Here is a 57,671-nt window from a genome sequence, read left to right on the forward strand (position 1 = left end):
GATAGTTTAGCACAGCTTCAAGCTTTTGTCAACAACTTTTTAAATTTCTTTTTGAATCCTTTCAGATTCGCTTTGCTGTTTTCAGCAGCGTGTTATATCTTATCAGATGTTTTCGCTTTTGTCAACAACTTTTTTTATTTTTCTTTCCAGACTTTTTTGTCTTTCAGAGAAAAAAAGAATCATCTGGAATAGAGCGGAGAAAGAGGGATTTGAACCCTCGCGCCGGTTGCCCGACCTACACCCTTAGCAGGGGCGCCTCTTCGGCCTCTTGAGTATTTCTCCGAATTTCATAATTCCATATGATCTTGCGCTTCAACTTACGTTTTCAGACGCATTGCCTATTATATAGCACAGACTTCGCTTTGTCAACAACATTTTCAAAAAAATTTTCGCAGCAGATCTTGCCAGTTTGAAATGCAACGCATCGGCAAGATCCCGCTGCTATTGCGCAGCACGCGAATAAGAGCGAATTGCGGTTTCATACAGGTTATTTCCCTCTGAATCAATAACAACGATCACAGGAAAATCCTTTACCTCCAGTTTGCGGATCGCCTCGGTTCCCAGATCATCATACGCGATCACTTCGGAGGAAAGGATGCATTTGGAAAGCAGTGCACCTGCACCTCCGACTGCAGCAAAATAAACACAGCCATTTCTTACGACCGCATCGATCACCGCCTGGCTTCTTTTTCCCTTTCCGATCATGGCACCGAGTCCCAGATCAATTAATTTCGGAGCATACTTATCCATGCGACTTGCGGTAGTCGGTCCTGCTGAGCCGATCGGTCTGCCCTCCCTGGCCGGTGACGGTCCCATATAATAAATGACATTGCGCTCCATATCGAGTGGAAGCGGATTTCCTGCATCCAGTGCTTCCTGCATCCGTTTGTGAGCAGCATCTCTTGCGGTATAAATCGTTCCGGTCAGATATACATAGTCTCCTGCTCTCAGACTTTTCGCATCTTCTTTGCTGATCGGTACCTGAATTTTTCTGTCCATAGGAATCTCCTTCTATAATACACGGTGTGCGTGACGGTTTACATGACAACAGATATTAATTGCAACCGGAAGTCCGGCAATATGAGTCGGATAAGTCTCAATATTTACGGATAATGCCGTTACCCGGCCACCCAGACCTCCCGGTCCGATTCCCAGTCCGTTGATGCGCTCCAGCATTTCTTTTTCCAGGTCTGCTACATAAGGAACCTCGGAATGCTCATGCAGATTTCTGGTCAGGGCATGTTTTGCCATGATGGCGCATTTTTCAAAGGTGCCGCCAATTCCTACACCCACAACCATAGGAGGGCATGCGTTCGGACCGGCATCCTTTACTGCCGTCAGAATGGCATTCTTTACGCCCTCGATTCCGTCTGCCGGCTTCAGCATAAAGACGCGGCTCATATTCTCACTGCCAAAGCCCTTTGGTGCCAGCGTGATATCGATACGATCGCCTTCCACAATCTCATAATGAATGATAGCCGGAGTATTATCCTTCGTATTTTCTCTTAAGATCGGATCCTTCACAACGGACTTTCTCAAAAAACCATCTACATAACCATCGTGTACACCCTGGTTGATGGCATCGGTCAGGCTGCCGCCTTCCAAATGCACATCCTGGCCTATCTTGATAAATACAACTGCCATTCCGGTGTCCTGGCAGATTGGGATCATATCCGCACCTGCGATCTTAAGGTTTTCCTGCAGCTGGTTTAAAATCTGTTTTCCAAGCGGTGATTCTTCCTGCTCCACTGCCATCTTCATCCGTTCTGCCATATCTTCTGACAAAAAATGATTGGCTTCGATACACATTTCCTTTACTGCAGCTGTAATCTCACTTACGTTTACTGTTCTTATCATCTTCTGACCCACTCCTATTAAATTTGAAAACCAATGTGCCTTGACACATTCCCGCACTAAGACGCGGTTGCTTTGACAACCATCTGCCTTTGCTCCAAGTGCACTCTGCGTTCTAATTTCCTATGGAACATAAAAATGCTGCCAGCTGCCCTTCCCTCTTATTTCAGGGAAAACAGCCGGCAGCATCCTCTTTTACTTGCCTTTTAATTTTATTCTTACAAGGACCAGACCCTGTTCTTTATTCCTGCTGATCTGTTTCTTGTTCGGAAAGTTCCAGATCTTCGATTCCATCTCCCTCGGATTTTGCTCCGTCATCCCGCACCTTCGCGATGCTTGCTACGCGGATATCAGAATCCGGATCGATGTTCATCAGCTTGACACCAGAAGTGTTCCGGCCGATCACGGAAATATCCTCTACGGAAATACGGATCACAACCCCCTCGTTCGTGATCATCATAATGTCATGGTCATCGTGTACCAGCTTTGCACCTACGATATCACCGGTCTTTTCGGTGATCTTGTAACAGAGCACACCTTTACCGCCACGGTTCTGTGCCGTGAACTCCTCGATCGGGGTCCGTTTGCCCATACCATTCTCAGAAACGATCAGAAGCTTTTCACCCTGGGTATCCATCTGCATGCCGACTACTTCATCGCCTTCATTCAGCTTCATACCGATCACACCCATGGATACACGGCCGGTTACGCGCACATCGGTCTCATGGAAGCGGATGCACTGTCCCTTCTTCGTTACCAGGAAGATATCTTTCGTATTATCGGTTGCCTTTACTTCGATCAGTTCATCATGTTCCTTCAGCACGATTGCCTGAAGACCGTTCTTGCGGACGTTCTCGTATTCCTTTACCGGAGTCTTCTTGACCATGCCGCCGCGGGTTGCCATGAACAGATAATCGGTCTCATGGTATTCCTTCACCGGAATGATCGCTGTGATCTTCTCCTCCGGCTGCAGCTGCAGAAGGTTAATGATCGCGGTTCCGCGCGCGGTTCTGCTGCCTTCTGGGATTGCGTAAGCTTTCAGGCGGTATACGCGGCCTTTGTTGGTGAAGAACATAATGTAATTGTGAGTCTTGGTCAGGAGCAGGTCTTCGATGTAATCTTCATCGATCGTCTGCATGCCCTTGATTCCCTTACCGCCGCGGTTCTGGTTCTTGAAATTATCGACGCTCATGCGCTTGATGTAGCCAAGCTTGGTCATCGCCACGATGGTATTCTCATTCGGAATCAGATCCTCCATGGACATATCAAACTCGTCAAAGCCAATGGCGGTCTTACGGTCATCGCCGTACTTGTCAGAGATCACAAGGATTTCCTCGCGGATCACGCCTAACAGCTTTTTCTCGTCCGCCAGGATTGCCTTTAATTCCTCAATCTTTGCCATCAGGTCTTTGTATTCGTTTTCCAGCTTCTCCCGTTCCAGACCGGTCAGTGCACGCAGACGCATGTCTACGATTGCCTGAGACTGGGCATCGCTGAGTCCGAAGCGCTCCATCAACTGCTGCTTTGCAATCTGGACATTCTCAGAACCACGGATGATGCGGATGACCTCATCGATGTGGTCTAAGGCGATCAGCAAGCCCTGTAAGATGTGGGCACGCTCTTCTGCTTTATTTAAATCGTATTTTGTTCTTCTGGTAACAACATCTTCCTGATGACGCAGATAGTAAGTCAGCATCTCAAGCAGATTTAATACTTTTGGCTGGTTATCGACCAGAGCCAGCATGATGACACCAAAGGTATCCTGCAGCTGGGTATGCTTTAACAACTGGTTTAAGATCACGTTTGCGTTGACGTCACGGCGCAGCTCAATGACAATGCGCATACCCTGACGGTCAGACTCATCGCGCAGATCAGTAATTCCGTCGATCCGTTTTTCCTTGACCAGCTCTGCGATCTTCTCGATCAGTCTTGCCTTGTTTACCAGATACGGAAGCTCAGTCACTACAATACGGCTCTTACCGTTCGGCATCGTCTCGATATCGGATACTGCACGTACCCGGATCTTGCCGCGTCCGGTGCGGTAGGCTTCCTCAATGCCTGCTTTTCCAAGGATCGTTGCTCCGGTCGGAAAGTCCGGGCCTTTTACGATCTCTAAAATTTCTTCCAGGGTTGTGCCGCGGTCTTCCTCGATACGGTTGTCGATCAGCTTTACGACAGCACCAATGACCTCACGCAGATTGTGAGGCGGAATGTTGGTTGCCATACCAACTGCAATACCGGTAGTACCGTTCACTAACAGGTTCGGATACCGGGCCGGGAGCACAACCGGCTCTTTCTCTGTCTCATCGAAGTTCGGTATAAAATCAACGGTATCTTTTCCAATGTCAGCCAGCATCTCCATGGAGATCTTGCTTAAGCGGGCCTCGGTATATCGCATCGCAGCCGCACCATCGCCATCCACGGAACCAAAGTTTCCATGCCCGTCTACCAGCGGATAACGGGTAGACCATTCCTGTGCCATATTTACAAGAGCTCCATAGATAGAGCTGTCACCATGCGGGTGATATTTACCCATGGTATCGCCGACGATACGCGCGCATTTTCTGTGTGGCTTATCCGGTCCATTATTCAGCTCGATCATGGAATAAAGCACACGGCGCTGAACCGGCTTTAAACCGTCCCGCACATCCGGCAGGGCACGGGACGCGATAACGCTCATGGCATAGTCGATATAGGATTTTTCCATCGTGGATTTCAAATCTATATCGTGAACTTTATCAAAAATATTTGGTTCCATATTGTTCTCCTTGTTGTCTCATTGTTACGGTTGCATATCCGTCCGGCATCCTGCAGAATGCTGTAGGCCATGAACAGCTGCCTGCTGCCCAAAGCCTTGCACTGCCCAGTTAGATGTCCAGATTCTGTACATATTTTGCGTTTGCCTCGATAAACTCACGGCGCGGTTCAACCTGGTCACCCATTAAGGTGGTAAAGGTCAGATCCAGCTCGGATGCCACATCGTCGTCCATGTTGACACGAAGCAGGATACGGCGCTCCGGATCCATGGTGGTCTCCCAGAGCTGCTCTGCATCCATCTCTCCCAGACCTTTGTAACGCTGAATTTTATTGTTATTGTCTCGTCCCACTTCTTTGATGATCGAAGCCAGTTCTTCATCACTGTAAGCGTACCAGATCTTTTTATTCTTTTCCAGTTTGTATAACGGCGGCTGTGCCAGGTATACATGCCCCTGCTTGATCAGCTCTGGCATGAAGCGGTATAAGAAGGTCAGCATCAGGGTACTGATATGGGCTCCGTCTACATCCGCATCGGTCATGATGATGATCTTGTGATAACGCAGCTTGGAAATATCGAAATCGTCATGGATTCCGGTTCCGAATGCCGTGATCATCGCCTTGATCTCCGCATTGGCATAGATCTTGTCCAGTCTTGCCTTCTCCACATTTAAAATCTTACCGCGCAGCGGCAGGATCGCCTGGGTATCTCTGGAGCGGGCTGTCTTCGCAGAACCGCCTGCGGAGTCTCCCTCTACGATAAAGATCTCACATTTTTCCGGATCCTTGTTGGAACAGTCTGCCAGCTTGCCCGGAAGTGCCATTCCCTCTAATGCAGTCTTTCTTCTGGTTAAGTCACGGGCCTTTCTCGCTGCGGCACGGGCACGCTGGGCCAGAACAGATTTCTCGCAGATGGTCTTGGCTGCAGCAGGATTCTGCTCTAAGAAGTAAGTCAGCTGCTCACTGACGATGCTGTTTACCGCTCCCATGGCCTCGCTGTTTCCAAGCTTCTGCTTGGTCTGGCCCTCAAACTGTGGCTCCTCGATCTTGATGCTGACGATCGCAGTTAAGCCCTCACGGATATCTTCACCGCTTAAATTCGGCTCGCTGTCCTTTAACAGCTTATTCTTGCGGGCATAATCGTTGATGGTCTTGGTCAGCGCATTTTTTAAACCAGCCAGATGGGTACCACCCTCCGGGGTATTTACGTTATTTACGAAGGTATAGATGTTCTCGGTATAAGAATCGTTATGCTGCATGGCAACCTCAACAAACACACCGTCTCTGGTGCCTTCACAGTAAATCACATTATCGTAGAGCGCTGCCTTGCCCTTGTTTAAGTAGGTAACAAATTCCTGGATACCACCCTCATAATGGAATACTTTTTCTTTCTTTTCTTCCCGGTCGTCACGCAGGGTAATCTTTAATGCCTTGGTTAAGAACGCCGTCTCCTGAAGACGGATACGCAGGATATCGAAATCATATACGGTCTCCTCGAAAATTTCCGGGTCTGGCAGGAAATGAACTTCGGTTCCGTGTTTGTCCGCATCACATTCCCCGACTACCTTTAACGGATACATCACCTTGCCACGCTCATAGCGCTGCTGGTAAATCTTGCCATCCTGATAAACACGCACTTCCAGCCAGGTAGAGAGGGCATTTACAACCGACGCGCCTACACCATGCAGACCACCGGATACCTTGTATCCCCCACCGCCGAATTTGCCGCCGGCATGAAGGATCGTAAAGACAACCTCTACCGCAGGAATACCGGCTTTTTTCTGAATGCCGACCGGAATGCCGCGACCATCATCCAGTACCGTGATGGAATTGTCTTCATGGATCGTGACGTCAATTCTGTCACAGTAACCGGCCAGCGCTTCATCTACCGCATTATCTACAATCTCATAAACCAGGTGATGAAGTCCCCTGGACGAAGTGCTGCCAATATACATACCAGGTCTCTTCCGGACCGCTTCCAGCCCTTCCAGAATCTGAATCTGGTCTGCTCCGTATTCTGCACTCATGTTATTTCCTCCTAGTCAAAAAATATATCTATAACCTGTCTATCGTCAGTTTTCACTGGTCACGGTTCCATTTACCACGCGAAACAGCTTATCCATCTGAAAACGGTTGTTTACAAAATCTTCCAGTCCGGTACAGGTGATCATCGTCTGAATATGATCGATCGCAGACAGAAGATGGTTCTGCCGCTCCCCGTCCAGCTCAGAAAGCACATCATCCAGTAAAAGGATGGGATAATCGCGCACCAGCTTTTTTACAAGCTCAATCTCTGCCAGCTTTAACGACAACGCCGCAGTGCGCTGCTGTCCCTGGGAACCAAATTTCCGGATATCGATATCACCGATGTAAAAACCAATGTCATCCCGGTGCGGACCCACCAGGGTTGTCTTCTGTTTCACATCCTGGCTGCGGCTTCTGGCGATGCCTGCTTCCAGCTCCTCTGCCTGGGAATTGGGATCGTACACGATCCTTAAGTTTTCTTTTCCGCCGGACAGCTTCTGGTGAATCTCAGAAATGATCTCATTGAGCTGTCCGATAAATTCTTCCCGGAAGCGGATCACTTCTTTTCCATACTGGACCAGCTGCATATCCCACACATCCAGGGTTTCCTCATATTCCGGATGAAAGAACAGCTCTTTCAGAAGCTTATTCCGCTGCAGCAGGACCCGGTTGTAGGACACCAGGGAGTGCACGTAAAGCTTATTTAACTGGCACAATTCCAGGTCAATGAATTTGCGCCGCTCCGCCGGACCGTTTTTGATCAGGTTTAAGTCCTCCGGTGAGAAAAACACCACGTTCACAATCCCAAACAGCTCACTGGCTTTCCGGATGGGAATCCCGTTGATTGCCACGCCCTTTGCCTTATTTTTCTTTAAATGCATATCGATGCGGTACGGGACATCCCGTTTGCGCACCGTAAGCTTAATATGGGATTCATCATTCTGGAACCGGATCATCTCCCGGTCCTTGCTGCCGCGGTGTGATTTGGTGGTGCAGCAGACATAGACCGCCTCTAAAATGTTCGTCTTTCCCTGGGCATTGTTCCCGTAAAGAATATTGGTACCCGGAGAAAACTCCATATGTAATTGATCGTAGTTCCGGTAATTCTGAAGCTCAATGGACTCTATTATCATAATTCGATCCGAATGGTCTCTCCCTGATACGTTACTTCATCTCCTGCATGAAGCTTTTTTCCTCTCTGGTACTCTACGCTGCCGTTTACTTTTACCAGTCCGTCCTCGATCGCATACTTGGCATCGACACCGGATTCGCAAAGACCAGCTGCCTTTAAGGCCTGGCCAAGCTTGATATATTCATCTCTCAGTTTAATGATTTCCATAATTTTCCTCTCTAAACCTCTGTTTGCTCTGTTTCATATCCATTTATACGCTGCTGCTCATGCCTTGCGCAAACAACAACAAATTTTTCCAATGCTTCCCAGCACCCTGGCATCTCACGGTTTTATGCTTCATTGATAAAGTTTACAGGCAGGATCAGATAAATATAGGTTCCTTCTTCATCCTTGATAAAGCATGGGGACTTCGGGTTCATCATATAAAGCTCCACATCCTCATCGTCAATGACACGAAGCGCATCCAGCAGGAATTTCGGATTGAATGCGATCATGATGTCTTTACCGGATTTGTGTGCCGGAACATTGGCATTCATGGAACCAAATGCTGACTTCACCTTCATATTAACATTATTATCTTCCACGTTCATGATGATCGGTTTGCGGTCACTGTCGCGGATCAGGATCATCGCGCGATCGATATTATCCATGAAATCACGTTTGTTGATCTTCACACGCGTTTCGTAATCACTGGAAAGCATATGGTCAATCTTAAAATATTCTCCATCGATCAGACGGGAAACCACAATGGTATCATCAAATTCGAATAAAATATGATTTTTGCTGAAATAAATAAGAACTTCTTTTTCATTGTCACCAGTCAGGATCTTACTGATCTCAGAAAGTGTTTTTCCCGGAACTATAACCTTATGGTTATCATAATGTTCTTTCAGCTGAATATTGCGAATGGAGATCCGGTGTCCGTCCAGGGAAACCACCTTGAGAAAATCATCTTTTACCTCCAGAAGTTCGCCTGCCATCATCTTATTGCTGTCGTTTGGTGAGATAGAAAAAATGGTCTGACGAATTGCTTCTTTTAAAGTAAACTGGCTCAGACTGATATGCTGGTCGCGCTCAATGTAAGGAAGATAGGAAAATTCCTCGCCATCCCGGCCCTGAATATTAAATACTGCATTCTCACATTCAATGATTGTATTGAAATGATTATCAGAAGTAATCGATACCGGAGTATCGCCATCTGGAAGTTTTCTGATAATTTCAGAAAAAAGTTTTGCTTCCAGTGCAATTTTACCGCGTTCCAGAATAGAACCTTCTACTTTTGTCTCAATTCCCAGTTCCATATCGTTGCCGGTAAGTTTAATTTCATTGGTATCGGCATCGATCAGAATGCATTCAAGGATGGACATGGTCGTTCTGGAAGGAATTGCTTTGGATACAATATTGATTCCATTGAGGAGAGCATCTTTCTTAAATTCGAGCTTCATGTTGATAACTTCCTTTCTGTCGGTTCAGAGTCTTTTTAAAGATATATAAAATAAAATTTCGTCGTAATCGTAGTAGGGCGTGTGGATTTGTGTAAAAGCCGGTTCAGCCCAGAAAATCAGCAGAGTTTTCGACGTGAATAAGGCTGTTGAAAACTCTTCTGAAACTTCTGGAATACCAGGCGGTTATCCACATGTGAAAAAATGACAAAATCGGGCGAAAAAAATGTCCACAGACTGTTCACACGGAATCCACGCGTTTTCCACAGAAAAATGTGAATAAGTGGGAAGCGGGATCGCACCATGTTTTATGTTAACCGATTCATGCATTATGTTAACCAGATATTACTGCGGACTGATTTTTTTCTTCAGAATGTCAATCGTATTCTGAAGGGAAGGATTCTTTTCCAGATCTGCGCTGATCGTTTTGATTCCATGAAGAATCGTGGTATGATCACGGCCGCCCAGTGCCTTACCGATATTTTGCAGACCGGTTTCTGTCATAGTACGGCACAGATACATCACGATCTGGCGCGGATAAACAATTTCTTTGCTTCGTTTTGCAGACATGATATCAAGCGGGGTGAGGTTAAAATGATCGGCAACGATCTGAATGATGAATTCCGGAGTAACTTCCTGCTTGTCGCCTGGGGCAATGATATCTTTTAATGCTTTTTCAGCCAGTTCGATGTCAATCTCGCGATTTTTTTCCAGCTTGGAAAGTGCAACGATCTTGGTAAGGGCGCCTTCCAGCTCACGGATATTGGATTTGATGTTGGTTGCAATATATTTGATTACTTCATTATCTATATTGTAACCTTCCATCTCTTCTTTCTTTCGAAGGATCGCCATTCGTGTTTCGTAATCCGGAGACTGGATGTCTACGGTCAGACCCCACTCAAAACGGGAGCGGAGACGTTCTTCCAGAGTCTCGATTTCTTTTGGCGGTTTATCCGATGAAATAATGATTTGTTTTTTTGCTTCATGCAGTGCATTGAATGTGTGGAAAAATTCTTCCTGCGTACTTTCCTTACCAATAATGAACTGGATATCATCGATCAAAAGGACATCATTGTTGCGGTATTTTTCGCGAAATTCCGTGGTGGAAATGTTGTTCTTATTACGGATCGCATCGATCAGTTCATTGGTGAACTTTTCAGAAGTAACATAAAGGATCTTGGCCTTCGGGTTGTTTTTCAGGATAAAGTTTGCAATGGAATGCATCAGGTGTGTTTTTCCAAGACCTACACCTCCGTAAATAAAAAGAGGGTTGTAGATTTCACCCGGAGATTCAGCAACAGCCAGGGATGCCGCATGTGCCAGATTGTTGTTGGCTCCGACAACGAAGGTATCGAAGGTATATTTGGGATTTAAGTTGGCATTTTGCAGTGTGGACAGGCTTACCGTGTTTGTATTGTTCTGGATCAGCTGGTTTGCAGAAGCTGGTTCCGGAACAATATCTTCCTCCACAAGAAACTGGACGGTGTCACACTTGATGCCGGTAACTTCTTCAATGGATACCTTCAGCATGACGCTGTATTTCTTCTTAATATATCCGAGAAAATTGGCATCTGGAACGATGATCTTCACAATATTTCCCGGCTGCTCTAAGGCATAGACCTCTAACGGGAGAAGCCAGGTATCGAAGGAGACATCGGAGATCTCATATTCTTCTTTTAAAAATTTCAGTATATCGTTCCATTTTTCTTTCAGTGTTTCTAACATTATTTCCGTCTCCTGTACTTAATCTATACGGGTGGCTGCAGTGTGACCATGATGATAATCATAATATATCCACAGTTTGTGTGGAAAAAAATGGGCCTGTTTGTGGATATGCGAGAGCACCCAATCTAGAAACATTGTATACCATAAACGGCTGATTTTCAATGAAAACCGAAAAATCTTCGCCGTTTTGTGAAAATTATCAACAGACTTATCCACAACTTGTGGATAACTTATTCACAATATCAACAGCTTGTATGTGGGCAGCCTTTTGGGAGCAGCCGTTTTTGTGTGGATTTTGGGGATATTTCTTTTTTAAGAAAAGGCTTGACGAACCCGCATGTTTTCTATATAATTGAGAAGATGTTTAATTAAAATAGTCGTAATGTGTTCAATCAAATAAGCGATGTAAAGAAGGAGGTGCCGCAACATGAAGATGACTTTCCAGCCGAAGAACAGACAGAGATCCAAAGTTCATGGCTTCAGAGCTAGAATGAGTACTCCAGGTGGAAGAAAAGTATTAGCTGCAAGAAGAGCAAAGGGAAGAGCGAAATTATCCGCTTAATGAGTTAAGGTCACAAGAAATTGTGACCTTTTGTATTTTGTATTACCTGGTATACAGGATCAGTATGGTGGTAGCAGAAAATGAAACGATTTCCGAGCATTAAGAAGAATTCTGATTTCCAGGCAATTTACCGCACTGCGAAATCCTATGCCAACAGACAGTTGGTCATGTATGTAAAAAAGACCGGAGAAGCCCAGTCAAGGATTGGGATATCGGTGAGTAAAAAAGTTGGAAACAGTGTGGTGAGACATCATCTGGCCCGGCTGGTGCGGGAGAGTTTCCGACTGAACAGGAACACATTAGAAGAAGGATTAGACATCATCGTGGTAGCGCGTGCTGCCGCAAAAGACTCAGATTATAAGACAATTGAGCGTGCATTTATGCACCTGTGCGGACTGCATAACATAATAAGAGAATCGAAGTGAGAATATGATCAGCAAAATTTCAGATTTGATGAAAAAGCTTCTTATATTAATGATACGCGGATACCAGATCTTTTTATCCCCGTTGAAAACAAGAACTCACTGTATTTACACGCCTACGTGTTCCCAATACGCCATTGAGGCACTTACCAGGTACGGCGTGGTGAAAGGTTTATGGTTGTCTGTGAAGAGGATACTCCGGTGTCATCCATGGGCAGAAGGCGGTTATGACCCAGTTCCGTAACACATGAGGAGGTAGCAGATTGGATTACTTAGTATTAACAAAGGTTCATGGGGCGATTCTTGGTCCGATTTCCCAGATCCTGGGATGGATCCTGAATATACTGGTTGAGTTTACCAATTCCTTTGGTATTCTGAATATCGGTTTATCCATTATTTTATTTACCCTGGTTGTGAAAATACTGATGTTCCCATTGACGATCAAGCAGCAGAAGGCTTCTAAGCTGATGGCTGTCATGCAGCCTGAACTTCAGGCCATCCAGGCGAAATACAAGGGCAAAACAGACAATGACTCCATGATGAAGATGAATGTGGAGACGAAAGCTGTTTATGAGAAATACGGCACATCCATGACTGGAGGATGTCTCCAGCTCGTGATCCAGATGCCGATCCTGTTTGCGCTGTATCGCGTGATCTATTGTATTCCGGCTTATGTAATGCCGATCAAGGAGCATTTTTTGAATGTGGTTTATGCGCTGACCGGAAGTTCTTCCGCGTCTGCCCTGACAGAGGGGGCAGCAGCAAATCTGCTGCAGTTTGCAACGGATCACAATATTGCATTGACGGGTGTTAACCCGATCGGAGATCTGACCGGAGTGAGCGGTGAGGCTCTGGCCAACAAAATGGTCGATATCCTTTACAAGCTGAATCCGGCCCAGTGGGGAGAACTGGCACAGGCTTTCCCAAATGCAGCGTCTGTTATTTCAGACAATGCAGCTACGATTGAGAAGATGAATACCTTCCTTGGTATTAACCTGTCATCCAATCCGTTTAACGGAAGTTTCGTTCCAAACCTGGCATGGCTGATCCCGATCCTTGCAGGTCTTACCCAGTATGCCAGCACCAAATTAATGATGGCAACCCAGCCGAAGAAGACAAACAACGGGGAAGATATGAGTTCCCAGATGATGCAGAGCATGAACGTTACCATGCCGCTTATGTCTGTATTTTTCTGCTTTACCTTCCCGGCAGCAATCGGTATTTACTGGGTAGCCAGCAGTACGTTCCAGCTTTTGCAGCAGCTGATCGTAAATACTTACCTGAGCAAGGTAGATATGGATGAGCTGATCCGCAAGAACGTGGAAAAGGCAAACAAAAAACGTGCGAAAAAAGGTCTTCCGCCGCAGAAAGTCAATCAGAATGCAACTGCAAACTTAAAACACATGGAGGCTGTTGCAGCGAAGGAAGAGGCAGAGCGTGCAGAGAAGCTCGAGAAGAGCAAAAAACAGGTGGAGCAGTCTACCAGTTATTACAACAAAGACGCGAAACCGGGAAGTCTGGCTTCCAAGGCAAATATGGTTGCCAGATATAACGAAAAACACAATAATAAATAAGGGGGTAACACCATGGATGGGAAGATTACAATCTCTGCCAGTACATTGGACGAGGCAATCACAAAAGCATTGATTGAACTGCAGACGACCAGTGAGCATCTTCATTACGAAGTTGTGCAGAAAGAGAGTGCTGGTCTGCTTGGCATCTTTGGTAAGAAACCCTGCATCATCCGTGCTCACGTGATGACTGAGGCGGAGGAGAAGGAACTGGCTGAGGCAAAGAAGCTGGAGGCAAAAAAAGCCGCAGAAGCCAAAAAGGCTGAAGAGGCGAAAAAAGCGGAAGCTGCGAAGCAGGCTGAAGCAGCGAAGAAAGCCGCACAGGCCGAGGCTGACAGAAAAGCGGAAGCAGCCAGAAAGGCTGAAGCGGAGAAAAGAAAGAAGGCAGAAGCAGTATCTGCAGCGAAAACTCCGGTTTCCGAAAAAGCAACAACCAGCCGTGAGGCAGCTGCACCAGAGGCAATACAGGAGATTGCTGCAGAAGAAATGCCGAAGAAGGCTTCTGTAAAGATCAATGAAGAGGCTGTAAAAAAAGCAGCGAAAGAATTTCTGGATCAGGTATTTGGTGCAATGGGAATGCAGGTTTCGATCGATACCACATACAATGCCAGTGACCGGGAACTTCTGGTTTCCATGGAGGGTGACGATATGGGAATCCTCATTGGAAAACGCGGACAGACCCTGGATTCTTTACAGTATCTGGTAAGTCTTGTAGTAAATAAAGAAACGGAAGGTTATCTGAGAGTAAAGCTTGATACCGAAAATTACCGTGAGAGAAGAAAAGAAACGCTGGAAACTTTAGCGAAGAATATTTCTTATAAGGTAAAGCGCACCAAGCATCCGGTCTCTTTAGAGCCGATGAATCCGTATGAGAGAAGAATCATTCATTCTGCGCTTCAGAATGACAAATATGTCATGACCAGAAGCGAAGGGGAAGATCCGTTCCGTCATGTGGTTATTTCTTTAAAGAAAGAAGTCCCGGCAGGCGGCGGAAGAAAAGAGCGTTATGGTTCCCGCCGCGATAATCGTGGAAGAGGAAGAAACGCGGAAAACAAAGCGCCGAAGACAGAGGCTCCTGCAGAGAAAAAAGAAGCAGAAGCGCCAGGTGCGGAAGCGTAAGATAACTGTATGAATACAGGCGGGTGTCTGGTAGTGGTTTGGCCACCACCTGGCACCCGTTTTGTATTGGATTGTCATAGTAAGGAGGCATCAGCGGTATTCCGCTGGTTAAATTTAATCGTTTGTTTTTGGGCTGGTTTTGCCTGAAGCCAGTCGGAGGAAATTATGCTGAAAGATAGAAGTGCAGATACGATTGCGGCGATTGCAACCGCAATGAGCAGTTCCGGAATCGGAATTATCCGTGTGAGTGGAGACGATGCAATTTCGATTGTGAACCGGATTTTTATGAGCAAAAGAGAACATTTTGATTTGAATACGGCACCATCCCATCGGATTTATTATGGTATGATTCATGATGGAGAAGAAATTCTGGATGAGGTATTGGTGATGCTGATGCGGGGACCGCACAGCTATACTGCAGAAGACACAGTGGAGATAGACTGCCACGGTGGTGTCCTGATTATGAAAAAAATACTGGAAACAGTAATCAAATATGGAGCGAGACCGGCAGAACCGGGAGAATTTACCAAACGGGCATTTTTAAACGGACGGATCGATCTGTCCCAGGCAGAAGCGGTCATGGATGTGATCAATGCCCAGAATGATTATGCAATGAAAAGTTCTGTCAGTCAGTTAAAGGGATCGGTATCCAGAAAAGTCAAAGAACTGAGGGATCAGATCCTGTATCAGATTGCATTCATTGAATCGGCCCTGGATGATCCGGAACATATTTCCCTGGATGGATATGAGGAATCTCTGCTGGAAAAACTGAATCCTATGATGAAGGAAGTGGAGCGCCTGGTCCGTTCCGCAGATAATGGAAGAGTGATTTCAGAGGGAATCCGTACGGTTATCCTTGGAAAACCAAATGCAGGAAAATCTTCTTTGATGAATGTGCTTCTGGGAGAAGAGCGTGCAATTGTAACGGATATTGCCGGAACAACCCGTGACACGTTAGAAGAGCATATCCGTATGCATGGAATCAGCCTGAATGTCATCGATACGGCAGGAATTCGCGAAACGGATGATGTGGTGGAGCAGATTGGTGTGACGAGGGCGAAACTGGCAGCAGATGAGGCGGATCTGATCATTTATGTGGTAGATGGATCCCGTCAGCTGGATGAAAATGATGCACAGATCATGGAGCTGATCCGCGACCGGAAAGCGGTAGTGCTTCTGAATAAGACAGACCTGGATACCGTGATTTCTGAGGAACTTTTACAGGAAAAGACCGGAAAAACCGTAATTTCTGTTTCAGCAAAAGAAGAGACAGGTATTGACAAACTGGAAAAAACAATCCAGAATCTGTTTTATGAAGGAGACATCGATTTTAATGATGAGATCCTGATCACCAATGTACGCCACAAGACTGCGCTGCAAAATGCATGGAACAGTCTGGGCATGGTAAAGCAGAGCATTGAAAATCAGATGCCGGAGGATTTTCTGACCATTGACCTGATGGACGCCTATGAGCAGCTGGGAACCATTACCGGTGAAGCAGTTGAAGATGATCTGGTCAATGAGATTTTCAGCAAATTCTGCATGGGAAAATAAAATGATGCCAAATACGTCTGCCAAAACGTTTATTTGTGGTGGTGCACCTGACTGGCAGGCGTATGCAGGTTTAGATAAGAAAGCTGGAAGGAATAGAGAGTATGCCATACTTAGAAGAATCGTATGATATTGTGGTGGTCGGTGCAGGACATGCCGGATGCGAGGCAGCGCTGGCCTGCGCAAGACTGGGGCTTGAGACGATTGTGTTTACGGTCAGTGTAGACAGTATTGCCCTGATGCCCTGCAACCCGAATATCGGAGGAAGCTCCAAGGGACATCTGGTCCGGGAACTGGATGCATTGGGCGGAGAAATGGGAAAAAATATTGATAAGACCTTTATCCAGTCCAAAATGTTAAATGAATCAAAAGGACCTGCAGTTCATTCCCTGCGTGCGCAGGCGGATAAACAGGATTACAGCAGACAGATGCGCCGTACACTGGAGAATACCGAACATTTAACCATTCGCCAGGCGGAAGTATCAGAAATTCTGGTGGAGGATCACAAGATTACCGGGGTGAAGACGTATTCCGGAGCGGTTTATCATGCAAAAGCCGTGGTCCTGGCAACCGGAACTTATTTAAAAGCACGTTGTATCTATGGTGACGTTAGCAATGCAACGGGGCCAAATGGTCTGCAGCCGGCGAACCATCTGACCGATTCCCTGATTGCAAACGGAATTGAAATGTTCCGTTTTAAGACCGGTACTCCGGCGCGTGCGGATCGGCGAAGCATTGATTTTTCCAAGATGGAAGAGCAGTTTGGAGATAAGCGGGTTGTTCCGTTTTCCTTCTCTACAGATCCGGAATCGGTACAAAAAGACCAGGTTTCGTGCTGGCTGACTTACACAAATGAAGAGACCCATCAGATTATCCGTGATAATTTGGATCGTTCTCCGTTATTCTCCGGGGCAATTGAAGGAAGCGGACCGCGTTACTGTCCGTCAATCGAGGATAAGGTGGTGAAATTCCCGGACAAAACGCGTCATCAGGTATTTATTGAACCAGAGGGTCTCTATACGAATGAAATGTATCTGGGCGGCATGTCGAGTTCCCTGCCGGAAGATGTCCAGTATGCAATGTACCGTACTGTCCCAGGGCTGGAGCATGTAAAAATCGTGCGGAATGCATATGCCATTGAATATGACTGCATCAATGCACGTCAGTTAAAATTGTCGTTGGAGTTTAAGGCAATCAGCGGGTTGTTCAGTGGCGGACAGTTTAACGGAAGCTCCGGATATGAGGAAGCAGCAGTGCAGGGCTTTATGGCAGGCGTGAATGCAGCTATGAAGGTACTGGGAAGAGAACCGGTCATTCTGGATCGTTCCCAGGCATACATTGGTGTTCTGATCGATGATCTGGTTACTAAGGAAAATCATGAGCCATACCGTATGATGACGTCCCGCGCTGAATATCGTTTGCTTTTGCGTCAGGATAATGCAGATCTGCGTTTGCGTGGAATCGGTCATGAAATCGGCCTGGTAGATGACGAAACTTATGAACAGGTTCTTCAGAAGGAAAAAGATATTCAAACAGAAATAGAGCGGTTGGAGAAAACAACGGTAGGAGCAAATCCAAAGATTCAGACATTTTTGGAGAGTCATGGAAGTACAGCATTAAAGACAGGCGCAACACTGGCCGAGTTAGTGCGCAGACCGGAACTTGATTATTTTATGTTAACTGAACTTGATGAAAAACGGCCAGATCTTTCTTATGATACGGCTGAACAGGTTAACATAAATATTAAATATGAAGGATATTTGAAGCGGCAGCAGCAGCAGGTAGCCCAGTTCAAGAAGCTGGAGAAGAAAAAGCTGGATCCGGATTTTGACTACAGTACGGTAAACAGTCTTCGGCGCGAAGCAGTACAAAAGTTAAATCTGTATAAACCGGCATCGATTGGGCAGGCATCCCGTATTTCCGGAGTGTCTCCGGCGGATATTTCCGTATTGCTGGTGCATCTGGAGCAGATGCGGCACAGTAAATAGAGGGTAATAGATTGCTGTTTCTGAAATGGAATTTTCTGAACTGAAAATTCCGTACAATACAGTTATGGCAGCAGATTTTGCCGAAATTCCACACAGGAGGGATTATGGAACAGATTTTTGTGGATAAAATGAAAGCGGGAACCCTGGAACTGGGGATTACGCTTTCGGAACATCAGATGGAACAATTCTATCACTATTATGAATTATTGATCGAATGGAATAAGGTCATGAATCTGACCGGAATTACAGAACTGGAAGAAGTGGTCAGCAAGCATTTTATAGACAGCCTGGCACTTGTAAAAGCAGTACCTCTTCAGGATGGACGGAGTGTATCTGCGATTGACGTGGGGACGGGCGCCGGTTTCCCGGGAATTCCGTTAAAAATTGCATTTCCAAATTTAAAGATTACATTGCTGGATTCCTTAAATAAAAGAATCAAATTTTTAAATGAAGTGATCGGTCAGCTGGGACTTACGAATGTAGAAACGATTCACGGAAGAGCAGAGGACTTTGGTCAGGATGCAAAATACCGTGAGAAGTATGATTATTGTGTATCCCGGGCAGTTGCGAATGCGGCAACGTTGTCTGAATATTGTCTCCCGTTCGTAAAAGTAGGGGGCGCATTCATCCCGTATAAATCAGGAAAAATTGATGAAGAATTGGAGCAGGGAACCAAAGCAATCGAAAGCCTTGGCGGAAGTATTGCAGATGTAATCCGCTTTGAACTGACCGGAGCAGATGCAGACCGCTCATTGGTGGTAATTGATAAAATCGCGAAGACTGCGAAAAAGTATCCGAGAAAAGCGGGAATGCCGTCGAAAGAACCGATTGGGAAATAACAATATTGCGTAGTAAGTCTCTGTAGATACGGAAACACAAGCCAGCCGGTACAGGAACGCATTTGGGTGAAAATCCTTTTTCTCGTAGGCTGCGCCGCCTATTGTTGGAATTGCGACCCAAACTCACACGCGCTGCGTGCTCAAACAAGGGTCTCCGTTCCAACGCTATGCTCGCCCACTCACGGATTTTCAAACAAATGCTTATCCTGTACCGGCTGGCTTGCGTTTCCTGTGTACTGGCTTTACTAGCATAAAAACCTGCAACCATTACTGATTTGGCAGATAGTTAGCCTATCTCTGCCATTTCAGTAGTGGTTGCAGGTTTTTTGTATGTAGTGGAGCCAACACAGTAGAAAGCCCCCGCCGCGCCATGCATAAGCGCATTCTTTTAGCCGGTTGCAGCCTGTTTTGTGAGCATAGCGATTGCTTCGGAGCTCTGTCTGAGCGAACGCAGTGAGCGAGTTAGCGGAGAAGCAATCTAATAGGCGGCGGAGCAAAACGGGCGAAAATTGGCGTGAATGCGTTTATGCATGGCGCGGTGGGGGCTTTCGGACTTACTGTGCTAAATTGTTACTTAGCCGGCACAATTTCAATCCAGTAGCCATCGGGGTCGGAGATGAAGTAGATACCCATTGCTTCATTTTCGTAGCAGATGACGTTTTGCTTTTTATGTTGTTCATGAAGCTTTTCATATTCATCGGTTACGAAAGCAAGATGAAATTCACATTCGCCGAGATTGTATGGTTCTGTACGATCACGAAGCCATGTGAGTTCCAGGGAAAAGTTGCTGACACCATCTCCAAGATAGACAAGCTTAAATGATCCGTCAGCAGCATCTTTTTCTCGAATTGGTTCAAGGTTTAACGTATCTTTGTAGAATTTTAGACTTTTATCAAGGTCCAGGACATTAAAATTAAAATGGTTAAATTGAATCATCGTGAAAATCCTCCATTCTTGTATTTTTATGTTTCACGTGAAACATTGGAAACGTGTGAAAACAATCATATGACTTTGTCAGTGCAAAAAGTCAATTATAATGTTTCACGTGAAACATCAGCTGAAAATGATTTTGAAAAGTATTTCAACTTTTAGAAAGTTGCTGTTTAACACGGTGCACAAACAGCAATGGGTTTTGCGCATGCCTTATTTTATAAAATATGTTTTTACGAGTTCTGCAATTTCTTCTGGCTTTTCAACATGTGGTAATTCCTTTGATTTTGGCAGAATAGCTGTTTCAATAGAGGAATTATATTCTTTGTATTCTCCCAGTCGTTCTTTTATATTATCTACGGCACCGCCGCCAATCAGATAAATACTGTTATCAATTTTCTTCAGTGCGTTGATCAAATTGCACTTTGTGTAATTACAGCGAATACTTGCAAAGGTAGACTTAGGGGAAGATCCTAAATGAGCAGCTTCATAACAAGCGTCTACATAACTGGATTTCACAGTATACGGATTGAAAAACTTTCTGTCCATCAGTTCTTCCAAGATCATTTTTTTACTGCTTGCAATATGGTATAAAAGGGTGCCCACAATCGGCAGTTCAATGATGCATTTATACATTTTGGCTGTTTTACCAGGAATGGAGCTGTAGTCCAAAAGACTGAGCGGGTTGATCGCCATAATCTGATCAAATAATTCTGGCTTTAAGGAACATGCCATAAGAGGAATCGATGCAGATTCCCCAGAGGTAATAACGCTGGTGCGGTGCCCGATTTCCGATTTGATAAAGTCTGAAATCAATTGGACATATAAGAAATTTGTATATGTCATATTTGCTTTTTCGGAACGACCGAAGCCTAACAGGTCAATCGTATAGATTGTATATTCATTTTTCAAAAACGGAATCAGCTGTTTCCATTCATGTCCAGATGAAATGAAATCGATATCATGGATCAACAGAAGCGGCTTGCCGTTTCCTTCTTTTGTATAATGAATGTTTCCAAGGCGCCATTTGAAACAGAGTGCCTCTGGCTCTGCAAGCAGGTTCTTCGAGACGGCAGAAACCTGGATTGCTTTATTGATTGCTGCGGTTGTAACAGCAGCACCAGCTGAAAGTATAAGGAGCGTGAGTAATTTGTTTTTTGCTTTCATAAAACCTCCTTCTTGCCTTAAAAAGACATGCATTCGCACTATAAGTATAGTATTATTTTGCCAAAGATGCAACGAAAACAAAAATTAAAAAGTAGATGTTTCACGTGAAACATCTACTTTGAGGTTCGTAATAAATTTCACGCAAAAATTACATTTTTAAAAATTCGCTGAAAATAGTACAGGTTACAAGGTTGATATAAGCGTTATTACAAGAATTATTATATACAGCAGAGACAGTAAGAAAAATGATTGGTCAAAAAATTGATTTAAAAAAACAGATTTTGCGACAAAGAATAGGAAAACGAAAAAAAGTGTGCTATACTAATGCTATTGCTGCAAACAAGTGATAAAAAAAGAAACCTGAGAAAGTGAAAATCGTATGAAACGTTTTTCTTTCTCTTTTTCGGGGATGTATAAGGATGGTTATATGGGAAGAATAATAGCAATTGCAAATCAGAAAGGCGGCGTGGGAAAAACTACGACGGCAATTAATTTATCTGCATGTTTGGCTGAGGCGGGGCAGAAAGTGCTGGCTGTGGATTTTGATCCACAGGGAAACGCAACAAGCGGACTTGGATTTGAAAAAGGTTATATGGATAAAACCGTATATGAATTGCTGGTAGGGGAATGCAGCCTGGAAGAATGTATCATTAAAGAGGTGCAGGAGAATCTGGATGTCCTTCCGTCGGATGTGAATCTGGCCGGAGCAGAGATTGAACTTTTGGATGTAGAAAAGAAAGAATCTTTATTGAAGATGGAACTGGAGAAAGTGGAAGCCAATTATGATTATATCATCATTGATTGTCCGCCATCTTTGAGTTTGTTGACAATTAATGCGTTAACTGCTGCAGATACCGTGTTAGTACCGATTCAGTGTGAATACTATGCGCTGGAAGGTTTAAGTCAGATTCTTCAAACCGTCGAATTGGTAAAGAAGAAACTGAATCCGAAGCTGGAATTGGAAGGTGTTGTGTTTACCATGTACGATGCACGAACCAATTTGTCACTTCAGGTAGTTGAAAATGTAAAAGCACATTTAAATAAGAATATTTACAAAACGATCATTCCAAGAAATGTCAGATTGGCAGAAGCACCGAGCCACGGAAAACCAATTAATATATATGATACCCGTTCAACTGGTGCAGAGAGTTATCGTATGCTGGCGGCAGAAGTAATTAGCAGAGGGGAAGAAGAGTAAAATGGCAGGAGCAAGAAGAGGATTAGGCAGAGGACTTGGCGCTTTGTTCGGAGAAGATACCGTAGAAGAGGTAATTGGAGCAGAAAAAGCGGAGAAAGCAATAAAGACAGAAAAAGCAGAGAGAGCAATAAAGACAGAGAAGGCAGCGAAGACAGAAAAAACAGAGAAAGCTGCGAAAACAGCGAAATCAGAAAAAATACGGAAAGCAGAGAATCGAGAAAACGCTGCCGGATCAGCGAATCGAGAAGAAGCTGCAGGGCCGGAGCATAAAAAAGAAAGTTTTCATGCTAAAGGAAACAGCAGCCTGAAACAAAACGAAAAGACAGAAAAAGATGATACGGCGGCGATGGATAGCGTGCAGATACTTGGAGACGCTGTAAATACGGCAGCTTTAGCGAAAAATGGACAGCAGGAAGAACCGGCACAGACAGAACTGGAACTGAAAGTATCGGAACTGGAACCAAACCGTGACCAGCCAAGAAAGGCGTTTGATGAAGTACAGTTGGAGGAACTGGCTGATTCCATTCGAAAGTATGGTGTTTTACAGCCGCTTCTGGTGCAGAAAAAGAAGGATAATTATGAAATTATTGCGGGGGAACGGAGATGGAGAGCTGCCAAATTAGCAGGTTTGAAGACCGTTCCGGTTGTGATTCGGGAGTATAGTCCGCAGCAGGCAATGGAAATTGCGCTGATTGAAAATGTGCAGAGAGAGGATTTAAACCCGATCGAGGAGGCGTTGGCTTATCAGCGTTTGATGCAGGAATTTTCTTTGAAGCAGGAAGAAATTGCAGAACGAGTTTCGAAAAATCGTACAACGATTACCAACAGTATGCGCTTGTTGAATCTGACTCCGGAAGTTCAAAAGATGCTTGTTGAGGGGCGCATCAGCAGTGGACATGCGAGAGCTCTTCTGGCTTTGAGCGATCCGCAGCAGCAGATCGAACTTGCGAAAAAAGTTGAATTGGAACGAATGAGTGTCCGGGAAATTGAAAAAGCTGTAAAATTACTGGGCAAGGAAAAGAAAGAAAAGAAAAAGAAAGAAGTGGATGAAGCGGTTGAACTTGTATTTCAGAATATGGAAAACCGTATGAAAACCGTAATGGGAACGAAAGTGAATATCAGCCGCAAGGATAAAACAAAAGGAAAGATCGAAATCGAATATTACTCTGAGGCTGAGTTGGAACGGATTGTCGAGTTGATCGAATCCATTCAGCCGATGTAGTTTTACCGGTTACACATTTTTTTGCAGCAGACTGGATTTATAAATGGAAAGTCTGAGAGAAATACGAAACAAGTAGAGGAATATTTACGATATGTTTGCGCAGTGCGCAGATGAGTAACCACAAAACGGAAAGACGGGATTTATTATATGGAAGGAAGTATTTTAAATAATCTGGGATTTGACCCGGTTTATCTTTTGATAGCATTGGCAGTTTTGACTCTGGTCTTACTGGTTGTAACCGTTATGTGTCTGATCAACATGAGGAAACTTTATCGCAGATATGATATTTTTATGCGTGGAAGAGATGCGGAGACCATGGAAAATCTGATCATTGAGCAGATGAATGATATCATTGACCTGAAATCACAGGATCGTTTTAATAAGGATTCCATTCGTACTGCTAATAAAAACAGTCGTGCTGCATTCCAGAAAATCGGAATTGTAAAATACAATGCGTTTAAAGGCATGGGTGGAAATTTGAGTTTTGCGTTGGCTCTTCTGGATTATACCAATACGGGATTTGTCCTGAATTCTGTTCACAGTCGGGAAGGCTGTTATTTGTATTTGAAAGATGTAGAGCGCGGGGAAACGGAGGTTTTGCTGGGAGCAGAAGAAAAAGAAGCTCTGGAACAGGCCTTGGGATACAGAGAAAAGAAACCGACGCAGGAATCTTGATGATATAATTGTATAGGAAAAGATAAAAAGTAATTTCAGGAAAAGTGTGAAAACGCAGACAGACAATCAGGAAAATCGAGATAACTGAAAAGATGAGCAAAAATAAGCGGAAACAGCAAGTAAAATACAAGTAGAAAACAAGCGGAAACAGCCAGTAAAAAGAGCAAGTAGAAAACAAGCAGAAACAGCGCAGTTCAAAATAGAAGGATAGAAGTCCAGATAATGGATCTCTATCCTTCTATTTTTGTAAAAATTTTTTTATTTGTTCGTTTTTCTGGATTTTTATAAATGACAGACGCGCAGTTTTGAAAGCCGACAGGAACAAGGAGAATATGATATCAAATAGATGAAAATAAAAGTACATTGTATACATACAAACTGTACGAAAAAAAAGACAGGAAGAAAAATAAAAATATATTGACAATTATTTAACGAGTGGTATAATACTAACAGAATTGATCGTTAAAAAAATATCGGAAAAGATCAAGAAACCCCACTCACACAAATCGTTGGAGGATAAGAATATGGCAAAGAAAGAGATGACAGCAGTTCCGGAAATCATCGACAATGTAGAAGCACTGGAAAAGAAAATGGCTGCTATGCGTGAAGCACAGAAGGTATTTGCAACTTATACGCAGGATCAGGTTGACAAAATTTTCCATGCAGCAGCAATCGCGGCAAATCAGATGCGAATTCCGTTAGCCAAGATGGCTGTGGAAGAGACCGGAATGGGCGTTGTAGAGGATAAAGTAATTAAGAACAACTATGCTGCAGAGCATATTCACAATGCTTACAAGAATATGAAAACCTGCGGTGTGATCGAAGAAGATAAGGCATATGGTATCAAGAAAATTGCAGAGCCGATCGGTCTGGTTGCAGCAGTAATCCCAACTACCAACCCAACCTCTACCGCAATCTTCAAGACGCTGATCTGCTTGAAGACCAGAAATGCCATTATCATTTCCCCGCATCCGCGTGCAAAGGCCTGCACCATTGCAGCCGCTAAGGTGGTTCTGGATGCAGCAGTAAAGGCTGGTGCTCCGGAGGGCATCATCGGCTGGATCGATGTTCCGTCTCTGGAACTTACCAATACCGTTATGAAGGATGCAGACATCATTCTGGCAACCGGTGGTCCTGGCATGGTAAAGGCAGCATATTCTTCCGGCAAACCGGCTCTTGGTGTAGGTGCTGGTAATACTCCGGCTATCATCGACGAGACTGCAGACATTAAACTGGCTGTTAACTCCATTATCCATTCCAAGACCTTTGATAATGGTATGATCTGCGCATCTGAGCAGTCTGTAACGGTACTTGCTCCGGTTTATGAAGCAGTAAAGAAAGAGTTCGCATACCGCGGCTGTTATTTCTTAAAGCCGGATGAGATTGAGAAAGTAAGAAAGACCATCCTGATCAATGGTTCCCTGAATGCAAAGATCGTTGGTCAGAGTGCATTTAAGATTGCGCAGATGGCAGGTGTTGAGGTCCCGGAGGATACCAAGATCCTGATCGGTGAGGTGGAGTCCGTGGACATCAGCGAGGAGTTCGCGCATGAGAAGCTGTCTCCGGTTCTTGCCATGTATAAGGCACAGACCTTCGATGAGGCAATCGCCAAAGCAGAGCGTCTGGTTGCAGATGGTGGTTACGGTCATACCTCTTCTCTTTACATCAATGTAAACGAGAAAGAGAAAATGGCAAAACATGCAGCTGCCATGAAGACTTGCCGTATCCTGATCAATACGCCGTCTTCTCACGGTGGTATCGGTGATCTGTATAACTTTAAGCTGCTTCCGTCTCTGACACTGGGCTGCGGCTCCTGGGGCGGCAACTCTGTATCTGAAAACGTAGGTGTCAAGCATCTGCTGAACATTAAGACGGTTGCTGAGAGGAGAGAGAACATGCTGTGGTTCCGTACACCGGAGAAGGTATATTTCAAGAAAGGCTGCATGCCGGTTGCTTTAAGTGAGCTGAAGGATGTCATGGGCAAGAAGAGAGCTTTCATCGTAACCGACTCCTTCCTGTATATGAACGGTTATACCAAACCGATTACCGATAAACTGGATGAGATGGGCATTGTTTACCAGTGCTTCTCCAACGTACAGCCGGATCCGACCCTGGCAAATGCAATCGAGGGCGCAAAGGCCATGACCGCATTCCAGCCGGATGTCATCATCGCACTGGGCGGTGGTTCTGCAATGGATGCCGGTAAGATCATGTGGGTAATGTACGAGCATCCGGAAGTAGATTTCCAGGGCATGGCAATGCGTTTCATCGATATCCGGAAACGTGTTTACACCTTCCCGAAGATGGGTGAGAAGGCTTACTTCGTAGCGATCCCGACTTCTTCCGGTACCGGTTCCGAGGTAACTCCGTTCGCGGTTATTACCGATCAGGAGACCGGCGTGAAGTATCCGTTAGCAGATTACCAGCTGCTGCCGAATATGGCGATCGTAGATACCGATAACATGATGAGCCAGCCGAAGGGCTTAACCAGTGCATCTGGTGTGGATGTTCTGACCCATGCACTGGAGGCATATGCTTCTGTTATGGCAACCGACTATACGGATGGTCTGGCCTTGAAGGCTATGAAGAATGTCTTTGAGTACCTGCCGACTGCATACAATGATGGCAGCAATGTAGAGGCAAGAAGCAAGATGGCGGACGCTTCCTGCATGGCTGGTATGGCATTTGCAAACGCATTCTTAGGTGTCTGCCACTCCATGGCACATAAGCTTGGCGCATTCCATCACCTGCCGCACGGCATTGCAAACGCACTGTTAATTTCCCTGGTTGTAGAGTTCAACTCTGCTGAGTGCCCGAGAAAGATGGGAACCTTCTCCCAGTACCAGTATCCGCACACCATGGCCCGCTACGCAGAGTGCGCACGCTTCGTAGGCATTCAGGCGAAGACCGACGAAGAAGCTGTGAAGAAACTCATCGAGAAGATTGAAGAGCTGAAGGCAGCTGTTGGTGTGAAGAAAACCATTGCAGAGTATGGTGTGGATGAGAAGTACTTCTTAGATACCCTGGATGCTATGGTTGAGCAGGCATTCGATGATCAGTGCACCGGTGCGAACCCGAGATACCCGCTGATGAGCGAGATCAAGGAGATGTACTTAAGAGCTTACTACGGAAAGTAAGATATAGAACAAAAAAATGTCCCGGAATGGAATCCCGGGGCATTTTTTGTTCTCCAAATAGAGGATGAAGTGGATTATGATATTTGATTGCTGTTGACAAAACGAATGGCATTCGCTTACAATAAAACTAATACCATTAGTTTTATTGAGCAGGAGCCAGTTCCTGGATATATGTGAAACAGAAAGGTGGATCTGAGTGGCACAAAAAGGATTGAATTCAGAAATCGTGATAAAAGCAGCAGCAGAGTTGATTGAGAAGGAGGGAAGGGAAACGTTTTCCATGCGATTGCTGGCTGATTTTTTGGGGATAAAAACAGCATCTCTTTATAATCATGTGGAAAGTATGGATGGACTGATTGCGGAGATATGTCGTTATGCGTTGCGTCTTCAAAAAGAAACGGAGATGCAGACAATAGAAGGGAAACATGGTGAAGATGCGGTACGGCTTTTGGCAGATGCGTATCGCAGCTTTGCTAAGAAGCATCGGGAACTGTACTGGCTGATCATGAATACAGCAGCAAGAGATAATCGGGTATTGGATGATGCAGCGACACTTTTTACGGATCCGCTGAAGAAAATGCTAGAAGATTTTCATTTAAGCGAAGAAAAAAGCATCCATTACCGAAGGCTATTTCGGGCAATCGTACATGGATTTGTTTCGCAGGAGGATACAGGTTTCTTTTCTCATTATCCGATGGATGTGGATAAGAGTTTTCATTTTGCTGTTCAGTGTTACATTAACAGCCTGAGACAGGAAGAAAAGAGGGAGTTTGAGCATGACAAAAACAAAAAAGGATGAGGAATTATTTGCGCGTATGCCGGTGACGCAGGCGATTCTGAGCCTGGCAGTGCCGACGGTAGTCAGTCAGATCATAACGATCATTTACAACATGGCAGATACATTTTTTATCGGGCAGCTTGGAGATCCAAAACAGGTAGCTGCTGCAACTCTTGCCATGCCGCTTTTTATGTTTATGACGGCACTTTCCAATCTGTTTGGAGTCGGTGGTTCCAGTCTGATCTCGCGATTTTTAGGCGCAGATGAACGGGAAAAAGCATCGCGCTGCAGTGCTTTTTGCATCTGGACAGCAGCGATCAGTGCGGGTCTTTATGGTATTCTGATCCTTTTCTCACGGCCGGTACTGATGCCAATTCTTGGCGCAAATGAAGAGACGTTTGACATGGCATCATCGTATCTGCTCTGGACCATTGGACTTGGTGCGATTCCAACCGTTATGAATCCGGCACTGGCCCATCTGATCCGTGCCGAAGGTTATTCCAGACAGGCAAGTTTTGGCGTAGCTTTTGGTGGTATTTTAAACATGGTCCTGGATCCGTTATTTATTTATGGGCTTCATCTTCAGATTAAAGGAGCTGCAATTGCAACCCTGCTTTCCAATAGCATGGCTCTGCTTTATTTTCTGCGGTTTATCTGGAAAATCCGTTCGACGAGTACCTTGACGTTTTCACCAGCTAAGTATACACTGGGGGAACATATTCCGGCTGAGGTCCTGAGTGTTGGTTTGCCAAGCTTTCTGATTTCCATGATGGGAACCGTTTCCAATACCGTTTTAAATCATATCATTGCCGGATATTCGAATGTGGCAGTAGCGGGAATGGGCATTGCGAAGAAAGTGAATATGCTGGCATTTGCCGTGGCGCAGGGAATTACGCAGGGAACCTTGCCGTTAATTGGATATAATTTTACTTCCGGGAACCGGAAACGGATGCTTCAGGCAATTCAGAGATTATTTGTTTTAAGCCTGGGCGTGTCACTGGTGATTGCGGCAGGACTTTATACCAATGCAGCTTTAGTGACCCGGATGTTTATCAATGACCGGGAAACGGTAGAGTATGGTTGTAATTTTCTGCATATCATCTGCTCTGCCTGTTCCATGACGACAATGACATTTTTTGTCTTGACTGTTTTTCAGGCAACTGGTAAGAAAAAACAGCCGATTATCCTTTCCATGCTGAGAAAAGGAACGGCAGACGTACCGTTTATGATCTTATTCAATGCTTTATTTGGCATTCAGGGTGTGGCATGGGCTACTCCGGTCGCAGAGACAATATCGTTGGTGACTGCGGCGCTTATGGTGATCCCGTATCTGAAAAAACTGGCAAATGACATGTAAAAAAGGTGGTGTGGGTTGCTTTTTCCGGTTGGGAATGCTACTATGGATACATATCGAAATTAGGACAATCGGTGCCGGAGTCTGCATGTACAGACAATGGGTAAAAGGGAAGCAGGTGGAAGACCTGCGCGATCTCGTCACTGTAAGTAGGGAGCACTGGATGACAAGGATACCAAATGGTATGCTGCCCACTGGTTTTTGGAGACTGGGAAGGGATTTTTCAGTGCGTGGATGGACAAGCCAGGAAACCTGCCGGTTGTTGGTACAGGAGAATTCCAGATCACGAGGACTTGGTCGTACCGTTATTCTGCAGATCCTTATTCCGGATCACAAAAAGCAGAGTTTTTTGTTACTATTCGCAGGCAGGGACGGTTCTGCCATGAATGCGTGAGACTTCTCCAGGTATTCCAAAATCGATAGTGTCAGCAATGGTGGTTTATGATACCACGTTATTTCAGAGAAGGAGAAGAACATGAAAAAAAGAACACTGACAGCATTATTTGCAGTCACTGCGCTTTCTGCTGCGATGATGGCAGGCTGTGCAGGAAAGGCAGAGAAAACCGAGGCAACCACAGCAGCAGAAACTTCCAGCGAGGCAGCAACCGAGGCTGAGACCACAGCGGAAGAAACCACTGCAGAGGCTGAGGCAGAAGACGAAGAAAATTACGACACCGGAGATGCATCTATGGATAACACAAGAAATCAGGACGAAATCGGCGAGAAGGAGTTAATGGTTGTCAGCTTTGGAACCAGTTTTAACGACAGCCGCCGTCTGACCATTGGCGCAATTGAGAACGCAATGGAAGAAGCATTCCCGGATTATTCCGTAAGAAGAGGCTTTACCAGCCAGATCATCATTGACCATGTAAAGTCCAGAGATAACGTAGCAATCGATAATGTAGGCGAAGCACTGAAGCGTGCCATTGACAATAACGTAAAGACCCTGGTTGTCCAGCCGACCCATCTGATGAATGGTCTGGAGTACCATGATCTGGTCGATGAGATCGCACAGAATTCTGATGCATTTGAGCAGGTAGCAGTGGGCGAGCCGCTTCTGACCAGCGACGATGATTTTAAGGCAGTCATCAAGGCAATCACAGACGCAACCGCAGAGTACGATGACGGCGAGACCGCAATCTGCTTTATGGGTCACGGCACTGAGGCTGACTCCAATGCGGTTTACGCAAAGATGCAGCAGATGCTGGCAGATGAAGGCTTTGAGCACTACTATGTAGGTACCGTTGAGGCTGAGCCGAGTCTGGAGGATGTGATTGCAAAGGTAAAAGAGGGCGAGTACAAGAAGGTTGTTCTTGAGCCGCTTATGATTGTAGCCGGTGACCATGCAAACAACGATATGGCAGGCGACGAGGATGGTTCCTGGAAGACGGAGTTTGAGAAAGAGGGTTATGAGGTAACCTGTATTCTGCGTGGCTTAGGTGAGTTAGAGCCGATCCAGAAGCTGTTTACCGAGCATGCTCAGGCTGCAATCGATACCTTAAAATAAAATTGTGTTGCAGCAGCATTTGGAAATCGCCAAAATGTTGCTGGTAAGAGGCATTGGATGTAAAATTCGAGCAGAAGATAGAGAAAACGGGTGGCAGGATGGAGTTCCAGCCGCCCGTTTTTATTAGACTACATAGCGAGAAGGCGCCAGCGGTGCCTCCACTAATTGGTTTATAGAGAATAAGGAGCATTGTTATGAAGAAGAAAATCTATGGCGTTATGGCGGTCGTTTGCCTGAGTGGTATGCTGGCAGCAGGCTGCGGCGGAAAAAATCAGGCAGAGACTTTGCCTGCACAGGGCGGCGCGCCGGTTGTCACAGGAGAAACAGCGGATGGTGCACAGGAGAAAACGGTAGATCAGAACGAAAATCAGAGCGAAGGTCAGAACGAATCCTCCGCGGACAGCGCAGTCGCAGCAGCGGATGAGACGGTCGCGGAGAAACAGGTAGGGACAGAGGGCATGGTCCCGGTTCCGGCTTCGGAATTAAAGGATGGCGTGTATCCGGTAGACGTGGATTCCAGTTCTTCCATGTTTCAGATCGAGGAATGTGAGCTTACCGTAAAGGATGGCGCGATGACAGCGGATATGAAGATGGGCGGTACCGGCTACTTAAAGCTTTATATGGGAACCGGCGCTGAGGCAGTCAATGTCTCTGAGGAGGACATGATCCCGTATGAAGAGGCGTCGGATGGAAGCCATCATTTTACGGTGCCGGTAGAGGCGCTTGACAAAGAAATTGACTGCAGTGCATTCAGCAAGAAAAAAGAAAAGTGGTATGACCGGGTACTGGTATTTCGTGCAGATTCCCTTCCAGACGATGCCTATCTGGAAAGTAAGCAGGTGACTGCAGAGAGTCTGGGACTTGCAGACGGCAGTTACACCGTGAAGGTGTCCATGGAGGGCGGTTCCGGAAAGGTAACGGTGGAGTCTCCGGCAAAGCTAGAAATTAAGGATGGAGAGGCAGTTGCAACGGTACGTTGGAGCAGTCCGAACTATGATTACATGAAGATTGGGGAAGAAAAATTCCTGCCGGTAAACCAGGGCGGAAATTCTGCATTTGAGATTCCGGTTGCCGTGTTTGACCGGAAGATTTCCGTGGCAGCAGATACCACGGCGATGAGCACGCCGCATGAGATTGACTATACTCTGCTGTTTGATTCTGCTTCCATTGCTGAGGTGAAATAAAGGGATGGTCGTAAGGCGTATGATGAAAAACAGGAAAGCATTAAAACGGATGCGGAAGCTTCTGGCGGTTGGAGTGCTGATTGCTTGTCTGGCAGGAATGCCGGGATGCGCCGGAACACCGGCAACGGGTTCATCATCAGGCGCTGATTCTGTGCCAGCTGGATCATCGGGCACAGGTGCAGCAGTTTCTGGTGGGACGAACACGGACACAGAAGTTTCCGGTGCAACATCAGATACAAACGCAGCTTTGACAGCACCGGTCTGGAGTGAAATGCAGCCGGAAAGCAGCATGGAGCTTTTGTATGCCACGCAGTTTAGCGTGGATTCTTACGAGGGCGGTTATGAGTTGATTCAGATTCAGGATGACGGGAAGTATCTGGTCGTACCGGAAACCATGCCGGTGCCGGAAGGCGTCCCGGATTCCATTACTGTTTTGCAGAAACCGTTAGACCATGTGTATCTGGCGGCAACCTCCGCGATGGATCTGATCGCGGCGATCGGACGCACGGACCGGATCACGTTGTCCGGCACCAAAGAATCCGGGTGGTATGTGGAAGCGGCAAAAGAGGCAATGAAAGCCGGAACCCTCACCTATGCAGGAAAATACAGTGCCCCGGATTACGAAAAGATTCTGGCAGATGGCTGCGACCTGGCGGTGGAATCGACCATGATCTACCATACGCCGGATGTAAAAGAGCAGCTTACACAGCTGAAGATCCCGGTACTGGTAGAGCGTTCCAGCTATGAGGAGCACCCACTTGGAAGAATGGAATGGATCCGGCTGTACGGCGTACTGTTTGACGAGGAAGAAAAGGCAGAGCAGCTTTTCCGGGAAAATATGGAAGCCTTAGACGGCGTGCTGTCTGAACAGCCGACCGGAAAAACTGCAGCATTTTTCTACATCACATCAAATGGTGCGGTGAATGTAAGAAAACCGGGAGATTATGTGGCAAAGATGATCGAGCTTGCGGGCGGAAGTTATGTGCCGCAGACCGCATCGGAAGAGGAAAATGCGCTTTCCACGATGAACATGCAGATGGAAACCTTTTATGCGGAAGCAAAGAATGCGGATATTCTGATCTACAACAGTACCATAGACGGGGAACTGGAGACGCTCGATCAGCTTCTGGCGAAGAGCCCGCTTCTGGCAGATTTTAAGGCCGTCAAAGAAGGCAATGTCTGGTGTACCGGAAAAAATATGTTCCAGGAGACGATGGGACTTGGCAATATGATCCTGGATCTGCACACTGTGTTGGCAGAGGAAAATCCTGCGGATGGAGAACTACATTATCTGCACCGGCTGCAGTAAATGCAGGCTTTGCAGTGCAGCCGTAGGCGGGAAAACGCGGGTGATTACGAAAATAGTCCTGGAAAAAGCTGCGCAAAGGCAAGTGCAGGAATGCGTTTGTCTTGCAGTTTGGAAAGAATGAGAGGAAAAACGTTATGAAGAATCGGATCATGCGCTGTCAACTTGGATTTTTGCTGCTGGGATTTTTGCTGGCGGTTCTTGCGGCGGCAAGCTTTCGCGTGGGAAGTGTTTCTCTTTCTCTCCAGGACATACAGGCGATTTTGTCCGGAACAGACCGAGAGAGTACAGCATTCCACATCCTGTGGGATATCCGTCTGCCAAGACTTCTTGCAGCGGCGCTGCTTGGCGGGGCGCTTTCCGTGTCCGGATTTCTGCTCCAGACCTTTTTTTCAAACCCAATCGCCGGACCGTTTGTCCTTGGAATCTCTTCCGGGGCAAAGCTGGTGGTGGCACTGGTCATGATTCTGTTTCTTGGAAAAGGACTTTTTATGGGCTCAGCAATCATGATCGTGGCAGCTTTTGCCGGTTCCATGCTTTCCATGGGCTTTGTGCTGGTAATCGCAAAACGGATCCGGCAGATGTCGGTGTTAGTCGTATGCGGTGTCATGATCAGCTATATCTGTTCGGCAATTACGGATTTTGTGGTGACCTTTGCGGACGACGCGAATATCGTGAACCTGCACAACTGGTCTATGGGCAGCTTTTCTGGAACGACCTGGGATCAGGTAAGGGTGATCACGGCTGTGGTGCTTCCGGTCTTTGTGCTTGCTTTTTGTATGGCGAAGCCCATCAGTGCCTATCAGCTCGGCGAAGAATATGCCAGAAGCCTTGGCGTAAATGTGAAGCGTTTCCGTGCGGAACTGATTTTATTATCCAGTGTGTTGTCCGCCTGCGTGACAGCCTTTGCCGGTCCGGTATCCTTTGTGGGAATCGCAGTGCCGCAGCTCGTGAAGCGGTTGTTTGGGACGGCAAAGCCGATCGTTGTGATCCCCGGCTGCTTTCTGGGCGGTGCGGTGTTCTGTTTGTTCAGTGACCTGATTGCGCGGACGCTGTTTGCACCGACGGAGCTTTCCATCAGCTCGGTAACAGCCGTATTCGGGGCACCGGTGGTGATCTGGATTATGATTCGCAGAAAGGGAGTGCAGAAGTGATGGAACAGGAAGAAGCATATCTGAGGACGGATGATCTTGCGGCGGGGTATGATGGAAAAGTCTGGATCCGCGAGATCAATATTCATGTCGCACGTGGAGAGATCGTGACGCTGATCGGTCCAAACGGTGCAGGAAAATCCACGATCTTAAAAAGTATCGCGGGACAGCTAAAGCCGGTAGATGGTGCGGTTTTCCTGGAAAAGACAGTCATGAAAGACTGGTCGGAGCAGGAGATCGCAAAGCGGATGGCCGTCATGATGACAGAGCGGACGCGGCCAGAGCTTATGACCTGTTTTGATGTGGCGTCCATGGGCCGGTATCCGCATACAGGGCGATTTGGAACCTTGTCGGATGCAGACCGGCAGATCGTCTGGGAAGCACTGGACATGGTGCGTGCCAGGGATCTGGCAGACCGGGATTTTTCCCGGATTAGTGATGGACAGCGGCAGCGAATCCTGCTGGCGCGCGCCATTTGCCAGCAGCCGCAGGTGATCCTGTTGGATGAACCCACTGCATTTTTGGATATCCGTCACAAGATGGAGCTGCTCACCATTTTAAAAACACTGGTGCGGGAGCGAAAGGTGGCAGTGCTGATGTCCATGCATGAGCTGGATCTGGCGCAGAAGGTATCGGACTATGTTGTCTGTGTCGGCGAAAACCAGATCTGGAAATGCGGAACGCCGGAAGAAATCTTTACAGAAACCTGCATGGAAAAATTGTTTGGGGTCCCGCAGGAAAGCTACTGCGCTGAGTATGGTTCGGTGGAGCTGCCTCCGGTGAAGGGCAAGCCGGAAGTATTTGTGATCGGTGGAAACGGGAGCGGGATTCCGGTTTACCGGAGGCTGCAAAGACAGGGAATTCCATTTGCAGCAGGAATTCTGCATGAAAATGACCTGGATTATCCGGTGGCGAAGGCTCTGGCGGTTCAGGTGATTTCGGAGCGGCCGTATGAAGCAATTCAGCAGGAAATTTATGAGGAGGCGCTTGGGGTACTGAAGGACTGCAGGAGCGCGATCTGCTGTGCCAAGGTGTTCGGAACGATCAACCGGAAAAACGAAGAGTTGGCCCGGTTTGCGCAGGAGACGGGAAAAATGTGAGCCCGTTCAAAACGATTCGAAAAATTCCTGCCTTTGTGCAGCAACAGAGAATCTTCTTTTTGTGAAAAAAAGGGTAGACAGAAACACTTTAGTATGCTACCATGATAACGTGTTCGCGGTACGTGTACAATATCCGCTTCGAAAAATGGAGTGAACCGCAGCGGAAAATCCCTGTTACTGTCTGGCAGCAGGCAGCAGCAAAACCCGCAAAATGAGGAGGAAATATTATGAGAAAGAGAATGTTAAGCGCAGCAATGGCAGGTATGATGGCGGTATCCATGACTGCATGCGGAGGCAGCAAACCGGCAGAGACCACCGCAGCAGCAACTGAGGCAGCAACTTCCGCTGAGGAGACCAAGGCAGAAGAAACCACCGCAGAGGCAGCAGACGAGGCTGGTGAGAAAGGCGGTACCTTTACCGTTGGCTTCGATCAGGATTTCCCGCCGATGGGTTTTGTCGGAGATGACGGTCAGTATACTGGATTTGATCTGGAACTGGCACAGGAAGTGGCAGACAGACTGGGCCTTGAGTTTGTTCCGCAGCCGATCGCATGGGACGCAAAGGATATGGAGTTAAGCTCCGGCACCATCGACTGCATCTGGAACGGTTTTACCATGAATGGACGTGAAGATGATTACACCTGGAGTACCCCATATATGGACAACAGCCAGGTATTCGTTGTAGCAGCAGATTCCGGCATCAGCACTCTGGCTGATCTGGCAGGCAAGGTCGTTGAGGTTCAGACCGATTCTTCCGCTGAGGCTGCATTAAAGGACAACGCAGAGTTAAGCGCTACCTTTGGTACTCTTCAGACAACCCCGGATTACAACGCTGCATTCATGGATCTGGAGATGGGCGCTGTCGATGCCATCGCTATGGATGTCATCGTAGCTGGTTACCAGATTGAGCAGAGAGGCGAGTCTGACAAGTACACCATCCTGGATGAGACCCTTTCTTCCGAGGAGTACGGTATCGGCTTTAAGAAGGGCAACGAAGAGTTAAGAGATAAAGTTCAGGGCGCACTGGACGAGATGGCAGCAGACGGCACCATGGCAGAGATTTCTGAGAAATGGTTTGGTCGTGACGTAACCACCATCGGAAAATAAAAAAGAATGATATGTGACGGCAGAAGAACGAAGCCGTCCCGAATGAATCAGAAAACGAAGGAGTAGAAGTTATGCAGGTTAACACAATGGTATCACAGTTAGCAGGAGGAATGCTGGTCAGCACGGAAATTTTCGTCGTGACGCTGCTTTTTTCCCTGCCCCTTGGTCTTCTGATCGCATTCGGAAGAATGTCGAAGAATAAGATCCTTCAGGGAATCGTAAAGACCTACATCTCTATCATGCGCGGCACCCCGCTGATGCTGCAGCTGATGGTCGTTTATTTTGGACCTTATTATCTGTTCGGCATTAAGATCAAGAGTAACAATTACCGTTTAATTGCAGCGATGATCGGATTTGTCATCAACTATGCAGCATATTTCGCGGAGATCTACCGCAGCGGCATCCAGTCTATGCCGGCAGGCCAGTACGAGGCTGCAAAGCTTTTAGGCTACAGCCGCAGCCAGACTTTTTTCCGTATCATCCTGCCGCAGGTGATCAAACGGATCTTACCGTCCGTGACCAACGAGGTCATTACCCTGGTCAAGGATACATCTCTGGCATTTACCATCAGCGTTCTGGAGATGTTTGCTATTGCGAAAGCACTGGCATCTTCCCAGACCAGCATGATCCCGTTTGTGGCAGCCGGTGTATTCTATTATGTCTTTAACCTGATCGTGGCAGTAGCCATGGAATGGATTGAGAAGAAACTTTCCTACTATCAATAAATTCGGAGGATATCATGAACTTACTGGAAATGAATCATGTAAAAAAATCATTTGGAGACCTTGGGGTCATTCAGGATATTTCTCTGCATGTAGGAGAGGGCGAGATCGTATCCATCATCGGGCCGTCTGGTTCGGGTAAATCCACGCTGCTGCGCTGTGCGACCATGTTAGAGACCATGGACAGTGGTGAGCTGATCTACTTAGGGGAAAAGGCAGCCTGGAACGATGCAGCAGGAAACGCAGTTTATGCATCGAAACAGGAATTGAAGAAGATCCAGCAGAATTACGGCCTGGTATTCCAGAACTTTAACCTGTTTCCGCACTATTCGGTGCTCCGCAATGTGATGGATGCACCAGTGGCAGTTCAGAAGCGGGATAAAGAAGAGGTACGAAAGGAAGCCATGGAACTTCTGGAGAAAATGGGACTGGCCGACAAGGCGGACGCGTATCCGTGCCAGTTATCCGGCGGACAGTGCCAGCGTGTGGCGATTGCCCGTGCCCTGGCATTAAACCCGAAGATCCTGTTCTTCGACGAGCCGACCTCCGCACTGGATCCGGAGCTGACTGGAGAGGTGTTAAAGGTTATTAAGTCGCTGGCAGACCTGCACATTGCCATGGTGATCGTAACCCATGAGATGGCCTTCGCGAGAGATATCTCCGACCGCGTGATCTTTGTGGCAGACGGAGTTATCGTCGAGGAGGGAACTCCGGCGCAGGTATTTGCATCGGAGAATGAGCGTACCAAGAACTTTTTGGGGCGCTATGGGGCGATGCTTAAGTAACAATATCGCACAGTAAATCTCTGCAGATACGGAAACACAAGCCAGCCGGTACAGGAACGCATTTGGGTGAAAATCCTTTTGCTCGCCCACTCACGGATTTTCAAGCAAATGCTTATCCTGTACCGGCTGGCTTGCGTTTCCTGTGTACTGGCTTTACTACAAAAAACCTGCAGCCATTACTGAAATGGCAGATAGTTAGCCTATCTTTGCCATTTCAGTAGTGGCTGCAGGTTTTTCGTATGTAGCGGAGCCAATACAGTAGAAAGCCCCCGCCCCGCCATGCGTGAATGCGTTTACGCATGGCGGGGCGGGGGCTTTCGGACCTATTGATATTTACGGTGTGATGTTGGTATAATAATTAGTAGTGATAAAATTTGTCAGGAGATAATGAGTATGCTGTATACATATCCGCATTACTATAAGAAATTCCAGTGCATTGCGTCGGCGTGTGAGGATACCTGCTGTGCAGGCTGGGCGATTACGATCGATCCGAAATCGTTGAAGAAATACCGTCAGGCTGAGGGTGAGATGAAGACACGCTTGCAGGAGTCGGTGGACTGGAAACAGAAGTGTTTTAAACAGCGCGATCACCGCTGTGCATTTTTGAATCAGGAGAATCTGTGTGATCTTTATATCGGTATGGGATCGGACAGCCTTTGCTGGACCTGCCGGACTTATCCACGTCATATCGAGGTGTTTGATGGTGTGCGTGAGGTGTCGCTGTGTCTGTCGTGCATTGAGGCAGCGCGGATCATTCTGGGAACGAAGGAACCGGTGCGTTTTCTTTCCAGCGAGAATGACAAAGAGGAAAGCTGTGAGGATGAGGATTTTGACTTTTTCCTGTATACCAAGCTCGGTGAAGTGCGTGATGTGATCTTTGAGATTCTGGAAAACCGGAATTTATCCAGTGAGCTGCGCATGGCGATGTGCCTGGCACTGGCTCATGATCTGCAGCGCAGAGTGCGGGATGAGAAGCTTTATGAGGTGGACGGACTGCTGGAGCGGTACCGCGTGGGAAGCATGTGCCGTGCAGTGCAGGCGGAAGAGCATGCGCAGGAAGTGAAGAACACAGAGAAAGCTGGGAACGCTGAAAAAGATGCAGCAGACATTGACCAGACGGTACCAGGCAGTGCCGGAGGTGTTGTGGAGCGTTTCTGCCGCCGCCTGGCATCGGCCGGACTTGGGCAGTACAGCCGCTTTGAAACTGCAAGTGAACTTTTCGCGGTGTTTGAGAAGATGGAGCCGCTGGATGCTGCATGGCCAGCACGCAGGGATGGTATGGATGAGATCCTTTACGGAGCCGGACGGGAAACGTACGAGGCGAACCGCCGGGCGTTTCTGACGGCAAATGGTACACGCATGGAGCTTCTCAGGGAGCAGATCATGGTATACTTTGTGTTCGGCTACTTCTGCGGGGCTGTTTACAACGACAATCCATATGGAAAAATGAAGCTGGCTGTGGCGGCAACGATCCTGGTGGAGGAAATGCTCATGGCAGAGTGGCTGCAGGAGAAAACACAGGGACATGCATTGCCAGAGGCGCAGATCGTGGATCTGGTGCATTGCTTCTCAAGAGAGGTAGAACATTCTGATGAAAACCGCGGGTTGCTGGAGGATGAGCTGGTGAAGCGGGAAGAGTTCTGCCTGCGGGCGTTGCTGGCGGCTTCTGTGGAGTGGAAACGGGCCTAGCTGGAAACTGACATTCTGACAGAAAAACCGATTGAATGACTGATGCGGACAGGCAAGGCGAAATGGAAAATGATTGCGGGATATTCTCAAAACACACCCGGAAACAGATGATTTTGTGGAAAAGCAGTTCTGTATTTGGGAAAACTGTGGAAAAACCTGAAAATTCCCGTAAAATCCAGTGAAATAGCGCTTGCAAAATACGGAAATTCCTGTAAAATAGAGATGATGCAAAAGACGAGGGACATGATTATGCCCCTCTTTTTTATGAAAGGTGTTAGAAAAGAATGATTAGTGCAAATGGTGTTACCCTGCGTGTGGGCAAGAAAGCATTATTTGAAGATGTAAATATCAAATTTACCGAAGGAAACTGCTACGGACTGATCGGTGCGAACGGTGCCGGAAAGTCTACTTTCTTAAAAATCTTATCCGGACAGTTAGAGCCGACCAACGGTGACGTTGTCATCACCCAGGGTCAGCGTCTTTCTTTCCTGCAGCAGGACCACTTTAAATACGACGAGTACACCGTACTGGATACCGTTATCATGGGAAACAAGCGCCTGTACGATGTCATGAAAGAGAAAGATGCCATCTACATGAAGCCGGATTTCTCCGATGAGGACGGAATCAAGGCAGCAGAGTTAGAGGGTGAGTTCGCAGAGATGAACGGCTGGGAGGCTGAGTCTGATGCAGCGAACCTGTTAAATGGTCTGGGCGTTGATACCGAGTATCATTACAGCCTGATGAAAGACTTAACCGGTGCGTTAAAGGTCAAGGTTCTGCTGGCACAGGCACTGTTCGGAAACCCGGACATCCTGCTTCTCGACGAGCCGACCAACCATCTGGATCTGGATGCGATCGCATGGCTGGAGGAGTTCTTAATTAACTTCGAGAACACCGTCATCGTGGTATCCCATGACCGTTACTTCTTAAATAAGGTCTGCACCAACATCGCAGATATCGACTACGGCAAGATCCAGCTTTATGCTGGTAACTACGACTTCTGGTACGAGTCCAGCCAGTTGATGGTAAAACAGATGAAGGAAGCAAACCGTAAGAAAGAGGAGAAGATCAAAGAGCTGCAGGAGTTCATCCAGCGATTCTCCGCAAACGCTTCCAAGTCCAAGCAGGCTACATCCAGAAAGCGTGCCTTAGAGAAGATCGAGTTAGACGACATCCGTCCGTCCAGCCGTAAATATCCGTACATCGACTTCCGCCCGTTCCGTGAGATCGGAAATGAGGTCCTGACTGTTGAGAACTTATCCAAGACCATCGACGGCGAGAAAATCTTAGATGGCATCAGCTTCACCCTGACCCGCGACAACAAGGTTGCACTGGTTGGACCGAATGAGCGTGCAAAGACTGTTCTGTTCCAGATCCTGGCAGGCGAGATGGAGCCGGACGAGGGCTCCTACAAGTGGGGTCTTACCACAACCCAGTCTTATTTCCCGAAGGACAATACTGCAGAGTTCGACAGCGACGATACTATCGTAGACTGGCTGACCCAGTACTCTCCGGAGAAGGATGTAACCTATGTACGTGGTTTCCTTGGCCGTATGTTGTTTGCCGGCGAGGATGGCGTGAAGAAGGTTCGCGTTCTGTCCGGTGGTGAGAAAGTCCGCTGCATGCTTTCCAAGCTGATGATCTCTGGAGCAAACGTGCTGATGTTAGACGAGCCGACTGACCATCTGGATATGGAGTCGATCACTGCACTGAACAACGGACTGATCAAGTTCCCGGGCGTGCTGATTTTCTCCTCCCGTGACCACCAGATCGTGCAGACCACCGCAAACCGTATTATGGAGATCGTAAACGGTAAGCTGATCGATAAAATCACCACCTACGACGAGTACCTTGAGAGCGACGAGATGGCAAGAAAGCGTTTTGTATTTGCTGTGGATGAGAAGGAAGACGAGGATTAATTTCCTGGCATTTGCCGCGGCTTTTTGCGTGAACGGCAAAGACAAGCCTGAAAAACAAACCTGAAAATAGAGAGGGCAGTCCCATGACCGAACCCCGCGGGGATCGACGGGGCTGTCCTTTTTGCACATGTGGAGTGAATTATGAGCTTAATTACAATTGAACATTTGACAAAATCTTATACCGAGCGCCTGCTGTTTGATGATACCGCATTCAGCATCAACGAAGGCGAGAAGGTTGGCCTGATCGGCATCAACGGAACCGGAAAATCCACGCTGTTAAAGATCGTGGCAGGTCTGGAGGAGCCGGATGACGGCTCTGTGGTGCGTCGGCGCAACTTATATATCCGCTACCTTCCTCAGATCCCGGTCTTCACCTCAGGGGATACGGTTCTGGATGCAATCGTGCGGGACAATGCGTCAGAGCCACATTTTTCCTCCCGCGAGGAAATCGAGGCCAGCGCGAAGAATATTCTGACGCGGCTTGGCATCTATGACTTTGACGAGAAGGTGGAGCATTTGTCCGGTGGTCAGAGAAAGCGTGTGGCGCTGACCAGTGTGCTGCTCTCCACAGCCGATCTTCTGATCCTGGACGAGCCGACCAACCACTTAGACAGTGAGATGGCAGACTGGCTTGAGGACTACTTAAAGAAATTCCGCGGTGCGCTTCTTATGATCACGCATGACCGGTATTTCCTGGACAGCGTAACGAACCGGATCGTAGAGCTGGATAAAGGAAAGCTTTACAGCTATCAGACGAATTATGAGGGATTTGTAAAGCTGAAAGCAGAGCGCATCGACATTGCCGTGGCATCGGAGCGCAAGCGTCAGTCCATCTTAAAAACTGAGCTTGCCTGGATGCAGCGAGGTGCCCGTGCACGTTCCACCAAACAGAAGGCCCACATTCAGCGCTATGAAGCCCTTCGTGACATGGATGCGCCGGAGTTTGACAAAGAGGTGGAGATGGAATCTATTTCCAGCCGTCTGGGACGCACAACGGTCGAAGTGAAGGACCTGTGCAAGTCCTACGGCAATAAGGTGCTGTTAAAAGATTTCACCTACATTTTCTTAAAGAATGACCGTGTGGGAATCATCGGACCGAACGGAAGCGGAAAGTCCACGCTCATGAAGATGATCGCCGGATGGGTGCAGCCGGATTCCGGAAGCATTGAGATCGGCCAGACCGTAAAGATCGGTTACTTCTCCCAGGAAAATGAGGCCATGGATGAAAGCTTAAAGGTCATTGACTATATCCGCAACGTGGCAGAGTACGTGCAGACAAAGGACGGAAGCATCAGCGCATCCCAGATGCTGGAGCGCTTTCTTTTTCCGGGAAGCGTGCAGTATACCACGATCAGCCGCCTTTCCGGCGGTGAAAAGCGCAGACTGTATCTCTTACGGATCCTGATGGACGCGCCAAATGTCCTGCTCCTGGATGAGCCGACCAACGACCTCGACATCCGCACGCTGACCATTCTGGAGGATTATCTGGACAGCTTCCAGGGGATTGTGATCACGGTATCGCATGACCGGTATTTCCTGGACCGCATGGTGCGCCGGATCTTCGCGTTTGAGGGCGATGGAAAGGTCGTGCAGTATGAGGGCGGCTTCACGGATTACCAGGCGGCTTATCTGCTAAAACACCCGGAGTTGCTGTGCGGAAGTGCTGGACGCGGGAAGAATGGTGCAGCAGGAGATCGTTATGGCCGTGGCGCAGCGGGAAGTGTTGGAGCAGCTGGTGGAAATGGTGCAGCAGGAAGTCTGGACCAGAATGCAGCGGATGCGGATGACCTCAATGCAGTTGGTGCAGGCAAAAAATCCTCGCAGGATGGCCGCGCACACCAGAAAAAGCTGAAATTCTCCTACAAGGAGCAGCGCGAGTGGGATACGATCGAGGATGAGATCGCCGGGCTGGAAGCAGAAATCGAGGCATTGGACGGCCAGATCGCGGAATCCGCGACTAATTATGGCAAGCTGAACCAGCTGATGACTGAGAAGGCAGAAAAGGAAGCATTGCTGGAAGAGAAAATGGACCGCTGGATGTATTTACAGGAATTAGCGGAGAAGATTGCCGCGCAGTCCTAATTATTTCAAGTCCGTGAACCTATGTATTTGCGGAATCATGTTATGGCTTCTTTACGAAAATATAAATACAAGGCATATCAGCTATGATTTTTTGCGATAAAAGTTTCGAAATCAAAGGATTGACTTTAGCATATTAACTTGCTATAATTTCTACGATACGTTGAGAGCAATGGGGCTCCGCCGATATTGGCGGTGCCTCATTGTCTTTTTTAAGAAAAAGATAATAGCTCAAGGAGGAGAATAGTTATGTCTTATGTAGATGAGGTCTATGAGAGAGTAGTAGCACAGAACCCGGGCGAGCCGGAGTTCCATCAGGCAGTGAAAGAGGTTCTGGATTCCTTAAAACTGGTGATTGACGCAAACGAGGAGAAATACCGCAAAGCTGGTATCCTGGAGCGTTTTGTAGAGCCGGAGAGAATCGTCTCCTTCAAGGTTCCGTGGGTAGATGATAACGGTAAAGTACAGGTAAACAAGGGCTATCGTGTACAGTTCAACAGCGCGATCGGACCGTACAAGGGAGGTCTTCGTCTCCATCCGTCCGTAAACCAGAGCATCTTAAAATTCTTAGGCTTTGAGCAGACTCTGAAAAACTCCTTAACCGGACTGCCTATGGGTGGTGGTAAAGGTGGTTCCAACTTCGACCCGAAGGGCAAATCTGACCGTGAGGTTATGGCATTCTGCCAGAGCTTTATGACTGAGCTGTACCGTCATATCGGTAAAGATACCGACTGCCCGGCTGGCGATATCGGTGTAGGCGCAAGAGAGGTTGGTTTCCTGTTTGGTCAGTACAAGAGAATTACCGGTCTGTATGAGGGCGTCCTGACTGGTAAGGGTCTGACTTTCGGTGGTTCCCTGGCAAGAACCCAGGCAACCGGTTATGGTCTGGTCTATATCCTGGATGAGATGTTAAAGCACAATGGCAAAGAGCTGGCTGGCAAGACCGTTGTTGTTTCCGGTTCCGGAAACGTTGCAACCTACGCAGTAGAGAAAGCTCAGCAGATGGGTGCAAAGGTTGTTGCCATGAGCGATTCCAACGGCTATGTATATGATCCAGACGGCATCAAGCTGGATGTTGTAAAAGAGATCAAAGAAGGTCGCCGCGGCAGAATCAAAGAGTATGTTGAGGCTGTTCCGACTGCAAAATATACCGAGGGCAAGGGTATCTGGACCATTCCGTGTGACATCGCACTTCCGTGCGCAACCCAGAACGAGCTGAACTTAGACGATGCAAAGGCACTGATCGCAAACGGCTGCTTCGCAGTAGCTGAGGGTGCTAACATGCCGTCCACCAGAGAGGCTACCGACCTGTTCGTAGAGAAGAAGATCCTCTTCATGCCTGGTAAGGCTGCAAACGCAGGCGGTGTTGCTGTATCCGGTCTGGAGCAGAGCCAGAACAGCATGAGACTGTCCTGGACCTTCGAAGAGGTGGATGCAAAACTGCATGACATCATGGTTGGCATTTTCGCAAAAGCAAACGATGCTGCAAAACGTTACGGCGTAGAAGGCAACTATGTTGCAGGCGCAAACATTGCAGGATTTGAGAAAGTTGCAGATGCTATGCTGGCACAGGGTATTGTATAAGACAAGTCTTGAGCTGAACATAAACAGATAACAAAAACTCCCACGGGACTGTGAAAATGGTTCCGGGGGAGTTTTTTACTGCCTTGTATATCGAGTGGGCGTCGATGGTGAGGCTGCTGATTATAACCTGATCTCATTTCCATTAGAAACAGCTAAAGCCTCCGCTGTTTTTGTGAGTTCCAGTGCAAATTCCAGAGAGCCAATATCTGGCTTCCGATTTTCCAGAATACAGTTGCAAAATTCCATCATTTCCTGATACATGCCCTGGACAAAGGCAGCCTGGTTGTCGAGAGAGGCTTTGCAGTTCTGGACTTTCCAGACAACTGCGCCGCAGTCATCACCTGGTGCAGTGAAGGAAGTAGTGCGTTCGTAAACAAAAGGAATTCCTCTTTGCAGTGTGACTTTACTGCTGTCATCGATGTGCAGATGCCACTTCTGGGAATAAAAATGATATTCCTCAATTGGCTGGGGACCGGATGCAAGGTAAAATGTGCCGATTGCACCATTTTTAAATTTGATGATATTTGCGCCATGCCCAGTTTCATTTTGGACAGAAACAACGGACTGCACGGAACCTCCGGTTGAAAGCATGACAGAAAGAGAATGGCAGCCGTTGTTCAGCCAGTCTGTCCGGATACCCTTCTGAATTACTTCCGTCCAGTTTTGAGGCATTTTCATAGGGTATACGGCAAGCATGCTTTCCAGATTCCCGTATTTTTCAGACTGGATCACCTCGCGGGCTTTGGTTACAGCGGGCATAAAGGCTTTTTTGTAGCCGACCAAGGCAACCTGGTCTTGTCTGGCTTCGATCATCTGCAAAATCTGTTCGCTATTCATGGCGGCAGGTTTTTCTACCCATACGTGTAAGCCGGTCTGAAGAGCCTGGATTACAAGAGACGGATGTGCTTCCGGGGAGACACAGATAAATACACAGTCCAGATTTTCTTTTTCGTACATTTCTTCTGGTTTCTGATAACTTTTACAGCCATACTGGGCGGCAGTAAGCTGTGCAAGCTCGATGTTGCTGCGATTGCAGACAGCAACGAGCTGAACTGGGAGGAAATTCATAACCGGGAGAATGTTGCGGTATGCATGAGAACCGATTCCGACCAATCCGGCTCTCAGTCTGTGAGAAAATTCTCTTTGATAACTCATATGCTGGTGCCTCCTTATGCTTTTTTCAGAAAACGTCTGAGAGCCTCGACACATACTTCGTGGTCTTCTGCTGCGGAAAGACCAGACACACCGACCATTCCGACCATACCGGTTCCAGGAATTACAATAGGAAAACCACCTCCGGCACATTGATACTCCTGCGGCGCATAATAATCATAAAACTGTCGTCCTTTTGTAATATATTTTTCACCGGCATACATAGAGCAATGTTCAAATTTTGTGACGGTATTTAATTTCCTCTGCGCAAAAAGGCGATTATCCCAGTTGGCACCATCCATACAGTGGGAAAAAACAATATTTTCACCGCGGCGGATTTCGATGTAAACGCCGCTTTTCTTTGCTTCATGGATATAAGCGACAGCCTGCAGGCCAATGTTTAATGCATCTTCGTTGGAAAATGAGGATAACACCAGTTCCTGCTCCAGGGCAAGAAGTTCCTGAGCTTTTTCCTGTGCGGTTTGCGTGGTTTGTGGATTCATATGGAAGGTCCTCCTTAATTAAGATTAAATTTGTTTGCATGATATTACTGTTATAACAGAATGTCAATATGATAAAAGCAGATTCGCTGGAAGAATATGAAATGTGCACAAAAGACAATGTTAATTTTTGAACAGAATGTAGAACTAGGGAATATGCACAAAATAGATATTGACAAAAACGTTATAACAGTAATATTATGATAGCGTAAAGAGAAGGAGAGAACATGCAGGAAGAAGTTTTTCAGACTGCGGCAGATGTCGCATATCGTATTATTTCACAAAAGATCCTGGATGGTGAATTTCCACCAGGAATGAAACTTTCCAGAAGAAAGATGGCAGAAGTGACCAGTGTCAGTGTCATACCAGTTATTGAAGCTTTAAAGAAACTGGAGGAAGATGGATTGGTTGAATCCAAACCGCAGTGGGGTTCCTTTGTTACCATTCCAAATAGAAAGAAAATCATGGAATGTTATCAACTCAGGGAAGCCATCGAATGTCAGGTGGCCCGGATTGTGAGTCAGAATCCTTCTCCGGAGCGCATGCAGGAGCTGATCTACATTGCAACAGAACTCGATACGGTTCCTTATGAAGAAAACAGTGCATTGGATTCCAGAAAAAATCATCTTCGGTTCCACCGTGGTCTTGCTGAACTTACAGACAATGAGATGCTGATCAAAACATTAAACCGCATCAATCTGTTCTGGGTATTGTGCAAAGCTTTGGGTGCACGCGCATCTAAAACGCAGTATCCAAGATACTGGCATAGAAAGCTTTTGGATGAAATCAACACAGGAGACCCGGAACGGGCGGAAAAAGCCATGCGGGAACATATTCTGGATTCACTTGGACCAATTCTTGCAACATTGCCGGAAAAAGAAGAGAAGGCATAAGCAGACCCAAATGGGAGAAAGTCAAAAAGCATTATTTTGCTTACTTTTTTATATGTTATAACAGTCATAACAATATGGCGTAAGGAGGGGAGTAGGAAGAGCTTTTATTTTTTACCCAAACTGTTATAACAGTGATATCTAAGCGATTAATATTAATTTTACAAGATAAAAGGAGAAGAACTATGAAGAAAAAAATCGCAGTGGTACTTGCAACAGCAATCGCAGCCAGCATGGTATTTACAGGATGCAGCAAAAAGGAGGATACTTACCCGAGTGACTCGATCCAGATCGTGGTACCGGTAAAGGCCGGAGGAGATACGGACGCAAATGCCCGTCTGCTGACAAAGTACATGGAAAAAGAATTGGGCGTGGCTATGCCGGTTGTAAACGTTTCAGGTTCTTCTGGAACGATTGGTATGGAGCAGGTTCGTTCCGCAGAGCCAGATGGTTACAATGCCCTGTTCTTCCACACAGAAGCTATGCTTCCGGAAATTGCGGAGTTGGTGGATTATCAGCTGGATGCGTTTAAAATGGCTGGTGTGTGCCTGCAGGCGAACACAACGCTTCTTGTAACTCATAAAGATTCTGGCTTTTCTACATTGCAGGAGTTCATTGACCAGGCAAAAGCAAATCCGGGCAAGCTTGAATTTGGTATGGCTGTAGGCGGTTATCCGCAGTTAGTTGGTCTTGCACTTGAAAAAGAGGCTGGTATTGATCTGAATCTTGTTGATATCGGTGGTAATGCAGATAAAGTAGCTGCTCTTGCTGGCCATAATACCGATATCATCAACGTAGAGTACGCAGTTGTAAAGGACTATCTGGAGACCGGAGAGTTCGTAGCACTGGCTGTTTTAAACGATGAAAGAAACCCGCTGTTCCCAGACATCCCAACTGCAAAAGAGCAGGGACTGAACAATATGGTATTTGGTAAATTCTTCTTTGTTGCATTCCCAAAAGAAACTCCGGATGATATTGTAAATACCTTTAGTGCAGCTATGAAGAAAGTTGTTGAGAATCCGGAATTTGTTAAGGCAGCAGAAGATTCCTACGCATTAACCCCGGTTTACATGGATCCGAAGGAAGCTACAGAGTATGCACAGCAGGTATACGATAAGCTGAATTCTTATAAGGATCTGTTCGTAGCACAGTAGTCTTAAAGCCAGATAGTATGACAGTGGACCAGGACAGTACGTCTGCTGGTCCACTTTTTATGCCAGGCTGACAGGAAGGAGACCCTAAATTATGAAAAAGTACAGCGATATGATCTGTGGAATGATCGGTATTGCGATAGCTGTTATTTTATTTATTCTCAGTTTTCAGATTAACAGGAAAGAAGGAGATCTGATCGGAGCCGGATTTCTGCCGATGATCGTTGCGGTTATTGTATTTTTCTTTTCACTGACATTGACCATGAGAGGATGGAAATCCAGTAAAACCTATGTGGAAAAGCCGGTTGAATACAAGAAAAATACCATAGGCGTGTGGAGCATGATTGTGGCATGTTTTCTGTATGCGGCTTTGTTAAAACCGGTTGGATTTATCATCGACAGTGTCTGGTTTCTGTATTTTACCTTGTGTATGATGACAAAAAAAGAAAACATCAGATGGGTAAGATTTGGAATTTTGGCAGTGGTGGCCGTTGTGATCATTTACCTGATCTTCACGGAAATTTTTGGAATACGTCTGCCGAAAGGAATTCTGTAAAGGAGGAAAAAGAAAATGAGTGAAATCACAGCGGGCATTTTGTCTATTTGTAATTTGCCGATTATGGTCCTGATCCTTCTTGGAACATTCATGGGCATTATCGTAGGTGCCATTCCTGGATTAAGTGTAACAATGGGTGTTGCATTGTTCCTGCCGCTCACTTTTGGCATGGATCCAATTGCAGGTCTGTCTCTTCTCTGTGGATTGTATATCGGAGGAACCTCTGGTGGTCTGATCAGTGCGATCCTGTTAAAGATGCCAGGTACTGCTGCATCTGTCGCAACAACGTTTGATGGTCATCCCATGGCAGCAAGAGGAGAAGCGGGAAAAGCACTGGGAGTTGGTATTGTTGCTTCTTTCTTTGGCGGTCTGATCAGCTATATCATTCTGATGCTGCTGGCTCCATTTATTGCAAAATTTGCCCTGCAGTTTGGACCATATGAGTACTTTTCCATTGGACTGTTTTCTTTGACGATGATCGTAAGCCTTTCGTCGGGATCCCTGGTAAAAGGTGTTTTAAGTGGTATGATCGGTCTGATCCTGGCATTTGTGGGAATTGCCCCGATTACAAGCTTCACCCGGTTTACGTTTGGAATTTCGGAACTGAATGCCGGATTTAGTATGATTCCAATGCTGATCGGTCTGTTTGCAGTGGCAGAGGTACTGACTGCACTGGAAGATAAAAACAAGCCTGGAGAAGAACGTGCCCAGGATTGTAAGATTAAAGGATTTGGATTTACTTTGAATGATATCAAGGGACAGGGAAGCAATTTCCTGATTTCCACTATGATTGGTACTGCAATCGGTATCCTTCCAGGACTTGGAGCAAGTATCTGTAATATCCTTGCATACTCTGTGGCTAAGAACCGTTCGAAACATCCGGAGAAATTTGGAACTGGTATTGTAGATGGTCTGATTGCTTCGGAAAGTTCCAACAATGCATCTACCGGTGGTGCTTTAGTTCCGTTATTAACGCTGGGACTTCCTGGAGATAACACAACAGCGCTGATCCTGGCTGGCTTTATGATTCATGGTATTACCCCGGGACCACTGTTATTCCGTACAGAAGGTAAGCTTGTTTATGGTATTTTTACAGCCCTGATCGTAGCAAATATCATGATGTTGATTGTAGAGTATCTGGGTATGCGGGTGTTTATCCGTATTCTGTCGGTACCGAAGAATCTGCTTCTTCCGATTGTTATGATTTTCTGCACTGTAGGTGCGTATGCAAATAACAACCGTGTATTTGATGTTGTAGTTATGATGTTATTTGGTCTGTTAGGATATGGCATGAAGAAAATGAAGCTGCCGCAGGCGCCGATCATTCTTGCTTTTATTCTTTGCCCGACAGTAGAAACAAACCTGCGCCGTGGACTCATGAAGAGCCAGGGAAGTTTTCTCCCATTCCTGACTTCTCCTATTTCCTGTATCTTTCTGCTCATTGCAGTAGGTACACTGATCTGGACAGTCAGAAAAGAATATCTGAACTCTAAGAAAGTAAGCTTAAAGGAGGCATAAGAGACATGAAAGTATATATTCCGCAGGCTGTAGCAAAAGAGGGAACAGACTATCTTCTGGAGCATGGTTATGAAATAAAAGAAGGAACCGGGTTTTCACCCGAGGAGATGGCTCGCGATATCGCTGATTGCGATGCAATGCTGATCCGTACTGCGCAGTGTCCGAAAGAAGTGGTTGATGCAGCAAAGCATGTAAAAATCATTGCGCGTCACGGAGTGGGATTCGATAATATTGATATCAAAGAGGCAGAAACATGTGGAATCTGGGTAACCAATACCCCACAGGCACTGTCAGATTCTGTTGCAGAGTATACCTTATCTGCTTTGCTGATGGCAGCAAAAAATATCCGGGACTGCAGCAATGCCATGTACCGTGGTGAGTATACCTATAAAAATTCCCATAAGGGACTGGATGTAGGCGGCAAAAAACTTGGTGTTGTTGGTTTTGGGCGAATTGGACGTGCGGTAGCAAAAAAAGCCTATTATGGTCTGGATATGGAAATTCTTGCGTATGATCCATTTGTAAAGCAGGAGCAGGCGCCTGAGTATGTGACGATGTGCAGCTGGGAAGCGTTATTTTCCGGAGCAGATTTTATCAGTCTCCATCTGCCGGGCGGAGAGGCAAACCGGAATGCAGTCGGGGCAAAAGAGTTTGAGATGATGAAAAATAGCGCAATCCTTCTAAATGTCGCAAGAGGTGAGGTTGTCGATGAAAATGCATTGGATGCGGCATTAAAAGACGAAGAGCTTCGCTATGCAGTACTGGATGTACAGAGCCAGGAACCGCCGAAAGAGGATTATCCGTTATATAAGAATGAAAAAGTGATTTTGACACCGCATATGGCATCCAATACGGAAGAATGTATGGGCCGTATGGCGCTTCATGCGGCCATGCAGATTCACAAAGTATTATCCGGCGGGCAGCCGGATTGGTCAGTCAATCATCCGAAATTTTAACATTGTGTTGCAAGATGTGCAGTTGTGTATCGACTTCACAATGAAGCAGAATAGGGAGGCTTAACATGATTTATTCATCTTTGAAAGCACAGAGTGCGCAGTGCAAGTGGCCGGAGCCATTTCAGAAAGCGTTTGATTTTTTGAAAAATTCCGATCTGGAACATATGGAGGTTGGCCGTTATGAGATCGATGGGGATGACATCTACGCCATGATCCAGAAGCAGACAACTGCAGCGCCGGAAAATAAAAAGGCAGAGAGCCATTATAAGTATATCGATATCCAGTATCTGATTCGCGGAGAAGAAATGCAGGGAGTTGCGCCGCTGCCGGAGGGAAAAGAGCGGGAGGAGCATCCGGAACGGGATGTCATGTACTATTCGGAAGTAGCGGGTGAGAACTTTATTCAGCTGAAACCTGGAGATTTTGCAGTATATTTCACAAACGATATTCACCGACCAAACTGCGCGCCGGGAGAAAGTATGGAAATCAAAAAGGTAGTGCTGAAGATTCGGGAAGCAATTTTATAAGGGCTGATTTTCCGGATAAGCAGGCAGAGCCGCAGAAAAAAGAATTGAATATTTGTATAAAAAGCCAACCTTGTTTCCGCCAAATGAAATGGCAAAGACAAGGGTGGCTTTTTGGCTTTGCATGTAAAAAGGCCGCCTGCGGCAGCCTTTAAAACGAAAGTATGTTAGGATTCTTGTCATTCTTCCGGGTAATCAAACTTCCCATCATTTTTTTCTTCCAGTACTTTGATCAGATTGTAGGTCATTTCATTGTACGGGCATTCGATTCCGAGCTCTTTTCCCATGCGGACCAGGGCTCCGGAGAACATATCGATTTCTGTGTGACGGTGTGCGTCCAGATCCTGCAGGGTGGAATAACGCTGGGACGGTTTGCATTTTCCGGCTTTAAATTCTTCCTTGAGCGGAATCCCTTTGGCATTTGCGACCAGAACGACCTCGTGGCGCATCTGCCGCATGATGGCATTCATATAGGTGCTGTCATTGTAAGCCTGCATGCCAACGCCAAGGATTGCCTGGGGAAGGTTGCGGGCAATATTTAAGCCGAATTTATCCCAGATATCGAGCAGGATGTCATCACTTAAATGCAGAACAATAGGAGTATCGGCAAAGATGTCTGCAATGGCTAAAAGACGCGGATCCTGACTGGCAGGCTGGTTCGGCAGACCGACATAAATTCCGTTGTAGCCTTTCGGAACCGGAAAGTGGATCGAGTTGCCGATACGCTGGGAGGCAATGCGGATCAGGGAATAGATCATATGCTCCATGCCGATGCGCTGTCCGATGATTTCTTCACTGTCGACGCCATTTAACAGGCTGATGACCGTCGTGTGCTTATCTGCAATGGCTTCGATATCCGGAAGGGAAGAACGAAGCTGGGTATATTTCAGACAGACAAAGAGAAAATCAACGCCGTGCGCTTCACCTGGTGTTTTTACATTGAGAATATAGTGTTGGTCATTGATGTTGAGTCCGTTTTCTTCCAGACGTTTTTTGCGTTCGCCGTCGGCAATTACCCAGAGATTTTCCTTATATTTTTCGGAAAGCCCCATAACCAGGTAGGAACCGACAGCACCGGCTCCGAGAATGCCGATGGTGGGGGTAGTCTGTTTCATGAATTTTGCTCCTCTCGTTTGTGTGATCAGTCAGAAGTTGTAAGTTCTGGTACATCCCAAAGTCAAAATAGATTTCCAGACAAAATCGTTCATTCATGCAAGTATGATTTACAATTTTGTCTGAAAATCTGCCTGGCTCTGAATAGTTACCATGATATTACCGGAAGCTGCACATGTCAACTTTCCGATTGAAATGCTGTTACGTATCATGTATAATGAGGCGTAAAGATTTTTCTCAGAAATTAGACGTTTGTAAATGTTCAGGAAGTCTGGGCAGATACGAATTTTTGAGGATTTGGAGGGCATGAAACTATGCATAAATTTTTGCGAAGTATCGGCTTTAGCACATATAGAAGAAAGCGGGATATCGAACGGCTGCTAGCATCGTTAGTGCCGTCCGCCAAATGGCGCCGCATCCAGCTTGATGAGGAGACGAATCTGTGTGAACTGCGGGCAGAGGTGGCACCCGGCATGGGCATCGTCATGATGGGGGAAATGAACGAAGAAGGGGCATTTCAGTGTGAGTACTATTATCCTTATCTGAATTCAGCAGATGTATCATCTGAAACAGACTGCTCCATTCAGCGCCACACTGAAAAAGAGACGTATGCCGGACTTCTGGATGAATACCGGGTGGGCATTTCCCTGATCTTTTATCTGGAAAACGGTTATGAATATCGGGAACGAAAGATCAAGCGGATGTCGCGGACGGTAGAATCGGTGAATCTGACTGGTCTGGCAGCAGAAGGCAAGGTGCTTCTTCCGCTCCATAAAACCAGAAAGCAGATCGAGATGGCAAAGGTAGCGGCCAGAGACCGCAATAACCTGTTAGAGGCAGCGAAGAAAGGCGATGAAGATGCCATGGAAACGCTGACGATCGAGGATATTGATCTGTATTCCCAGGTTTCCAGACGTGCCATGAAGGAAGATCTGTATTCTATCGTGGATTCTACTTTCATGCCAAGCGGCATCGAGTGTGACCAGTATTCCATCATCGGGGAGATTACAAAGATCGATACGAAGGAAAACCGCGTCACCGGCGAGATGGTTTACGATCTGACCATCAGCTGCAGCGATATGCTGTTCCATGTAGGTATCGCCCAGAAGGATCTGATGGGAGAACCGAAGGTCGGTCGCCGGTTTAAAGGGCAGATCTGGATGCAAGGGACTGCAAAGTTTGCCGAAGGATCGAAAGCGGAATTATAAAGTTGCAGAGACGGGCAGGAAATTGGCATTGCCGGGAGCGCATGCGTGAACAGCAGCCAATATAAATTGGCAGAGGAATGATTGCCGGGGCTTGCTATTTTGCGGGATTTTTGTTATTCTATAGAAGTGCGTTTTACGTACGATGTTCTCATAGTTAAATGGATATAACGAGCGCCTCCTAAGGGCTTGTTGGAACAATCGCCCAACACTGAAAATTTTATATACGTCCATGTACCTCAGCAGGATAGAGGGTTCGCCTCCTAAGCGAAACGCCGCAGGTTCGATTCCTGTCATGGACGCCAGTAAACAACGCTGTAAGCCTTTGTTTTCAAGGGTTTACAGCTTTTTTTGTTATCACGGACAGGGAAGCGAATGTATGGCTGCTTATGTCCGTGGGAATTTCCAAAAGTCATTTATTTTGCAAGATAGCTTGCTAACACTCATTTAAGGTAGATGATGATTTCATGGATTTTTACGGTTTTTGCTAACACTTTTTTGTTAGCAGTTTTTTTCTGTTTGGAACAAAGCCCTTTGCTAACAGTTAGAAAGGGTTTCTTTTAAGAGCTTTTCTTTCATTTCCGGTGTCATGGATTTTAGCAATTCAAGCAGAAGTTTGTCATTGTCACTGGTAGGCTCCTGTGCTTCTGAATGGTGATTGTGTTCGGGTTCCTCTGTATCAAGGGTGTCATAAAATTCTTCATCCAGCTTCTTTGCATTAAGCCGTCTGTCTTCATCCACGATTTCAGAGTAAACATCTGTTACCATTTCTGCTTCGGCGTGACCTGTATCTCCCTGAACAGACTTAATATCGCCATGTGTCATTTTGAGCTTATATTTTGTGCTTAAATGGCGTAGGCTGTGAAAAACAACAACTTCAAAATTGTGTTCCTCACACAGCGTTGTAAATCTGTCCCGAACAATGCGGCTTTCTACGGGATTCCCATTTTCAAGAGCAATAACGAGGTTATAATCGTTATAGGCACTTCCTAAAAACTCTTTCAATTCCTGCTGGTCTTTTTTGTATTGAACCAGTAATTGAGCAAGCGTTGTCGGCAGCCATACAGTACGATTACTTGTTTCTGTTTTGGGTGTCTTTAACACCAGCCTTGTGGTACAGTGGGGCTTCTGGGTTGGGAAAATTTTAATAATATCTTTTTCTTTCAGCTTTTGCATAGCTGATTGAGAAATTCTTGCCAGCTCCTTATTGACGATAACTCTTGCATTATTATTTGCAATAGCTTCTTCATCAATAATCACATCATCCCAAGTAAGCCTCGTAATTTCACCTACTCTTAATGAGCAGGCAAATGCCAAGTGCATACAAAGCAGGAGTAAATCATCATCCACAAGTTTGATTGCTTCCTTAAATGTCTGTACATTCCAGACCTTACGTTTTACCTTTGGTACTTTGGGTAAGGTAGCTAAGGAAGCCGGATTCCGCATTTTGCTGTCCAGATATTCCCAACGGATAGCCTGATTTAAGGCACAGCGGATAATATCATGGATTTTCTTAATGTTGGCAGGCTGCACACAGCGACCAGTCGCTTTGCGGTTAGCACGAGGAACTTCTGGAACACTTAACAGGTCATTGTAATATTGAGAAAGTTTTTTCGTGGTGATTTCATTTAATTTCCAATCTCCAATAAGGGGATTGATATAGTTGTTAATTGAACTCAATTTACTGCTGTAAGTGTTGGCAGACCACTTCGATACGCCATATAGATTGACAAAAGTAACAAGAAATTCCTTTAAAGTGATTTCATCATCTGGGGTATCTATTGCCTGCTCTGCTTCCTCACGCTGATGGGCGAATTGTTCTTCTAAAGGAACGAGAACATATCCGTAGGTTTGTTGATAAAATTCAATAAACGCTTTTCGTGCCTTTGCTTCTTTTTTGGTTTCTAGGGTGTCCCATTTCTGCTTTCTTTCGCCTGTATCATCCATATACCAGTAAATAACTGAAAATTTTGATTTTCTTTGTTTGATTGAAGCCATATTATCTCTCCTTAAATGATTATTCGTGTAACCATTTATCGAAAGATATTTTAGATACTCTAATCATCCTGCCAGCTCTGATATAGTGAAATTGACCGCTTTTGACTAAAGCATATGCCGATTTCATGCTGATGTTTAAAAGAGCTGCTATTTCATCTACCGTATATGTCTTTTTTTCAGACGTTGTAATACCGTGTGTATTCTCTTTACCATCTAACATAAGATTAAGGCTCCTTTCTATGATGGTAACAGTAAAATACACCTCTCTAACACTTTGAGTATAACACAGGAAATTAAAGTTTTGTAGAGGTTCAGTGCATTTTACTGTGAGCAAGTCAGCCGAACAGCTTTCGCTAAAGCTCATGGGAATCTCACCCCTGCATGGTTCTCATCCAGCCGTACCCTTTGCCAGCGGTGCTACATCATCACACGGACTAAGGCTGTACGGAAGTATCATTATCACAATAGAAAGGTCATGGCGGCAGCTCTGCGGTAAGCTGCTTATGGAACGCTGGCAGGAATCGCTATCCG

Annotated in this window: 51 protein-coding genes, 2 tRNA genes and 1 riboswitch; of the genes, 36 read left to right on the forward strand and 17 right to left on the reverse strand. The window is 46.4% G+C overall.

The window, feature by feature from the left end; translation table 11 throughout:
• Window positions 1–192 (forward strand): hypothetical protein (locus DWZ40_RS19860; RefSeq protein WP_207664526.1); only part of this gene is annotated, 192 nt, incomplete at its 5' end.
• A gap of 2 nt (window positions 193–194) precedes the next feature.
• On the opposite strand, the gene DWZ40_RS16685 is transcribed toward DWZ40_RS19860, so the two are convergent.
• The 9 genes from DWZ40_RS16685 to dnaA all read right to left on the reverse strand — a co-directional run bounded on the left by DWZ40_RS16685 (window position 195) and on the right by dnaA (window position 10,932).
• Window positions 195–282, reverse strand: a tRNA-Ser gene (locus tag DWZ40_RS16685).
• A gap of 159 nt (window positions 283–441) precedes the next feature.
• Entirely contained in the window at window positions 442–999 is a 558-nt protein-coding gene (locus DWZ40_RS16690) for a Fe-S-containing hydro-lyase (protein WP_118543997.1), read from the reverse strand.
• A gap of 12 nt (window positions 1,000–1,011) precedes the next feature.
• Window positions 1,012–1,854 (reverse strand): fumarate hydratase, encoded by an 843-nt coding sequence (locus DWZ40_RS16695; RefSeq protein ID WP_347560118.1) that lies wholly within the window; start codon window positions 1,852–1,854, stop codon window positions 1,012–1,014.
• Between the two features lie 241 nt (window positions 1,855–2,095).
• On the reverse strand, window positions 2,096–4,612 hold the full coding sequence (gyrA, locus tag DWZ40_RS16700; RefSeq protein ID WP_118543999.1) for a DNA gyrase subunit A: 2,517 nt from the start codon (window positions 4,610–4,612) through the stop codon (window positions 2,096–2,098).
• 109 nt (window positions 4,613–4,721) lie between these two features.
• Window positions 4,722–6,635 carry a DNA topoisomerase (ATP-hydrolyzing) subunit B gene (gene gyrB / locus DWZ40_RS16705; RefSeq protein ID WP_118544000.1) on the reverse strand — a complete coding sequence of 638 codons (1,914 nt, stop codon included), beginning with the start codon at window positions 6,633–6,635 and terminating at the stop codon, window positions 4,722–4,724.
• Window positions 6,636–6,680: 45 nt separating this feature from the next.
• Complete coding sequence (recF, locus tag DWZ40_RS16710) at window positions 6,681–7,766, reverse strand: DNA replication/repair protein RecF (protein WP_118544001.1); 1,086 nt, start codon at window positions 7,764–7,766, stop codon at window positions 6,681–6,683.
• A complete protein-coding gene (locus DWZ40_RS16715; RefSeq protein ID WP_118544002.1) occupies window positions 7,763–7,972 on the reverse strand; it encodes an RNA-binding S4 domain-containing protein in 210 nt (69 codons plus the stop codon). The genes recF and DWZ40_RS16715 overlap by 4 nt, the downstream gene beginning before the upstream one ends.
• A gap of 122 nt (window positions 7,973–8,094) precedes the next feature.
• Window positions 8,095–9,210: a DNA polymerase III subunit beta gene (dnaN, locus tag DWZ40_RS16720; protein ID WP_118544003.1), complete on the reverse strand. Its 1,116-nt coding sequence runs from the start codon at window positions 9,208–9,210 to the stop codon at window positions 8,095–8,097.
• 342 nt (window positions 9,211–9,552) lie between these two features.
• Window positions 9,553–10,932 carry a chromosomal replication initiator protein DnaA gene (gene dnaA / locus DWZ40_RS16725; protein WP_118544004.1) on the reverse strand — a complete coding sequence of 460 codons (1,380 nt, stop codon included), beginning with the start codon at window positions 10,930–10,932 and terminating at the stop codon, window positions 9,553–9,555.
• A gap of 427 nt (window positions 10,933–11,359) precedes the next feature.
• Between dnaA and rpmH the strand changes: the two genes are divergently transcribed.
• From rpmH to rsmG, 8 genes are all read left to right on the forward strand, one after another.
• On the forward strand, window positions 11,360–11,494 hold the full coding sequence (gene rpmH, locus DWZ40_RS16730) for a 50S ribosomal protein L34 (protein ID WP_118532075.1): 135 nt from the start codon (window positions 11,360–11,362) through the stop codon (window positions 11,492–11,494).
• An 80-nt stretch (window positions 11,495–11,574) separates the two neighbouring features.
• Window positions 11,575–11,919, forward strand: a complete 345-nt coding sequence (gene rnpA / locus DWZ40_RS16735) for a ribonuclease P protein component (protein WP_118544005.1) — start codon at window positions 11,575–11,577, stop codon at window positions 11,917–11,919.
• Between the two features lie 25 nt (window positions 11,920–11,944).
• On the forward strand, window positions 11,945–12,160 hold the full coding sequence (gene yidD / locus DWZ40_RS16740) for a membrane protein insertion efficiency factor YidD (RefSeq protein ID WP_347560119.1): 216 nt from the start codon (window positions 11,945–11,947) through the stop codon (window positions 12,158–12,160).
• 19 nt (window positions 12,161–12,179) lie between these two features.
• Window positions 12,180–13,490: a YidC/Oxa1 family membrane protein insertase gene (locus tag DWZ40_RS16745; RefSeq protein ID WP_118544007.1), complete on the forward strand. Its 1,311-nt coding sequence runs from the start codon at window positions 12,180–12,182 to the stop codon at window positions 13,488–13,490.
• A gap of 12 nt (window positions 13,491–13,502) precedes the next feature.
• Window positions 13,503–14,606, forward strand: coding sequence for an RNA-binding cell elongation regulator Jag/EloR (jag, locus tag DWZ40_RS16750; protein ID WP_118544008.1), 1,104 nt, complete (start codon window positions 13,503–13,505; stop codon window positions 14,604–14,606).
• 165 nt (window positions 14,607–14,771) lie between these two features.
• Window positions 14,772–16,160: a tRNA uridine-5-carboxymethylaminomethyl(34) synthesis GTPase MnmE gene (gene mnmE, locus DWZ40_RS16755; RefSeq protein WP_118544009.1), complete on the forward strand. Its 1,389-nt coding sequence runs from the start codon at window positions 14,772–14,774 to the stop codon at window positions 16,158–16,160.
• Window positions 16,161–16,261: 101 nt separating this feature from the next.
• Window positions 16,262–18,145, forward strand: a complete 1,884-nt coding sequence (gene mnmG / locus DWZ40_RS16760) for a tRNA uridine-5-carboxymethylaminomethyl(34) synthesis enzyme MnmG (protein ID WP_118544010.1) — start codon at window positions 16,262–16,264, stop codon at window positions 18,143–18,145.
• A 104-nt stretch (window positions 18,146–18,249) separates the two neighbouring features.
• Window positions 18,250–18,984, forward strand: coding sequence for a 16S rRNA (guanine(527)-N(7))-methyltransferase RsmG (rsmG, locus tag DWZ40_RS16765; protein WP_118544011.1), 735 nt, complete (start codon window positions 18,250–18,252; stop codon window positions 18,982–18,984).
• Window positions 18,985–19,554: 570 nt separating this feature from the next.
• On the opposite strand, the gene DWZ40_RS16770 is transcribed toward rsmG, so the two are convergent.
• Both DWZ40_RS16770 and DWZ40_RS16775 read right to left on the reverse strand, forming a co-directional pair.
• Window positions 19,555–19,920 (reverse strand): VOC family protein, encoded by a 366-nt coding sequence (locus DWZ40_RS16770; protein WP_118544012.1) that lies wholly within the window; start codon window positions 19,918–19,920, stop codon window positions 19,555–19,557.
• 207 nt (window positions 19,921–20,127) lie between these two features.
• The gene (locus DWZ40_RS16775) at window positions 20,128–21,114 is read right to left on the reverse strand and encodes an alpha/beta hydrolase (RefSeq protein WP_347560117.1); all 987 of its coding nucleotides are present in this window, start codon (window positions 21,112–21,114) and stop codon (window positions 20,128–20,130) included.
• A gap of 394 nt (window positions 21,115–21,508) precedes the next feature.
• Between DWZ40_RS16775 and DWZ40_RS16780 the strand changes: the two genes are divergently transcribed.
• From DWZ40_RS16780 to gdhA, 19 genes are all read left to right on the forward strand, one after another.
• Window positions 21,509–22,279, forward strand: a complete 771-nt coding sequence (locus DWZ40_RS16780; RefSeq protein ID WP_118544048.1) for an AAA family ATPase — start codon at window positions 21,509–21,511, stop codon at window positions 22,277–22,279.
• Between the two features lies 1 nt (window position 22,280).
• A complete protein-coding gene (locus DWZ40_RS16785; protein WP_182431777.1) occupies window positions 22,281–23,501 on the forward strand; it encodes a ParB/RepB/Spo0J family partition protein in 1,221 nt (406 codons plus the stop codon).
• 147 nt (window positions 23,502–23,648) lie between these two features.
• Window positions 23,649–24,176: a DUF4446 family protein gene (locus tag DWZ40_RS16790; protein WP_118544014.1), complete on the forward strand. Its 528-nt coding sequence runs from the start codon at window positions 23,649–23,651 to the stop codon at window positions 24,174–24,176.
• A gap of 524 nt (window positions 24,177–24,700) precedes the next feature.
• Window positions 24,701–27,313: a bifunctional acetaldehyde-CoA/alcohol dehydrogenase gene (gene adhE / locus DWZ40_RS16795; protein ID WP_118544015.1), complete on the forward strand. Its 2,613-nt coding sequence runs from the start codon at window positions 24,701–24,703 to the stop codon at window positions 27,311–27,313.
• Between the two features lie 196 nt (window positions 27,314–27,509).
• Window positions 27,510–28,112 (forward strand): TetR/AcrR family transcriptional regulator, encoded by a 603-nt coding sequence (locus DWZ40_RS16800; protein ID WP_118544016.1) that lies wholly within the window; start codon window positions 27,510–27,512, stop codon window positions 28,110–28,112.
• Window positions 28,090–29,448 carry an MATE family efflux transporter gene (locus DWZ40_RS16805; RefSeq protein WP_118544017.1) on the forward strand — a complete coding sequence of 453 codons (1,359 nt, stop codon included), beginning with the start codon at window positions 28,090–28,092 and terminating at the stop codon, window positions 29,446–29,448. Before DWZ40_RS16800 ends, DWZ40_RS16805 begins: the two co-directional genes overlap by 23 nt.
• Window positions 29,449–29,500: 52 nt before the next feature.
• Window positions 29,501–29,720, forward strand: a riboswitch (cobalamin riboswitch).
• A 200-nt stretch (window positions 29,721–29,920) separates the two neighbouring features.
• Window positions 29,921–30,952: a sirohydrochlorin cobaltochelatase gene (locus tag DWZ40_RS16810; protein ID WP_118544018.1), complete on the forward strand. Its 1,032-nt coding sequence runs from the start codon at window positions 29,921–29,923 to the stop codon at window positions 30,950–30,952.
• Window positions 30,953–31,146: 194 nt separating this feature from the next.
• Window positions 31,147–32,136 carry a hypothetical protein gene (locus DWZ40_RS16815; protein WP_118544019.1) on the forward strand — a complete coding sequence of 330 codons (990 nt, stop codon included), beginning with the start codon at window positions 31,147–31,149 and terminating at the stop codon, window positions 32,134–32,136.
• A gap of 19 nt (window positions 32,137–32,155) precedes the next feature.
• Window positions 32,156–33,445: an ABC transporter substrate-binding protein gene (locus DWZ40_RS16820; RefSeq protein ID WP_243035378.1), complete on the forward strand. Its 1,290-nt coding sequence runs from the start codon at window positions 32,156–32,158 to the stop codon at window positions 33,443–33,445.
• A gap of 134 nt (window positions 33,446–33,579) precedes the next feature.
• Window positions 33,580–34,596: an iron ABC transporter permease gene (locus DWZ40_RS16825; RefSeq protein WP_118544020.1), complete on the forward strand. Its 1,017-nt coding sequence runs from the start codon at window positions 33,580–33,582 to the stop codon at window positions 34,594–34,596.
• Complete coding sequence (locus tag DWZ40_RS16830; protein ID WP_118544021.1) at window positions 34,596–35,693, forward strand: ABC transporter ATP-binding protein; 1,098 nt, start codon at window positions 34,596–34,598, stop codon at window positions 35,691–35,693. Before DWZ40_RS16825 ends, DWZ40_RS16830 begins: the two co-directional genes overlap by 1 nt.
• A 227-nt stretch (window positions 35,694–35,920) precedes the next feature.
• Complete coding sequence (locus DWZ40_RS16835; protein ID WP_118544022.1) at window positions 35,921–36,799, forward strand: amino acid ABC transporter substrate-binding protein; 879 nt, start codon at window positions 35,921–35,923, stop codon at window positions 36,797–36,799.
• 71 nt (window positions 36,800–36,870) lie between these two features.
• On the forward strand, window positions 36,871–37,524 hold the full coding sequence (locus DWZ40_RS16840; protein ID WP_118544023.1) for an amino acid ABC transporter permease: 654 nt from the start codon (window positions 36,871–36,873) through the stop codon (window positions 37,522–37,524).
• A gap of 14 nt (window positions 37,525–37,538) precedes the next feature.
• A complete protein-coding gene (locus DWZ40_RS16845; RefSeq protein WP_118544024.1) occupies window positions 37,539–38,306 on the forward strand; it encodes an amino acid ABC transporter ATP-binding protein in 768 nt (255 codons plus the stop codon).
• 393 nt (window positions 38,307–38,699) lie between these two features.
• Window positions 38,700–39,995 carry a flagellin lysine-N-methylase gene (fliB, locus tag DWZ40_RS16850; protein ID WP_182431778.1) on the forward strand — a complete coding sequence of 432 codons (1,296 nt, stop codon included), beginning with the start codon at window positions 38,700–38,702 and terminating at the stop codon, window positions 39,993–39,995.
• 135 nt (window positions 39,996–40,130) lie between these two features.
• Window positions 40,131–40,283, forward strand: coding sequence for a hypothetical protein (locus tag DWZ40_RS19675; protein WP_182431779.1), 153 nt, complete (start codon window positions 40,131–40,133; stop codon window positions 40,281–40,283).
• Complete coding sequence (locus DWZ40_RS16855) at window positions 40,280–41,914, forward strand: ATP-binding cassette domain-containing protein (RefSeq protein ID WP_118544025.1); 1,635 nt, start codon at window positions 40,280–40,282, stop codon at window positions 41,912–41,914. Before DWZ40_RS19675 ends, DWZ40_RS16855 begins: the two co-directional genes overlap by 4 nt.
• Before the next feature lie 141 nt (window positions 41,915–42,055).
• A complete protein-coding gene (locus DWZ40_RS16860) occupies window positions 42,056–43,996 on the forward strand; it encodes an ABC-F family ATP-binding cassette domain-containing protein (protein ID WP_118544026.1) in 1,941 nt (646 codons plus the stop codon).
• 246 nt (window positions 43,997–44,242) lie between these two features.
• The gene (gene gdhA, locus DWZ40_RS16865) at window positions 44,243–45,577 is read left to right on the forward strand and encodes an NADP-specific glutamate dehydrogenase (RefSeq protein WP_118544027.1); all 1,335 of its coding nucleotides are present in this window, start codon (window positions 44,243–44,245) and stop codon (window positions 45,575–45,577) included.
• Between the two features lie 120 nt (window positions 45,578–45,697).
• Here gdhA and DWZ40_RS16870 read toward each other — a convergent pair whose 3' ends face one another.
• Both DWZ40_RS16870 and DWZ40_RS16875 read right to left on the reverse strand, forming a co-directional pair.
• Complete coding sequence (locus tag DWZ40_RS16870) at window positions 45,698–46,732, reverse strand: Gfo/Idh/MocA family oxidoreductase (protein WP_118544028.1); 1,035 nt, start codon at window positions 46,730–46,732, stop codon at window positions 45,698–45,700.
• A 14-nt stretch (window positions 46,733–46,746) separates the two neighbouring features.
• Window positions 46,747–47,232: a heme-binding protein gene (locus tag DWZ40_RS16875; RefSeq protein WP_118544029.1), complete on the reverse strand. Its 486-nt coding sequence runs from the start codon at window positions 47,230–47,232 to the stop codon at window positions 46,747–46,749.
• Between the two features lie 224 nt (window positions 47,233–47,456).
• Here DWZ40_RS16875 and DWZ40_RS16880 point away from each other — a divergent pair, with 224 nt between their 5' ends.
• The 6 genes from DWZ40_RS16880 to DWZ40_RS16905 all read left to right on the forward strand — a co-directional run bounded on the left by DWZ40_RS16880 (window position 47,457) and on the right by DWZ40_RS16905 (window position 52,827).
• Window positions 47,457–48,122 (forward strand): GntR family transcriptional regulator, encoded by a 666-nt coding sequence (locus DWZ40_RS16880; RefSeq protein WP_118544030.1) that lies wholly within the window; start codon window positions 47,457–47,459, stop codon window positions 48,120–48,122.
• Between the two features lie 182 nt (window positions 48,123–48,304).
• The gene (locus tag DWZ40_RS16885; RefSeq protein ID WP_118544031.1) at window positions 48,305–49,273 is read left to right on the forward strand and encodes a tripartite tricarboxylate transporter substrate binding protein; all 969 of its coding nucleotides are present in this window, start codon (window positions 48,305–48,307) and stop codon (window positions 49,271–49,273) included.
• A 91-nt stretch (window positions 49,274–49,364) separates the two neighbouring features.
• Window positions 49,365–49,826, forward strand: a complete 462-nt coding sequence (locus DWZ40_RS16890; RefSeq protein WP_118544032.1) for a tripartite tricarboxylate transporter TctB family protein — start codon at window positions 49,365–49,367, stop codon at window positions 49,824–49,826.
• A 15-nt stretch (window positions 49,827–49,841) separates the two neighbouring features.
• Window positions 49,842–51,344 (forward strand): tripartite tricarboxylate transporter permease, encoded by a 1,503-nt coding sequence (locus DWZ40_RS16895; protein ID WP_118544033.1) that lies wholly within the window; start codon window positions 49,842–49,844, stop codon window positions 51,342–51,344.
• Window positions 51,345–51,349: 5 nt separating this feature from the next.
• The gene (locus tag DWZ40_RS16900) at window positions 51,350–52,300 is read left to right on the forward strand and encodes a hydroxyacid dehydrogenase (RefSeq protein WP_118544034.1); all 951 of its coding nucleotides are present in this window, start codon (window positions 51,350–51,352) and stop codon (window positions 52,298–52,300) included.
• A gap of 65 nt (window positions 52,301–52,365) precedes the next feature.
• Window positions 52,366–52,827 (forward strand): YhcH/YjgK/YiaL family protein, encoded by a 462-nt coding sequence (locus DWZ40_RS16905; RefSeq protein WP_118544035.1) that lies wholly within the window; start codon window positions 52,366–52,368, stop codon window positions 52,825–52,827.
• On the opposite strand, the gene DWZ40_RS20395 is transcribed toward DWZ40_RS16905, so the two are convergent.
• Both DWZ40_RS20395 and DWZ40_RS16910 read right to left on the reverse strand, forming a co-directional pair.
• On the reverse strand, window positions 52,822–52,950 hold the full coding sequence (locus tag DWZ40_RS20395) for a hypothetical protein (RefSeq protein ID WP_279220683.1): 129 nt from the start codon (window positions 52,948–52,950) through the stop codon (window positions 52,822–52,824). The two genes, DWZ40_RS16905 and DWZ40_RS20395, sit on opposite strands and share 6 nt — an antisense overlap.
• A gap of 53 nt (window positions 52,951–53,003) precedes the next feature.
• Window positions 53,004–53,939 (reverse strand): ketopantoate reductase family protein, encoded by a 936-nt coding sequence (locus tag DWZ40_RS16910; RefSeq protein ID WP_118544036.1) that lies wholly within the window; start codon window positions 53,937–53,939, stop codon window positions 53,004–53,006.
• 312 nt (window positions 53,940–54,251) lie between these two features.
• Between DWZ40_RS16910 and DWZ40_RS16915 the strand changes: the two genes are divergently transcribed.
• Together DWZ40_RS16915 and DWZ40_RS16925 are read left to right on the forward strand one after the other, a co-directional pair.
• Window positions 54,252–55,145 (forward strand): DUF3881 family protein, encoded by an 894-nt coding sequence (locus DWZ40_RS16915; RefSeq protein ID WP_118544037.1) that lies wholly within the window; start codon window positions 54,252–54,254, stop codon window positions 55,143–55,145.
• A 225-nt stretch (window positions 55,146–55,370) separates the two neighbouring features.
• Window positions 55,371–55,447, forward strand: a tRNA-Arg gene (locus DWZ40_RS16925).
• A gap of 232 nt (window positions 55,448–55,679) precedes the next feature.
• On the opposite strand, the gene DWZ40_RS16930 is transcribed toward DWZ40_RS16925, so the two are convergent.
• The gene (locus DWZ40_RS16930) at window positions 55,680–57,140 is read right to left on the reverse strand and encodes a site-specific integrase (RefSeq protein ID WP_118544039.1); all 1,461 of its coding nucleotides are present in this window, start codon (window positions 57,138–57,140) and stop codon (window positions 55,680–55,682) included.
• A 19-nt stretch (window positions 57,141–57,159) separates the two neighbouring features.
• The gene (locus DWZ40_RS16935) at window positions 57,160–57,360 is read right to left on the reverse strand and encodes a helix-turn-helix domain-containing protein (RefSeq protein ID WP_039884107.1); all 201 of its coding nucleotides are present in this window, start codon (window positions 57,358–57,360) and stop codon (window positions 57,160–57,162) included.
• Window positions 57,361–57,671 lie beyond the last annotated feature (311 nt).

It is taken from the genome of Clostridium sp. AF32-12BH (assembly GCF_003477935.1).
In the GTDB taxonomy this organism is placed as follows: domain Bacteria; phylum Bacillota; class Clostridia; order Lachnospirales; family Lachnospiraceae; genus Brotaphodocola.

Bases quoted from the DNA above. Each gene is read 5' to 3' on its own strand.
- gdhA (WP_118544027.1), top strand. From the start codon at position 44,243: ATGTCTTATGTAGATGAGGTCTATGAGAGAGTAGTAGCACAGAACCCG.
- DWZ40_RS16790 (WP_118544014.1), top strand. From the start codon at position 23,649: ATGGAAGGAAGTATTTTAAATAATCTGGGATTTGACCCGGTTTATCTT.
- DWZ40_RS16780 (WP_118544048.1), top strand. From the start codon at position 21,509: ATGGGAAGAATAATAGCAATTGCAAATCAGAAAGGCGGCGTGGGAAAA.
- jag (WP_118544008.1), top strand. From the start codon at position 13,503: ATGGATGGGAAGATTACAATCTCTGCCAGTACATTGGACGAGGCAATC.
- DWZ40_RS16840 (WP_118544023.1), top strand. From the start codon at position 36,871: ATGCAGGTTAACACAATGGTATCACAGTTAGCAGGAGGAATGCTGGTC.
- adhE (WP_118544015.1), top strand. From the start codon at position 24,701: ATGGCAAAGAAAGAGATGACAGCAGTTCCGGAAATCATCGACAATGTA.
- DWZ40_RS16715 (WP_118544002.1), bottom strand. From the start codon at position 7,972: ATGGAAATCATTAAACTGAGAGATGAATATATCAAGCTTGGCCAGGCC.
- DWZ40_RS16775 (WP_347560117.1), bottom strand. From the start codon at position 21,114: ATGCATGTCTTTTTAAGGCAAGAAGGAGGTTTTATGAAAGCAAAAAAC.
- DWZ40_RS16785 (WP_182431777.1), top strand. From the start codon at position 22,281: ATGGCAGGAGCAAGAAGAGGATTAGGCAGAGGACTTGGCGCTTTGTTC.
- DWZ40_RS16845 (WP_118544024.1), top strand. From the start codon at position 37,539: ATGAACTTACTGGAAATGAATCATGTAAAAAAATCATTTGGAGACCTT.
- DWZ40_RS16770 (WP_118544012.1), bottom strand. From the start codon at position 19,920: ATGATTCAATTTAACCATTTTAATTTTAATGTCCTGGACCTTGATAAA.
- DWZ40_RS16900 (WP_118544034.1), top strand. From the start codon at position 51,350: ATGAAAGTATATATTCCGCAGGCTGTAGCAAAAGAGGGAACAGACTAT.
- DWZ40_RS20395 (WP_279220683.1), bottom strand. From the start codon at position 52,950: ATGCAAAGCCAAAAAGCCACCCTTGTCTTTGCCATTTCATTTGGCGGA.
- fliB (WP_182431778.1), top strand. From the start codon at position 38,700: ATGCTGTATACATATCCGCATTACTATAAGAAATTCCAGTGCATTGCG.
- DWZ40_RS16930 (WP_118544039.1), bottom strand. From the start codon at position 57,140: ATGGCTTCAATCAAACAAAGAAAATCAAAATTTTCAGTTATTTACTGG.
- dnaN (WP_118544003.1), bottom strand. From the start codon at position 9,210: ATGAAGCTCGAATTTAAGAAAGATGCTCTCCTCAATGGAATCAATATT.
- DWZ40_RS16890 (WP_118544032.1), top strand. From the start codon at position 49,365: ATGAAAAAGTACAGCGATATGATCTGTGGAATGATCGGTATTGCGATA.
- gyrA (WP_118543999.1), bottom strand. From the start codon at position 4,612: ATGGAACCAAATATTTTTGATAAAGTTCACGATATAGATTTGAAATCC.
- mnmG (WP_118544010.1), top strand. From the start codon at position 16,262: ATGCCATACTTAGAAGAATCGTATGATATTGTGGTGGTCGGTGCAGGA.
- DWZ40_RS16860 (WP_118544026.1), top strand. From the start codon at position 42,056: ATGAGCTTAATTACAATTGAACATTTGACAAAATCTTATACCGAGCGC.
- DWZ40_RS16830 (WP_118544021.1), top strand. From the start codon at position 34,596: ATGGAACAGGAAGAAGCATATCTGAGGACGGATGATCTTGCGGCGGGG.
- DWZ40_RS16935 (WP_039884107.1), bottom strand. From the start codon at position 57,360: ATGTTAGATGGTAAAGAGAATACACACGGTATTACAACGTCTGAAAAA.
- DWZ40_RS16915 (WP_118544037.1), top strand. From the start codon at position 54,252: ATGCATAAATTTTTGCGAAGTATCGGCTTTAGCACATATAGAAGAAAG.
- DWZ40_RS16820 (WP_243035378.1), top strand. From the start codon at position 32,156: ATGATGAAAAACAGGAAAGCATTAAAACGGATGCGGAAGCTTCTGGCG.
- DWZ40_RS16875 (WP_118544029.1), bottom strand. From the start codon at position 47,232: ATGAATCCACAAACCACGCAAACCGCACAGGAAAAAGCTCAGGAACTT.
- DWZ40_RS16910 (WP_118544036.1), bottom strand. From the start codon at position 53,939: ATGAAACAGACTACCCCCACCATCGGCATTCTCGGAGCCGGTGCTGTC.
- DWZ40_RS16810 (WP_118544018.1), top strand. From the start codon at position 29,921: ATGAAAAAAAGAACACTGACAGCATTATTTGCAGTCACTGCGCTTTCT.
- DWZ40_RS16825 (WP_118544020.1), top strand. From the start codon at position 33,580: ATGAAGAATCGGATCATGCGCTGTCAACTTGGATTTTTGCTGCTGGGA.
- rsmG (WP_118544011.1), top strand. From the start codon at position 18,250: ATGGAACAGATTTTTGTGGATAAAATGAAAGCGGGAACCCTGGAACTG.
- DWZ40_RS16855 (WP_118544025.1), top strand. From the start codon at position 40,280: ATGATTAGTGCAAATGGTGTTACCCTGCGTGTGGGCAAGAAAGCATTA.
- DWZ40_RS16870 (WP_118544028.1), bottom strand. From the start codon at position 46,732: ATGAGTTATCAAAGAGAATTTTCTCACAGACTGAGAGCCGGATTGGTC.
- DWZ40_RS16880 (WP_118544030.1), top strand. From the start codon at position 47,457: ATGCAGGAAGAAGTTTTTCAGACTGCGGCAGATGTCGCATATCGTATT.
- mnmE (WP_118544009.1), top strand. From the start codon at position 14,772: ATGCTGAAAGATAGAAGTGCAGATACGATTGCGGCGATTGCAACCGCA.
- DWZ40_RS16905 (WP_118544035.1), top strand. From the start codon at position 52,366: ATGATTTATTCATCTTTGAAAGCACAGAGTGCGCAGTGCAAGTGGCCG.
- DWZ40_RS16885 (WP_118544031.1), top strand. From the start codon at position 48,305: ATGAAGAAAAAAATCGCAGTGGTACTTGCAACAGCAATCGCAGCCAGC.
- rnpA (WP_118544005.1), top strand. From the start codon at position 11,575: ATGAAACGATTTCCGAGCATTAAGAAGAATTCTGATTTCCAGGCAATT.
- DWZ40_RS16895 (WP_118544033.1), top strand. From the start codon at position 49,842: ATGAGTGAAATCACAGCGGGCATTTTGTCTATTTGTAATTTGCCGATT.
- dnaA (WP_118544004.1), bottom strand. From the start codon at position 10,932: ATGTTAGAAACACTGAAAGAAAAATGGAACGATATACTGAAATTTTTA.
- DWZ40_RS16835 (WP_118544022.1), top strand. From the start codon at position 35,921: ATGAGAAAGAGAATGTTAAGCGCAGCAATGGCAGGTATGATGGCGGTA.
- gyrB (WP_118544000.1), bottom strand. From the start codon at position 6,635: ATGAGTGCAGAATACGGAGCAGACCAGATTCAGATTCTGGAAGGGCTG.
- DWZ40_RS16690 (WP_118543997.1), bottom strand. From the start codon at position 999: ATGGACAGAAAAATTCAGGTACCGATCAGCAAAGAAGATGCGAAAAGT.
- rpmH (WP_118532075.1), top strand. From the start codon at position 11,360: ATGAAGATGACTTTCCAGCCGAAGAACAGACAGAGATCCAAAGTTCAT.
- DWZ40_RS16815 (WP_118544019.1), top strand. From the start codon at position 31,147: ATGAAGAAGAAAATCTATGGCGTTATGGCGGTCGTTTGCCTGAGTGGT.
- DWZ40_RS16805 (WP_118544017.1), top strand. From the start codon at position 28,090: ATGACAAAAACAAAAAAGGATGAGGAATTATTTGCGCGTATGCCGGTG.
- recF (WP_118544001.1), bottom strand. From the start codon at position 7,766: ATGATAATAGAGTCCATTGAGCTTCAGAATTACCGGAACTACGATCAA.